At 57.2% G+C, this 57,671-nt stretch carries 50 protein-coding genes and 3 pseudogenes (1 of these 53 cut by a window edge); 29 read left to right on the top strand and 24 right to left on the bottom strand.

Annotation, left to right across the window (positions count from 1 at the left end; all coding sequences use genetic code 11):
* Positions 1 to 72 precede the first annotated feature (72 nt).
* A complete protein-coding gene (locus HT585_RS28895; protein ID WP_176356231.1) occupies positions 73 to 2,061 on the bottom strand; it encodes a heme lyase CcmF/NrfE family subunit in 1,989 nt (662 codons plus the stop codon).
* Between the two features lie 488 nt (positions 2,062 to 2,549).
* Positions 2,550 to 2,987: a carboxymuconolactone decarboxylase family protein gene (locus HT585_RS28890; protein WP_176356230.1), complete on the bottom strand. Its 438-nt coding sequence runs from the start codon at positions 2,985 to 2,987 to the stop codon at positions 2,550 to 2,552.
* Between the two features lie 132 nt (positions 2,988 to 3,119).
* On the opposite strand from HT585_RS28890, the gene pdxR reads away from it, so the two are divergent.
* From pdxR to HT585_RS28875, 3 genes are all read left to right on the top strand, one after another.
* Positions 3,120 to 4,538, top strand: coding sequence for a MocR-like pyridoxine biosynthesis transcription factor PdxR (gene pdxR / locus HT585_RS28885; RefSeq protein ID WP_176356229.1), 1,419 nt, complete (start codon positions 3,120 to 3,122; stop codon positions 4,536 to 4,538).
* A 239-nt stretch (positions 4,539 to 4,777) separates the two neighbouring features.
* Positions 4,778 to 6,037 carry an efflux RND transporter periplasmic adaptor subunit gene (locus HT585_RS28880; RefSeq protein ID WP_176356228.1) on the top strand — a complete coding sequence of 420 codons (1,260 nt, stop codon included), beginning with the start codon at positions 4,778 to 4,780 and terminating at the stop codon, positions 6,035 to 6,037.
* Between the two features lie 10 nt (positions 6,038 to 6,047).
* Positions 6,048 to 9,206, top strand: a complete 3,159-nt coding sequence (locus HT585_RS28875) for an efflux RND transporter permease subunit (protein WP_176356227.1) — start codon at positions 6,048 to 6,050, stop codon at positions 9,204 to 9,206.
* A gap of 540 nt (positions 9,207 to 9,746) precedes the next feature.
* Here the strand turns inward: HT585_RS28875 and HT585_RS28870 are convergent.
* Complete coding sequence (locus HT585_RS28870; protein WP_176356226.1) at positions 9,747 to 10,265, bottom strand: ATP-binding protein; 519 nt, start codon at positions 10,263 to 10,265, stop codon at positions 9,747 to 9,749.
* Positions 10,266 to 10,795: 530 nt separating this feature from the next.
* On the opposite strand from HT585_RS28870, the gene HT585_RS32325 reads away from it, so the two are divergent.
* Both HT585_RS32325 and HT585_RS28865 read left to right on the top strand, forming a co-directional pair.
* Positions 10,796 to 11,098: a hypothetical protein gene (locus HT585_RS32325; protein ID WP_425513797.1), complete on the top strand. Its 303-nt coding sequence runs from the start codon at positions 10,796 to 10,798 to the stop codon at positions 11,096 to 11,098.
* Positions 11,099 to 11,161: 63 nt separating this feature from the next.
* Positions 11,162 to 11,896, top strand: coding sequence for a nitrogen regulation protein NR(II) (locus tag HT585_RS28865; protein ID WP_176356225.1), 735 nt, complete (start codon positions 11,162 to 11,164; stop codon positions 11,894 to 11,896).
* Between the two features lie 61 nt (positions 11,897 to 11,957).
* Here HT585_RS28865 and HT585_RS28860 read toward each other — a convergent pair whose 3' ends face one another.
* The 4 genes from HT585_RS28860 to HT585_RS28845 form a co-directional block, all read right to left on the bottom strand.
* On the bottom strand, positions 11,958 to 12,359 hold the full coding sequence (locus tag HT585_RS28860; protein WP_176356224.1) for a VOC family protein: 402 nt from the start codon (positions 12,357 to 12,359) through the stop codon (positions 11,958 to 11,960).
* 215 nt (positions 12,360 to 12,574) lie between these two features.
* Positions 12,575 to 15,688, bottom strand: coding sequence for a PAS domain-containing protein (locus HT585_RS28855; RefSeq protein ID WP_176356223.1), 3,114 nt, complete (start codon positions 15,686 to 15,688; stop codon positions 12,575 to 12,577).
* 152 nt (positions 15,689 to 15,840) lie between these two features.
* A complete protein-coding gene (locus tag HT585_RS28850; protein ID WP_176356285.1) occupies positions 15,841 to 16,680 on the bottom strand; it encodes a YeeE/YedE thiosulfate transporter family protein in 840 nt (279 codons plus the stop codon).
* Positions 16,681 to 17,089: 409 nt separating this feature from the next.
* Positions 17,090 to 17,563: a cupin domain-containing protein gene (locus HT585_RS28845; protein ID WP_176356222.1), complete on the bottom strand. Its 474-nt coding sequence runs from the start codon at positions 17,561 to 17,563 to the stop codon at positions 17,090 to 17,092.
* Positions 17,564 to 18,133: 570 nt separating this feature from the next.
* Here HT585_RS28845 and HT585_RS28840 point away from each other — a divergent pair.
* Positions 18,134 to 18,664, top strand: a complete 531-nt coding sequence (locus HT585_RS28840) for a YkgB family protein (RefSeq protein WP_176356221.1) — start codon at positions 18,134 to 18,136, stop codon at positions 18,662 to 18,664.
* Between the two features lie 207 nt (positions 18,665 to 18,871).
* Here the strand turns inward: HT585_RS28840 and HT585_RS28835 are convergent, their stop codons facing one another.
* Positions 18,872 to 19,411, bottom strand: coding sequence for an RrF2 family transcriptional regulator (locus HT585_RS28835; RefSeq protein WP_176356284.1), 540 nt, complete (start codon positions 19,409 to 19,411; stop codon positions 18,872 to 18,874).
* A 270-nt stretch (positions 19,412 to 19,681) separates the two neighbouring features.
* On the opposite strand from HT585_RS28835, the gene HT585_RS28830 reads away from it, so the two are divergent.
* Complete coding sequence (locus HT585_RS28830) at positions 19,682 to 20,890, top strand: NAD(P)/FAD-dependent oxidoreductase (protein WP_176356220.1); 1,209 nt, start codon at positions 19,682 to 19,684, stop codon at positions 20,888 to 20,890.
* Positions 20,891 to 21,176: 286 nt separating this feature from the next.
* Positions 21,177 to 21,398: a DUF2798 domain-containing protein gene (locus HT585_RS28825; RefSeq protein WP_176356219.1), complete on the top strand. Its 222-nt coding sequence runs from the start codon at positions 21,177 to 21,179 to the stop codon at positions 21,396 to 21,398.
* 516 nt (positions 21,399 to 21,914) lie between these two features.
* On the opposite strand, the pseudogene HT585_RS28820 reads toward HT585_RS28825, so the two are convergent.
* From HT585_RS28820 to HT585_RS31960, 3 genes and pseudogenes are all read right to left on the bottom strand, one after another.
* Positions 21,915 to 22,214: pseudogene (locus tag HT585_RS28820) on the bottom strand (UPF0149 family protein); the annotation flags it as partial.
* Between the two features lie 287 nt (positions 22,215 to 22,501).
* The gene (locus HT585_RS28815) at positions 22,502 to 28,090 is read right to left on the bottom strand and encodes a trifunctional serine/threonine-protein kinase/ATP-binding protein/sensor histidine kinase (RefSeq protein WP_176356218.1); all 5,589 of its coding nucleotides are present in this window, start codon (positions 28,088 to 28,090) and stop codon (positions 22,502 to 22,504) included.
* Positions 28,091 to 29,308: 1,218 nt separating this feature from the next.
* A pseudogene (locus HT585_RS31960) lies at positions 29,309 to 29,757 on the bottom strand (LysR substrate-binding domain-containing protein); the annotation flags it as partial.
* A gap of 544 nt (positions 29,758 to 30,301) precedes the next feature.
* Here HT585_RS31960 and HT585_RS28805 point away from each other — a divergent pair.
* The 8 genes from HT585_RS28805 (at position 30,302) to HT585_RS28775 (ending at position 38,415) form a co-directional block, all read left to right on the top strand.
* Positions 30,302 to 31,687, top strand: coding sequence for an adenylate/guanylate cyclase domain-containing protein (locus HT585_RS28805; protein ID WP_246707995.1), 1,386 nt, complete (start codon positions 30,302 to 30,304; stop codon positions 31,685 to 31,687).
* On the top strand, positions 31,650 to 32,030 hold the full coding sequence (locus tag HT585_RS31950; protein WP_246707994.1) for a tetratricopeptide repeat protein: 381 nt from the start codon (positions 31,650 to 31,652) through the stop codon (positions 32,028 to 32,030). The genes HT585_RS28805 and HT585_RS31950 overlap by 38 nt, the downstream gene beginning before the upstream one ends.
* Before the next feature lie 1,343 nt (positions 32,031 to 33,373).
* A complete protein-coding gene (gene repA, locus HT585_RS28800) occupies positions 33,374 to 34,549 on the top strand; it encodes a plasmid partitioning protein RepA (protein ID WP_176356216.1) in 1,176 nt (391 codons plus the stop codon).
* A complete protein-coding gene (gene repB, locus HT585_RS28795; protein WP_176356215.1) occupies positions 34,546 to 35,538 on the top strand; it encodes a plasmid partitioning protein RepB in 993 nt (330 codons plus the stop codon). The genes repA and repB overlap by 4 nt, the downstream gene beginning before the upstream one ends.
* Before the next feature lie 181 nt (positions 35,539 to 35,719).
* Positions 35,720 to 36,931: a plasmid replication protein RepC gene (gene repC / locus HT585_RS28790; RefSeq protein WP_176356214.1), complete on the top strand. Its 1,212-nt coding sequence runs from the start codon at positions 35,720 to 35,722 to the stop codon at positions 36,929 to 36,931.
* Positions 36,932 to 37,070: 139 nt separating this feature from the next.
* Entirely contained in the window at positions 37,071 to 37,460 is a 390-nt protein-coding gene (locus HT585_RS28785; protein WP_029742583.1) for an antitoxin Xre/MbcA/ParS toxin-binding domain-containing protein, read from the top strand.
* Positions 37,457 to 37,975, top strand: a complete 519-nt coding sequence (locus tag HT585_RS28780; protein ID WP_176356213.1) for an RES family NAD+ phosphorylase — start codon at positions 37,457 to 37,459, stop codon at positions 37,973 to 37,975. Before HT585_RS28785 ends, HT585_RS28780 begins: the two co-directional genes overlap by 4 nt.
* Positions 37,976 to 38,208: 233 nt before the next feature.
* The gene (locus tag HT585_RS28775) at positions 38,209 to 38,415 is read left to right on the top strand and encodes a cold-shock protein (RefSeq protein WP_112773046.1); all 207 of its coding nucleotides are present in this window, start codon (positions 38,209 to 38,211) and stop codon (positions 38,413 to 38,415) included.
* Between the two features lie 91 nt (positions 38,416 to 38,506).
* Here the strand turns inward: HT585_RS28775 and HT585_RS28770 are convergent, their stop codons facing one another.
* The 3 genes from HT585_RS28770 to HT585_RS28760 are packed head-to-tail and all read right to left on the bottom strand — an operon-like array spanning position 38,507 to position 40,306.
* On the bottom strand, positions 38,507 to 39,658 hold the full coding sequence (locus tag HT585_RS28770; protein ID WP_176356212.1) for a site-specific integrase: 1,152 nt from the start codon (positions 39,656 to 39,658) through the stop codon (positions 38,507 to 38,509).
* On the bottom strand, positions 39,648 to 40,067 hold the full coding sequence (locus HT585_RS28765; protein WP_176356211.1) for a type II toxin-antitoxin system VapC family toxin: 420 nt from the start codon (positions 40,065 to 40,067) through the stop codon (positions 39,648 to 39,650). The genes HT585_RS28770 and HT585_RS28765 overlap by 11 nt, the downstream gene beginning before the upstream one ends.
* Entirely contained in the window at positions 40,064 to 40,306 is a 243-nt protein-coding gene (locus HT585_RS28760; RefSeq protein WP_090300147.1) for a type II toxin-antitoxin system Phd/YefM family antitoxin, read from the bottom strand. The genes HT585_RS28765 and HT585_RS28760 overlap by 4 nt, the downstream gene beginning before the upstream one ends.
* A gap of 219 nt (positions 40,307 to 40,525) precedes the next feature.
* Between HT585_RS28760 and HT585_RS28755 the strand changes: the two genes are divergently transcribed.
* The gene (locus HT585_RS28755) at positions 40,526 to 41,674 is read left to right on the top strand and encodes an RHE_PE00001 family protein (RefSeq protein WP_176356210.1); all 1,149 of its coding nucleotides are present in this window, start codon (positions 40,526 to 40,528) and stop codon (positions 41,672 to 41,674) included.
* A 28-nt stretch (positions 41,675 to 41,702) separates the two neighbouring features.
* Here HT585_RS28755 and HT585_RS28750 read toward each other — a convergent pair whose 3' ends face one another.
* The 4 genes from HT585_RS28750 to HT585_RS28735 all read right to left on the bottom strand — a co-directional run bounded on the left by HT585_RS28750 (position 41,703) and on the right by HT585_RS28735 (position 44,051).
* Complete coding sequence (locus tag HT585_RS28750; RefSeq protein WP_176356209.1) at positions 41,703 to 42,203, bottom strand: hypothetical protein; 501 nt, start codon at positions 42,201 to 42,203, stop codon at positions 41,703 to 41,705.
* A gap of 136 nt (positions 42,204 to 42,339) precedes the next feature.
* Entirely contained in the window at positions 42,340 to 42,819 is a 480-nt protein-coding gene (locus HT585_RS28745; RefSeq protein WP_176356208.1) for a hypothetical protein, read from the bottom strand.
* A 5-nt stretch (positions 42,820 to 42,824) separates the two neighbouring features.
* Entirely contained in the window at positions 42,825 to 43,730 is a 906-nt protein-coding gene (locus tag HT585_RS28740) for an ImmA/IrrE family metallo-endopeptidase (protein WP_176356207.1), read from the bottom strand.
* Complete coding sequence (locus HT585_RS28735; RefSeq protein WP_017957253.1) at positions 43,731 to 44,051, bottom strand: helix-turn-helix domain-containing protein; 321 nt, start codon at positions 44,049 to 44,051, stop codon at positions 43,731 to 43,733.
* 176 nt (positions 44,052 to 44,227) lie between these two features.
* On the opposite strand from HT585_RS28735, the gene HT585_RS28730 reads away from it, so the two are divergent.
* The 9 genes from HT585_RS28730 (at position 44,228) to HT585_RS32320 (ending at position 49,250) form a co-directional block, all read left to right on the top strand.
* Positions 44,228 to 45,424, top strand: a complete 1,197-nt coding sequence (locus HT585_RS28730) for a nucleotidyltransferase domain-containing protein (RefSeq protein WP_176356206.1) — start codon at positions 44,228 to 44,230, stop codon at positions 45,422 to 45,424.
* A 5-nt stretch (positions 45,425 to 45,429) separates the two neighbouring features.
* Entirely contained in the window at positions 45,430 to 45,918 is a 489-nt protein-coding gene (locus HT585_RS28725; RefSeq protein WP_176356205.1) for a type II CBASS E2 protein, read from the top strand.
* On the top strand, positions 45,919 to 47,046 hold the full coding sequence (locus HT585_RS28720) for an HNH endonuclease (protein ID WP_176356204.1): 1,128 nt from the start codon (positions 45,919 to 45,921) through the stop codon (positions 47,044 to 47,046).
* Between the two features lie 428 nt (positions 47,047 to 47,474).
* Complete coding sequence (locus HT585_RS28715) at positions 47,475 to 47,663, top strand: hypothetical protein (RefSeq protein ID WP_176356203.1); 189 nt, start codon at positions 47,475 to 47,477, stop codon at positions 47,661 to 47,663.
* A gap of 31 nt (positions 47,664 to 47,694) precedes the next feature.
* Positions 47,695 to 48,000, top strand: coding sequence for a hypothetical protein (locus HT585_RS28710; protein ID WP_176356202.1), 306 nt, complete (start codon positions 47,695 to 47,697; stop codon positions 47,998 to 48,000).
* A 17-nt stretch (positions 48,001 to 48,017) separates the two neighbouring features.
* Positions 48,018 to 48,266 (top strand): hypothetical protein, encoded by a 249-nt coding sequence (locus tag HT585_RS28705; RefSeq protein WP_176356201.1) that lies wholly within the window; start codon positions 48,018 to 48,020, stop codon positions 48,264 to 48,266.
* A gap of 414 nt (positions 48,267 to 48,680) precedes the next feature.
* Positions 48,681 to 48,827 (top strand): hypothetical protein, encoded by a 147-nt coding sequence (locus HT585_RS28700; RefSeq protein ID WP_176356200.1) that lies wholly within the window; start codon positions 48,681 to 48,683, stop codon positions 48,825 to 48,827.
* 16 nt (positions 48,828 to 48,843) lie between these two features.
* Positions 48,844 to 49,047 (top strand): hypothetical protein, encoded by a 204-nt coding sequence (locus tag HT585_RS28695; RefSeq protein WP_176356199.1) that lies wholly within the window; start codon positions 48,844 to 48,846, stop codon positions 49,045 to 49,047.
* A 2-nt stretch (positions 49,048 to 49,049) separates the two neighbouring features.
* Positions 49,050 to 49,250, top strand: a complete 201-nt coding sequence (locus HT585_RS32320; RefSeq protein WP_176356198.1) for a P-type ATPase actuator domain-containing protein — start codon at positions 49,050 to 49,052, stop codon at positions 49,248 to 49,250.
* A gap of 779 nt (positions 49,251 to 50,029) precedes the next feature.
* Here HT585_RS32320 and HT585_RS28685 read toward each other — a convergent pair.
* The 6 genes and pseudogenes from HT585_RS28685 to HT585_RS28660 all read right to left on the bottom strand — a co-directional run bounded on the left by HT585_RS28685 (position 50,030) and on the right by HT585_RS28660 (position 56,427).
* Positions 50,030 to 50,722 (bottom strand): ATP-binding cassette domain-containing protein, encoded by a 693-nt coding sequence (locus HT585_RS28685; RefSeq protein WP_176356197.1) that lies wholly within the window; start codon positions 50,720 to 50,722, stop codon positions 50,030 to 50,032.
* A 10-nt stretch (positions 50,723 to 50,732) separates the two neighbouring features.
* A complete protein-coding gene (locus HT585_RS28680; protein WP_176356196.1) occupies positions 50,733 to 51,905 on the bottom strand; it encodes an FtsX-like permease family protein in 1,173 nt (390 codons plus the stop codon).
* The gene (locus HT585_RS28675) at positions 51,902 to 53,002 is read right to left on the bottom strand and encodes an HlyD family efflux transporter periplasmic adaptor subunit (RefSeq protein ID WP_176356195.1); all 1,101 of its coding nucleotides are present in this window, start codon (positions 53,000 to 53,002) and stop codon (positions 51,902 to 51,904) included. Before HT585_RS28675 ends, HT585_RS28680 begins: the two co-directional genes overlap by 4 nt.
* 296 nt (positions 53,003 to 53,298) lie before the next feature.
* On the bottom strand, positions 53,299 to 54,303 hold the full coding sequence (gene cydB / locus HT585_RS28670) for a cytochrome d ubiquinol oxidase subunit II (protein WP_176356194.1): 1,005 nt from the start codon (positions 54,301 to 54,303) through the stop codon (positions 53,299 to 53,301).
* A gap of 3 nt (positions 54,304 to 54,306) precedes the next feature.
* Positions 54,307 to 55,725, bottom strand: a complete 1,419-nt coding sequence (locus HT585_RS28665; protein WP_176356193.1) for a cytochrome ubiquinol oxidase subunit I — start codon at positions 55,723 to 55,725, stop codon at positions 54,307 to 54,309.
* 76 nt (positions 55,726 to 55,801) lie between these two features.
* Positions 55,802 to 56,427 (bottom strand): annotated as a pseudogene (locus HT585_RS28660) (peroxiredoxin).
* A 391-nt stretch (positions 56,428 to 56,818) separates the two neighbouring features.
* Between HT585_RS28660 and HT585_RS28655 the strand changes: the two are divergent.
* The 3 genes in view from HT585_RS28655 to HT585_RS28645 are tightly spaced (at most 5 nt apart) and all read left to right on the top strand, a layout consistent with a single transcriptional unit that may run on beyond the window.
* Positions 56,819 to 57,031, top strand: coding sequence for a YgaP family membrane protein (locus HT585_RS28655; RefSeq protein WP_176356192.1), 213 nt, complete (start codon positions 56,819 to 56,821; stop codon positions 57,029 to 57,031).
* Between the two features lie 5 nt (positions 57,032 to 57,036).
* On the top strand, positions 57,037 to 57,468 hold the full coding sequence (locus HT585_RS28650) for a YeeE/YedE family protein (protein ID WP_176356191.1): 432 nt from the start codon (positions 57,037 to 57,039) through the stop codon (positions 57,466 to 57,468).
* Between the two features lie 3 nt (positions 57,469 to 57,471).
* On the top strand, positions 57,472 to 57,671 hold the 5' end (the start) of the coding sequence (locus HT585_RS28645) for a DUF6691 family protein (protein WP_176356190.1). It continues 250 nt past the right edge of the window; the window shows 200 of its 450 coding nt (coding positions 1-200); the start codon lies at positions 57,472 to 57,474; its stop codon lies beyond the right edge, outside the window.

The raw sequence follows: 57,671 nt of genomic DNA, 5'->3' as shown, positions 1-57,671 counted from the left end.
CATCGATAAATGCTCCGCCGAGCAACTGGGCATGTTGCCTGCTCGCAAATGTCTCCCAGTGCAGATACTCGGTCACTGCGCAGATCCCACCGGCATCGCCTTCGGCCGCTTTGCCCGCGTCGGCGCGCCGACGCGCAGGCGGCGGTCGCTCAAGGAGACGAAACCACCCGCCATCATGAACAGGGTGCCGCCCCAGATGCACAGGATCATCGGCTTCCACCAGATGCGCACGACGATGCCACCTTCGCTGATCTGATCGCCGAGCGAGACGTAGAGCTGGCTTAAGCCGAAGGTGCGAATGCCCGCCTCGGTCGTCGGCATGCGGCGCGCCTGGTAGAGACGCTTCGAAGACCAGACCTCGTCAATCGCAACGCTGCCGCGGCCGATGGTGAAGTGGCCGGACTCCTCGGAATAGTTCGGGCCGCTGCCATTGCGCATGCCGTCGAAGCGCAGGGTGTAGCCAGCGGCATACACCGTCATGCCCGGCTTCATCTCGACCACAGTTTCGGTCTCGAAGGCCGTGACGGCGACGATGCCGATCAGGGTGACGCCGAGGCCGATATGCGCAAGCGCCGCGCCGAAGGCAGAACGCGGCAGGCCGGAGAAGCGCCTCCAGGCGACGTTGACTGCGACTTTGCCGAGGCCGGAACGCAGCGCCAGATCGGTCAGCGAACCGGCGATCAGATAGACGCCAAGTGCGATGCCGAAGAGTGCAAGCACCGGGCCGCCATTCATCACGTAATAATAGGCGACACCGAAGAGCAGGCCTATGGCGACCGCTGCGAAGAGCCGCTGGGCGACGCCTGCGATATCGCCGCGCTTCCAGGCAAGCAGCGGGCCGAAAGGCACTGTAAAGAGCAGCGGCAGCATCAACAGCCCGAAGGTCATGTTGAAGAAGGGTGGGCCGACGGAGATCTTGTCACCGGTCAGTGCTTCGAGCACCAGCGGATAGAGCGTGCCGGTCAGGACCGTCGCGGTCGCCGTCGTCAGGATGAGGTTGTTGAAGACCAGCGAACCCTCGCGCGAAATCGGCGCAAAAATACCACCGGCTTTCAGGCGCGAGACGCGCAGGGCGAAGAGCGTGAAGGCGCCGCCGATGAAGAAGACGAGAATGGCGAGGATGAAGATGCCGCGCGTCGGGTCGGTGGCGAAGGCGTGAACCGAGGTCAGCACGCCCGAACGCACGAGGAACGTGCCGAGCAGCGACAGCGAGAAGGTCATGATCGCAAGCAGCACGGTCCAGATCTTCAGCGCCTCGCGCTTTTCCATGACCAGCGCCGAATGCAAGAGCGCCGTCCCCGCAAGCCAGGGCATGAAGGAGGCGTTTTCGACCGGATCCCAGAACCACCAGCCGCCCCAGCCGAGCTCGTAGTAGGCCCAATAAGAACCCGTAGCTATTCCGACGGTGAGGAAGGTCCAGGCGGCAAGTGTCCAGGGACGGACCCAGCGCGCCCAGGCGGCGTCGATGCGGCCCTCGATCAAGGCCGCGATGGCAAAGGAGAAGCAGACGGAGAAACCGACATAGCCGAGATAGAGCAGCGGCGGATGGATTGCGAGGCCGACATCCTGAAGAACGGGATTTAGATCCTTGCCCTCGCCCGGCGCCGGGAGCAGCCGTGCGAAGGGATTAGAGGTCAAGATAACGAAGAGTGCGACTGCCGCCGACAACCAAGCCTGAACCGCAGGTACGATCGCCCTAAACGATTCTCGAAGGGTGCGGCCGAAAATTGCAACCGAGGCGGCACAGAGTACTTGAACGAGCAACCACAATAGCATCGAGCCTTCGTGGTTTCCCCAGATACCCGATAGCCGGTAAATCAAGGGAACTTGGGAATGAGAATTCTCCCATACGTTTCGTACAGAGAAATCGGACGTCACGTAAGCAATTGCCAATGTCGCAAAGGAAAAGCTCGTGAGAGCTGCAGCTACAACTGCGCAAGTCGACGCCAGCTTAATCAACCCACGCTCAGCTAAGCCTGCACCCGCCAATGGTAAGATCGCTTGAATTACTGAGGTCGCCAAAGCCAAAACGAGCGCGTAGTGCCCCAGCTCAATGATCATTCCAATTGCCTTCCGTAGACGCACCTGTTTCGGCAGAAAAGAAAGCGAGCCAACCGAGGCTTGCGCCTCAGCAGACTCGCTAGCTTCTCCAAAGAAGCCTGAGCGGTTCGCGAACCTCAGTTTATCTTCGCCGCAAAGCCAAGGATCCTGCGCCAAAGATGGGGTGCCACCGAGCTTCGGTCACCAACACCAATACTCCCCGGAGAATACGGGCGGCCACCACCTGCCTCGTCCTGGCCGAAATCGGCCCTGATGGTGATCGCCCATATGCGAAAAGTCCGGCCCTATCACGGGCATAAACTTTATCCTTCCGCTTGAACTGAGTATTCGCTGCAAGCTTGGCGCTGTAGCACCGAAAAACGCAGAAACGAGTGTACCAGGGTAAGGGTGCCGTCTCGCTTCAAGCCAATCAGCCTCGGGTAGTCGGCCTTACCCATCTCGCCTTTCACCATCCATCGGAGGAGCGCGACCGCCATCCGACGTGATGGTTACGGGCTGCGAAGGAAACCTATGCCAAGGCGATTGTACGTGTTCATAAGGCCGATCGCGATGGTGAGATCCACAATCTCCTTCTCGGAAAACATCGATCTTGCCGCCAAGTAGGCCTTATCCGGGATCGCGGTCTCGGCGACCATGGTCACTGTTTCGGCCCACGCGAGCGCTGCCTGCTCTCGATCGGTAAACACAGATGACGACTCACGCCAAACTGGGAGGAGTGCTAGTTTTTCGACAGCAACCCCCCTGATCACGAGATCAGCGGCACTCATATCAATACAGGATGCGCAGCGATTGATCTGGCTGACCCGTAGGTAAACCCATTCGACCAATTCCTCTTCGAGTCCGGACTCCATGATGTAGCCGTAGACTCCTCCAAGCGCCTTAACGCCTCCGGGAGCGATTTTGGTATAGTCAAGACGCTTAGCCACTGGACCTTCCTTTCAACGATCGCATATGCAAGCTTTGCGACAGCGGTGTGGTATGTTGCTTTTTACTAGGAATGACATTGCAACAGTGCGGTCGATAGCACCGACATTCACCAAAATGATTGTACTGCAGCCATGACCACTAAACTGAATCTGCAAATTGATCCACAGAGCCGGAAGCCACTCGCCGAGCAGATACGCATCGGCATTCTCGACGCCATTGAAAACGGCGTTCTGGAACCAGACGCTAGGCTGCCATCTTGGAACGATCTTGCGTCGCAGCTCGGCGTCGCGCGCGGAACGGTGAAAGCCGCCTATGAACGGCTGAGTGATGAACAAGTTGTGGTGGCCTCACCGTCAACCGGTACGCGGGTTGCCAAAAGGTTAAGCGGGCCGAAAGCTCCCACTACCCGCGATGACGGTAGTTCCCTACCAGACTTCTATCATCAACTAGCCGCAGGCTCGGTGATGTTCCAGATGGGCATACCTGCGCCCGACACATTTCCAGCGAAACTGTTCTCAAAGCTGAGGGTTCGGGCCATTCGAAAGGAAAGTGCATCCGCGCCGACCTACCCTGATCCACGTGGTGACTTTGTTTTCCGGTCCCAGATTGCTGCTTATCTTGCGCTGGCACGCGCAATTCGCTGCGAGCATTCGCAAGTCTTCATCACTCAAGGTTTCGCCGGAGGTCTCGCGTTTGTCCTACGCGTACTAAACTTGGCCGGACAAACTGGATGGGTCGAGAATCCGAGCTACCCGATATCCCGGCGCGCTCTCGAGCTCGCCGGTGTAGTGCCGTGCCCCATCCGAGTTGATGGTGGCGGCATCGACGTCTCGCACGGCATCGAAACTGCGCCACACGCGGCCTTGGTGTTGACGACCCCTGGTCAACAGGCTCCGCTTGGAATGACAATGTCGCTCGACCGTCGCGTCGAGTTAATCCAATGGGCGCAGCGATCAGGTGCCTGGATTATCGAGGATGATTATCTGGGCGAAATGCAGTTGGAGGGACGAGCTTCTCCAGCGCTCGCCTCACTTGATCCAGAGCGCGTAATCCATATCGGGACTTTTAGCAAAACGATCAGCCCGTCGCTCCGGCTAGGGTTCATCGTCGTTCCTATGTCCCTTGTCGCACGTTTTGCGGAGGCGGCGATCTATAATTGGCCCGCGCCCGGACCATCCGTACAACAATCGGTGTGCGACTTTATCCAGGATGGTCACTACCTGCGCCATTTAAGGAAGGTCAGGCGTGACTATGCGGAAAAACGAGCGCGCCTCGTCGATGCCCTTGAGAAAATCAGGTTAGTGGCTTCGCCTGCCGGACTGGCAGTTGTCGTCCAATTGCCGGAAGGCGCGCCTGACGCGGATATTGCTCGCTCAGCGCTGAGATTTGGGATGGCACCGGCTCCACTCTCGCCTTGGTTCGCAACACCAGGTTCAGGTGGAAGCGGTCTCCTTCTCGGCGCACCAAGCGTTAATGCCAACACGGTCGACTCCTATTGCGAGCGCATCCGACGTCTTATCGACAAAGCGCTGACCGCGACTGTTGTATAATTGCCCTCCCGCTGCAGTCATCGATAAAATGAGCAACTGACTGACCGTGGCGCCACAGGGGACGCGGAGGGTCCTCCCTCACGGGCTCGTTGACTTCGCGATCGCCAACGCCAGGGCATTGCCCATGGCTCGCAGAGACGCAGTACAGTGAAATTGGACGTTCTTGGTGCTTTTTGTTGCTCCATGCTCGCTTCATATTAGCGACGCTGAAAGCAAATGTTTCATAGGAGACAACACCAATGCCCCTGTTCAAGACATCCGTTTTTGCTGACGACCGTCGCGTGGGACATTTGCGTCCCCTCGACAGTGCGAGCGGCACCCGTTCTATCGCATTCTGGCCGCACTCCATCGACGCTACCGTGTGGACAAAGAGACTGGCTTTTCTGCTCCTCCTCACCGCAAGCGGAGCAGCGCTGTCTTCATGCACGGATGCGAGGTCGGAGCCGCAGGCCCCTGTTCCCACGGCAGTCGACGTTGCCCCAGTGTTCGAGAAGAAGATCCATATCTGGGACGAGTTCAATGGTCGCATAGCTGCCGTCGACTCCGTAGAGATCCGCCCCCGTGTCACTGGCTACATCGACAAGGTGAACTACCGCGAAGGCGATGAGGTTAAACGCGGCGATTTGCTGTTCACAATCGATCAACGCCCATACCGCGCGGCACTCCTTAGTGCGTCTGCTCGTCTGGCCCGCGCGGAAGCGCTCATTGCTACCACGAAAGACCGTAAAGAACGCGGGGCCGCGCTCCGGAAGAGCAAGTTCATCTCGGATGAAGATGCGAACGATCGGAGCCGCGACCATGAGCAGGCGCAGGCAGACGTTTTGGAAGCCAAGGCTGCGCGCGACATCGCTGAACTAAACCTGACATTTACCGAAGTCCGAGCGCCGATCGACGGCAAGGTGGGCGAAGCAAAGTTGACCGAGGGCAATCTGGCCGTTGCCGATCAAACCTTTTTGACCACGGTGGTCTCACAGGACACGGTCTATGTCGATTTCGATCCCGATGAACACAGCTACCTTCGGTATGCGGCCCAAGCGCGCGACACGAAGACGTCCATCTCGGATCTGCTGGTGAAGGTCGGTCTCGCGAACGAGGAAGGTTTTCCTCATTCGGCCAAGATCAGCTTCCTCAACAACGAAGTCGATTCTGCCACTGGCAGCATCCGTTTGCGCGCCGTGTTGACCAACAAGGAAAAGGTATTCACCCCAGGGCTCTACGCTCGCGTCCAAGTCGCTCGCAACAGCGAGAACCACGTGCTGCTGGTCGATGACAAGGCAATCCTGACCGATCAGGATAGGCGTTTTGTCTATATCCTCGATGCGAACAACAATGCGGTTCGCAAGGACATCAATGTCGGGCGACTAATTGATGGCCTACGCGTCATCGATGCCGGTCTCAAGCCCGACGACAAGATCGTCGTTGCCGGTTTTCAGAAAATCTACGCATCGGGAACACCGGTTTCCCCGTCCGCCGTCACGATGACATCCACGATCGATTGAGGAGGAGAAGATGAATTTCTCGCGCTATTTCATCGACAGGCCAATCCTCGCGATAGTCTTGTCCCTCTTAATCTTCCTCGTTGGGCTGGTATCGATACCGTTTCTTCCAGTCGGCGAGTATCCGGAGGTCGTACCCCCGAGCGTCGTTGTCCGAGCGAACTTCCCCGGCGCGAACCCGAAAGAGACCGCTGAAACCGTGGCGACCCCCCTCGAAGAGGCGATCAACGGCGTTGAAGGTATCATGTACATGAAGTCCGTTGCGGGGTCCGACGGCTCGCTGCAGATCGTCGTTACGTTCTGGCCGGGCATCGATCCTGACACCGCAGCAGTCCGCGTGCAGAACCGCGTCAGCCAAGCTTTGAGTCGGTTGCCGGATGCCGTTAGGCAGATTGGCGTAACTACCCAGAAGCAGTCGCCGACCCCGCTGATGTATGTCAGCATCACGTCGCCAGACAACTCTTACGACCCACTCTATTTGCGCAATTTCATCCGCCTCAATGTGAAAGATGAACTCTCACGCATTACCGGCATTGGGGACGTGGTTGCTTATGGCGCAGGTGATTACGCCATGCGTGTTTGGTTGGATCCGAACAAGCTCTCAACCGTCGGCCTCACCGCTGGCGACGTCCTCAAGGCTATTCGCGAACAGAACGTCCAGGTGTCAGCAGGTCAACTCGGGGCGGAACCTTCGCCGACGACCACAGACTTTCTGCTTTCGATCAATGTTGCCGGTCGCCTGCACACTGAACAGGAATTTGGCGATATCATCTTGAAGAGCGGCGACGTTGGGCAGATGGTAAAGCTGTCTGATGTCGCCCGTATCGAGCTTGGTTCCGGCGACTACACTATGCGGACCAAGGACGACAACCAGAACGCCGCGATGGTGGGCATTTTCCTTTCACCCGGGGCGAACGCTCTCGGCGTCGCGGGCGCGGTGTATGAAAAACTGGACGAAATCTCCAAGAACTTTCCAAAGGGCATCATCTACCGCGCTACTTGGGATCCCACGGTCTTCGTTCGGGATTCTATCGCAGCCGTCCAAAGTACCTTGCTCGAAGCGGTGGTATTGGTCGTTCTCGTCGTCATCGTCTTTCTGCAGACGTGGCGGGCTTCGGTCATCCCTCTCGTTGCCGTTCCAGTATCGATCGTCGGCACGTTTGCCTTCCTTTATCTGCTCGGGTTTTCGATCAACACCCTAACGCTTTTCGGCCTGGTGCTTGCGATCGGTATCGTGGTCGACGATGCCATCGTTGTTGTTGAGAACGTAGAGCGCTTTATCGCCCAGGGATTATCACCCCGTGAAGCGGCCTACGCGGCAATGAAGGAGGTGTCGGGACCGATTATCGCTATTGGTCTGGTTCTCTGCGCTGCATTCATCCCCATGACATTTCTGTCGGGTGTCACAGGACAGTTCTACAAGCAGTTCGCGGTAACAATCGCAATTTCCACGGTGATCTCAGCCTTCAACTCCTTGACGCTTTCGCCTGCCCTCGCAGCGAAGCTTCTTCGCGATCACCATGCGCCGAAGGACCGCTTATCTCGCGGCATTGATGTAGTTTTCGGTCGGTTCTTCCGCGCCTTCAATCGATTCTTCGACAAATCAGCCGAAGGCTATGAACGTACGGTCAAGAGGTCCTTCGGCCGACGTGGTCCGGTCATGTTTATCTACATGCTGCTACTCGGCGCGACGGCAGCATTCTTCCAACTTGTTCCAGGCGGGTTCATTCCCACGCAAGACAAGCTCTATCTCTTCACCGGCGCAAAGTTGCCGGAGGGGGCTTCCCTCGGACGAACCAACGAAGTTGCGAACAAGATGGATGAGATTGCGCGTTCTGTAGACGGCGTGGCTTCCATTTCTTCGTATGTGGGCCTGAATGCCCTGCAACTCGTCAACACGCCGAACGTTACGGCATCATATGTTATTCTCAAGCCGTTCAGTGAACGCCACCGTTCGGCCCAAGAAATCAATGCTGAGCTCAACGGCAAGCTATCCGGCATCAAGGAGGGGTTCTCCTATGCTCTTATGCCGCCTCCGATCCAGGGACTTGGAAACGGTTCTGGATACTCCCTATATTTGAAAGACCGAGGTGGGCTTGGCTATGCCGCGCTGCAGCAGGCAGTTAACAAGATGCAGGGGGTCATCGCCCAGACCCCGGGAATGACCTATCCCGTCACGTCATACCAGGCGAACATCCCTCAACTCGAGATCAAGATCGATCGCGCGAAGGCAAAGGCCCAAGGCGTTCTCCTCACGGATCTCTTCGAAACTCTGCAGACCTATCTAGGGTCAGCATACATCAACGACTTCACCCGCTTCGGACGTGTCTACCGCGTAGTAGCCCAGGCGGATGCATCGTTCCGTCAACAAGCTGAAAGTATCGGCAATATGAAGATCCGGAATGGCATGGGGGAAATGGTTCCGATCGGGTCTATGATCAACATTATCCCCACATTCGGTCCCGATCCCGTAGTGCGATACAACGGATTTCCGGCCGCCGACCTTATCGGCGACTCGGACCCTCGGATCCTGTCGTCCTCGCAGGTCATCACGAAGATAACCGAACTTGCGAAGGAGAACCTTCCTGCCGGGATTGAGCTCGAATGGACCGACCTCAGCTATCAACAGGTCAGTCAGAGCAATTCATCGGCAATTGTCTTCCCCATTGCGGCCCTCCTGGTGTTCATGGTGCTGGCCTCTCTGTACGAAAGCTGGACATTGCCTTTGTCGGTCATCCTGATCGTACCTGTATGCATGTTCTCTGCTCTGTTTGGCGTCTGGCTCACAGGTGGTGACAACAATGTGTTCGTCCAGGTTGGCTTGGTCGTGCTCATGGGCCTTGCGTGCAAGAACGCAATCTTGATCGTGGAGTTTGCGCGCGAGCTTGAACATCAGGGTAAGTCCGCAATCGAAGCTGCTTTGGAGGCGTGCCGACTGCGACTGCGGCCAATCATAATGACGTCAGTCGCCTTTATTGCTGGTTCCGTTCCGCTCCTGATTGGACATGGCGCTGGCGCGGAAGTCCGGTTTGCAACTGGGGTCACGGTATTTGCCGGGATGCTCGGAGTTACACTGTTCGGCTTATTCCTGACGCCGGTGTTCTATATCATCCTGCGACGACTGACCGCTTCCGAGAAGCATGTCAGCGTAGGCTCTCAACCCGCGGAATGAGTCAACCTACATCAGCCCCGTCGAAATCCGACGGGGCTGTTTTCGATTAAGCGCCTGCACATGTCTGTTCCGGGATTGCGTCCAACGCTTCCGCTTCTTCTTCCTATCCTAAAGGAGGTAACTATCTGTTCGGGGCGGACGCTCGCCTCGATGTAGCATTCGCCGCCCGTTTTCCTTGGGCAAGTATTCGCTGACGGCTAATGCACAGCATGCCTGGAGCAGTGGCGCGAGCAACGGAATGCTTGGTCCGAGACCTCAGCAGCAGCCGCGTCGCTCATGTTGCGATGGCCTCAATCCAGCGGTGCACCGCGGCTTGGTCGTCTCACTGAATTTCAACCGTAAGCCGTCAGTGGAATCCCCAGCAGACCTACCGCCACCGAGCGGCGCAGATGTGACCACCTTAGTGCCGCCAACCCTCCGACAGCGCCGTTCGCCCCTGCTCTTTAGCCTCTCTGACACGCATTTGGAAAGCGCGGCTGCGTATGCCATGTCGGACACCGCAAGCCCATAGGCCACGCGACAGGACGGAGAAACGCCCTTCTACCCCGCTATCGGAAGATGTATTCTCGCAAGAGTACCTACAGTCGGTTCACTTTCCAGTTGAATTCGTCCGCCGACAGATCGGGCGAATTCCTCGACCAGCGGCAAGCCGAAGCCACCGAGACCGTTGGATTTCGTGGTAAAATAGGGAACGGTTGCCTGGATCAACGTCTGACGAGGCATGCCGATGCCATTATCTCTCACGGAAATCTCGACTTCCGCCTTAACTGAAGGACTGGCACTGCAGGTCGCAGATAAGGAAATTCGTCCTCCCATCGGCAACGCTTCACGCGCATTCTGCAAGAGTAGCATGACGGCGATTTGCAGATCTTCCTTTCTACACCCTACACGCAGTATGCGTGCATCAGTCTCAACCTCTAAACTGACGTTTGGCGTGAGCCTGGCCCTGAACATTTCCGCCAGCTCGACGAGACAGGCAGAAACGTCGACGGAGCTCGAAACCAAGGTGGCCTGGTCAGTCGACACCGGCAATTTTGTGTGACCCATAGTGCGCGTCATAACAGTTGCCTTTCGTTTCTCAGCTTACGAAGTTTCGCGGCTTTAGTGCGCGCTACATTGCTAGCGCAGCGCGCGTCGGCTCCCACGGCCCTCACCTCCGGGACTAAAGGTGAGGACGCAGGCTGTGGGAGGAGCGGCCCGCCTGCGTCCTCTCGCTCAAGGTCGCGACTGCGCGAGTAAGTCGACTTCCGAGCGAATTTGCGATTGCCGCCTCGCGAAAAGCAGTGCCACGGGCACCGCGTCGACGGCTGGGTCTCTGTAAACACTGTTGATTATGCGCCGGAAGCGCCTTCGACTAGAATATATAATATTAATGTACGTATTTAGTACATTGTACATTGGTATAGGTAATGGACACATAGCTCCATTCGTTGCTAACGTCCGAGACTATACCATTGTGTAATAGTCAAAACTCTAATATTACTCGACTATTGCCTGGATAACATGGAAGGAGTCGAGTGATGAACTTGCCTTCATGGACCCCATATTCAGGGCGCTCAAGGCGCACACTGCACATCTTTGCTGCTGGCATGTCTATTCTGTCGACTACCTCAGCAGCAGCAAATGCTCACGATGCCGAGCCCTCCGCTGGGCAACCCTACGGCTGGTCTTACCCTTCGGCTTGCTGTTCCGGCTACGACTGTCGGAAGGTAACCGGGCACGCGGTTTCCGAGCATCCCCAGGGATATGTGATCGTGCAAACCGGCGAGGTGATTAGCTATGAAGATAGTCGCATCAAGCAGAGCCCGGACGGGGTATATCACTGGTGCTCGGCTGCCGGTGCGGATGATGGCCGTACCACCTGCCTGTTCGTACCCCAAAGACAATTTTAAGGCGCTTGGTAGACCGGAGCAGTCTTTTTCATGAGGCGAGCCCTCAAATGAGGAGAACCCGATATGGCTGAGAAACTTGCCGCAAAAATACGCTATCGATTAAAGAAACCAGCTAAGAGAGAGGGCCATGCTCAGCGACGTGTCATCGAGTCTGTGGCGGTCGATCTGAACGCCCTCCTCGCTTCTGTTGTGGAAGTGTTTACTGACCTTCAGAAAGAGAGTTTCGCGTCTCCTGAGGAGCGAAGACGTTACGATCTAGGTATCGCCTGTATGCTTCTGTCACGGTTGTTGGTCCGCCAGCTTCTGGATTACGCTAACCCTCGACAGCTCAGGCCAGTGAATATCGATGTGGCCCAGTTTCTCGCCTCTCTAGAGCCAGCCCTTAGAAGCGCACTTTCCACGGACGTCTGCCCGCGGTTCGAGGTGCCGCGCAACCTTCCCCCTATCTATTGCGACCAGCAATTAATGGTGCGGGCACTGCTTAGTCTGGTTCTTGACGCGCGGACCGGGATGCCAAACGGTGGCGAAGTTGTGATTTCGGCCGGAGTCGATCTGTTAACGGAACCGATCCGTCCCATGATCCGCTTATCAGTTTCAAAGCGGAACGAGCGCGAATATTCATCACGCGCTGGTGGAAAGGAATACTGCTCGGTCGAATCTGCGATGCGGGGAATGGCCGTTGTGCGACATATAGTGGAAAATCAAGGAGGGAAATTTGCTATCGGCGGATGCCTTCATGCCCCTCCAGGAGTCCACGTGTGGCTACCGATCGGGTCAACCACAGCAGCCTCTGCGTGATTGACTCTGGCCGCCCGGCATTAAATTGGCCGAGCGGCTCCATCACGAACTGATCGTGCATTCATACTTCGTCCGGGCCCTTTCGATATACCAAGAACTTGTTACCCTCGGGGTCGCGGAAGTACGCGCAATACGGCCCATCGTCACTCTCTCCACGCGGACCGGGTACGCCCTCGCAGGAGCCACCGTTGGCTATTGCCACCGCATGAACTTCGTGGACCTGGGCTCGTGAGCGTGCCTCGAAGGCCACCATGTTACCATTGCCAACCTTGGCATCACGACCATCGAACGGCTTTATCACTCCAAATTCGAGCGCCTTGTCTCCGAAGTATACGGCCCTACCAGGCTGGACGAGGATACGCCCTACGCCAAAAACAGCAAACAGCTTGTCATAAAACGTCGCCGCCGCTTCCAAGTTATTCGTACCCACAGTGGAATGGCCAGGCAAACTGCGTGACTTCATTGAACACTTCCTTTCGATTTCGATAGCGGTTTATTCAACCTGCTCTAAATCGATAGCCTCAGCATGTTTGCTCAATGTTTCGACGACCGGCATTTTTTGTATCATATTGTTTATGTGGATAAGCCCGCGTTCGACCTGGATGTTGTATTGAAGGTTTGTTTGGCGGGACAATACGGACTGTCCACCCCGAAGCGGTTGCTAGCGAACGAGGCCACTCACCCCGTCTGGGCGTCGGCTTCTTCAGAATATGCCGGTATCGAAAACGCTAATGTCACGCCATGCTCTCTGTTCTCGTTTGCCCAGAGGAATCCATTATGCCTCTGAACGATGGAACGGCAGACGGAAAGGCCAATGCCCATGCCGTCGTTCTTCGTGGTGTAGAATGGATCGAAAATCCTCCCACTTCCCTCTGGGCCAAAACCGCCTCCCGAATCTCGGACGGAAAGCCGCACCTGGCCGTTTGAGAGGTGTGCCGTCTTGATTGAGAGTCTCCTCAGACGATCACTGACGTTCGCCATTGCATCGAGTGCGTTTCGCACTAGGTTCATGATTACCTGCTGCAACTGAATTCGGTCTCCAAGGACACGGTGTAGCCCAGTGTCCAAATCGGTGGTCACCGCAACATTTCCCCGCTGCAATTCGCCACGCAACAGTGCCAAGACTTCTTGGACCGCCGCGTTGAGGTCAACGGCTTCAAATTCTGCTTCGCGGTTGCTGAATAGTGCTCGCAGCCTCACAATCACGTCGGCAGCTCTGTTACCGTCCCGGATCGTACGGCGCGCGGTTTCGCGGGCACTATCGATATTTGGTGGATCAGTAGCCAGGAAGCGGAGACAGGTATTAGCATTTGTTATAATGCCAGATAGAGGTTGATTCACCTCATGAGCGATCGACGCCGTCAATACTGCAAGGCTGCTCACTCTTGAGACATGCGCCAGTTCTGCGCGGGCTCTACCAAGTGCCTCATCGGCAGCGCGAAGCTCCGTCGTATCCTGCACCGCGGCCAAACATTCAAGTTGCCCGTCTTGGTGTGTAATCACGCGTCCGAACGTTCTTACGTTTTTCACGCGCCCGTCAGGCATTCGCAGCCGGATTTCGTATCCAATGTAGCTTTGCCCTCCACGCACTCGGGCCATCTGCGCCGAAAGTAGCGGTAGGTCTTCTGGATGAACTCGCGAACGGACTTTGGCTACCGTCATCGGCTCGTTCTGTTCGTACTCGAAAATTCGGTACAGTTCTCTAGAAAAGAACACTTTCTCAGTGTCAACGAGCCAGGAGAAGCTGCCCGTGGAACTGAGTTGTTGTGCCTCGGTCAGCACAGTCTCACTGCGACGCAAGGCTGCTTCCGTCCGGGACCGCTCAATCGCAATGCTCGCCATGTGCGTCGCGTGCGCGATGATGTTCTGGTGCTTGGGGGAAGGAACTGCAGGTTGCCGCTGATAGACGCAAAGCGTGCCGAGGACGTGGCCATCCCTGGCACAAATAGGCGTGCTCCACACGGACCTCAGGCCATGCTTCAGAACATGAATTCGAACCGGCGTGTCTTGCCAGCGCGGATCTGAGTCCATGTCCTCAGCGACGACCTGAATTTTTTCCCGCGCGGCGATGGCGCACGGTATGCCGTCACCGCTCAGTGAGATCCCGGCAATCGGTTCGGTGTACTCGGCGGGCAATGACGGTGCGACACTGTACTCGATAGCGGGAACACTCCAGTCGATCGGATGGATGTCACAGTAGCAATGCGTCGTGCTCTCTTCGACAAATTTGCATAGAGCGGTCAAAACCTCGCGAACTGGGGAACCAGATGCGATAATCTCGAGCAAGTGTTTTTCACGCGACAGATTGGCTTCAGCCCGCTTGAGATCATCAATATCGGTATTGACGCCGTACCATTTCACGATATTGCTCGAGCTATCGCGCAAAGGATAGCCGCGGAAGAGAAACCAACGATATTCGCCATCGAATCTGCGAATACGGGCTTCCGCTTCTCCGGACCTTCCCGAAGCCATAATGACCTGCCATTTTTCAATCAGGCTTGGGAGATCGTCTGGGTGAACTGCCGAGGCCCACTGCCATCCCTCGGCCGCTGGCGCCGAACTGCCGATGTAATCAAGATAGTATTGGCTCAGGAAGTCCGCAGCGCCGTCGGTGCGAGAGGACCACGCCATTGCAGGTATGTTGTTGACCGTAAGCTTGGAGTTAAAATCACTTTGAAGCAGTGCATACTCAGCGCGCTTCTGATCGTCGATATCGATGTGCACCGCATACCAACGAACGATATTTCCACTTGAATCTCTAAGTGGAGATCCGCGAACGTGAAACCAGCGGTAGTTGCCCGAACTGTGCAGGAACCGAAACTCCATGTCGAATGGAGCGCCCGTTTCTGTAGACAAAGTGGCGGCTTCAAGCACCCGAGGCAGATCTTGGGGGTGTATGAAGGAAGCAAGTCCCGTTTGTCTCAGCTCCGCAACTGATTTGCCGAAGTATTTCGCGGCATAAGCATTAACGAACTCAGTTTTGCCGTCGGGTGAGAGGGCCTCGATCCCACATGGAATGCAGTCCACAAGCATTCGTGCTCCGCGCTGACAGTCACGAAGCGCGTCCCCCGCCAGCTTTCCCTCGTCGATGTCGATGAGCAAATGCAACCAACGTGATATATGGCCCTCATTATCGGTCACAGGCACCCCGAGTGTATTGAACCACCGATAGGTTCCATCTCCTCGACGATACCGTCCTTCGCTGTTGTAGCTACTCAGCAAGCCATCGTTCCGTGCAACGAGCGCATGTTCAGATTCACCAGAATGGCGGTCTGCAGGAGCGTCCCAGCGACTAAAGCCCGCGAACCCGTCACCGAAGTCATCATGCGCCAGCTGATTTGCCGTTTCGATCTCTCCAGACGGCAAAGTGACAATAGCGGGTACCGGTATGCTTGCGACTAGCTTGGAGAGCTCGATTTGGCGCTTGTCTTCGCTGCAGAGTGAATTGGGGGTGTCGCTGGCGAAGGCGCACCATTTTACAACTTTGCCTCCATCATCCCGGATCGGACCAAACTGAACTGAAAGGAGACGGAAACCGCGGTCGACAGATCGGACACGGGCTGTAAATTCGCCGGAGGTACCAGAAATTAACAGAAGTTGCCAACGTTCCTGCAATGCATGCAGGTCGCGTGGATGAAAAGCTTGCTGCCAAGCGGACCCTAGCGCATCCGCGTGGCGCTGGCCCGTGTAATCGAACCAGCGTTGGCTCGCGAAATCTACCTCCCCGTTGCACCCCGCCGTCCAAAGGATAGACGGCAACGACCTCAGGACGCGGTCCAGATCGATTTGCATGATCAATTCTCTCGCGTTCGTCGCTCCGAGTGTGAGCAACCCAGGCGAAAGTGTCCATTATTCCTTGGTGTAGGGAAAGTCGCGAATCCGGGAAGTCCGGAGATCCCAGAGAGACTTGCGATCCCTGTTTCCGGCCGGAGCAGCCTGTCGCTCTATACCTGTTTCGTGCGGCGCGCACCGATCAGAACGCTCACTGTCGCAACGAAAAATATATATGCGATCGCCGCTTGCCACGCGCCCATCGGGAGTCCTACCAAGAGCAATGTGTCGTTGCCTCCTGGTATCAGCAGAGCCCCAGAGCCCATTAGTATTCCGCTCCCTGTCTTCCTCAGCATAGTTTCGGAATCGGGCCAATTCAGCATGATACGACGTCTCTTTATGCGTGCCGATACAAAGCTCCCGACAACCATGCAAAGCGAAATTGCGACACCGGCATAAGGTATCGACGTCGTGGACCCTACTGATGTCGTTATCGAGAACCCTGAGGCGATCGACGCCAATGCCGTCGATGTGATTCCGACAGATGCCATAGACCAGGAGAGGCGCCTGAACTCCGGGTGCTTATGGCCACCGAGAAGGAGTCTCAGCAGAAGCATCAGCGCCAGCAGTAAAGCGAGGTGCAGTGAGCCTAAAGGCGGCGCACTACTCACGGCTGGCTGATCTGAAATTAGGCCAAAAAAAGCTTCTACATGTATAGCGACCAGAATGCCTATAAATGTGAAGGCGAAGGCGACATCTCCATCGCCGAGGTGACCTACGGAGCCAAAAATACAAGCCCCATTGGCATAGGTACCCACTCCAAGCAAGAAAGCCGCTGGGATTATAAGGCCGACGTCGAGCCATCCTTCCCTTATCGTTGGCGCCTTCTCAAGCAATGTATAGACCAAAGCAGCCCAGACCGCGCATTCAAACAAAGCGATGAGCCTTGCGGGTTTCCGCGCGATTACAAGGTCATTAGCGGCGGTCACGGTGCAAATCGAGCTTCGGTTCATGACGAAGCCGAGCACAAACCCAAGCACTCCGCAGATCGCGAAACTTCGCCACAGATCTACGCTTGCGGCCTCAACGGCTGCGGAAGAGAAGCTCAAGCACAATCTCCTTGGCTACATTGCTGCGCCATACCCACTGGCGGCAAGCCTCCTTATTTACTCCGTGCCTGCCAGCTACCCCGAGATTTTGAAAGTCGATCCGCTCGACAGAATATTTCCGCCCAGCCGTGGTGACCATCATCCGTTGGTGTAAGTGCGACGCATACAGGGCGGGTGAATCGGACCGGCGCGGCTCTCGAACAAGTAGACGTGCCCAGAGTGGTTCGGGGAGCGCCGCGCGCGGGAATGTAACACAAGACCGGAATGAGGTAGTCACATCGTTCCGGCTATTCTATCGCCCATTCTGTACCGACTATGCTCCTAAGCCGATAGCGCGATTGTCTTCTTCGGAGCCTAGCCAGTATCCGTTCCCAATCGCGGCGGACACAAACGTCCTCACCCTATCTTCGTTCGGTTTCCGCTCGTCGCTACCCACGACCACTCCCACACTTTGGAAAAAGTGCCTCATGCTCTCGTAGGTCACCATAAGGAGATTTACCGGCTCACCGGAAGAGTTTCGAATGGCATGTCGGACGCCACTAGGGATGTCGAGGACGTCACCGGCGGAATATGAAAGCCATTCGTCATCCTTAAACGCCTCGATCTTCCCGGCCAGAATCACAAGCGTTTCTCGCTCTCCGTGGCTATGCAGCGGCACTTGAACCCCGGCCGGAACTACCGCATCGATCACACAATAGGCGTTGGGATTTTCGATGTATGGGGTAAGAAACCGAATTTGGGGACCAAGGATATCGATAAAACCCGGGCAGTTAGTGGATAGGCTCATTTCCATTCCTTCCTGATTGATACAGCGCGACGTAGCCGCGCTATCGCCCAGGTTTGTTTATTCAGAAATGTATCTCGGCTGTGTGGCAAAGGAGGCGATTTGTATCTCCGTGTAGTAAGAGAAACTAAAACATTCCAAAGAAACCACCGCGCTTAACGACGCGATCCCTTCCTAAATAAAAATATTAATTTGAACATGGCGTAGATCATGCATCAATTAGTTACGCCAAAAGTAAGATTGCAACTTAAGATGCTAAATAATGATCTAATATTACATGTACTTACATTACTTACGCTTAATTGACATTATGGGGATACATGGGCAGCGGAATATAAGAACGTTGCCGACGACCCTTCTCCGGAGGTCTTGAGAAACGTTGGCAGGGAGTGCCAGTGTTCCAGGTAGCCATCGATCGAGAATGAACGATCGCATGCCCACTTCACCGCCAAGACCCGTCTTGAGCGGTCCGGGTAGCCTGGAACACTGGCTGTTTCATGAGTTCTCAATGCAGCAATAACGTCACAGCAAACCGAACAAGACCTATTTCGGTCAGCGCTCCAGGAGAAAACTATGAAGAGCACACAAAACTCAATTGCAGAGTATACGAGGATCAAACGCCCCATCGATGTGGCCCTTGATCTGGCCGACCGCTCCGGTCGCACCGCCACCACTGCAAGCCTCTACCTGTCACTAGTGGTCATATATGCTTGGTTCGGAGGCATGAAGTTTACCGCATATGAAGCGGAAGGCTTGACAGGGCTGGTTGGAAACAACCCTCTTTTGAGCTGGACCTATTCGATCCTCAGTGTGAGAGGGTTTTCCGACGCGCTTGGCATTCTTGAGCTGACAATCGCTGCTCTGATTGCCGCAAGAGTTGTAAACCCACTTTTTTCATTGATCGGAGGTCTACTGTCTGCTGGGCTGTTCGCGACGACGTTGAGCTTCATGCTAACGACCCCGGGGGTTGTCGCACCAGGGCTCAGCTTCCCTGCAATTTCTGTCGCTCCGGGCCAGTTTCTACTCAAGGATCTTGGCCTGCTCGCTATTTCCTTCTGGATCGCGGTAGACTCTGCAAAAGCACTACGCCCGGCCAGGGTGTAACCTTCTTCCCAGATCCGTTAGCGACCGATCAAAACGCGGCAGGGCAGTGCTCACATTGTTCCTGCCGCACGGCCACTATAAGCCTAGCCGAATTCTTCCAGCGGCAAGGCCCAATATCGATGGGTCCTTCCGAAACGTTGCGCCAATGGGCTGAACCGCCCCAACTGTCGACGCGTCTCTACCGCTCGCCCGGCAAATTTCACTCCCTCACTCGGCGTTTGCGAGAAGGCCCCGACGGCGGCGTTGCGGCGTCCGCCCAGACAGCCAATCCTTGACACGTTCGGCATGTTCCTTAGGGGCCTTTGCGGCCGCCCGTGCGGCAAGGTTTGCTAAAGTGTGGCCACTCATGACCTCCCTCGCCCTTTTCTCGGCTTCGATCATGACCGCGTGGATGGAGCAAACGCCGTCTTCCGCCCAAGCGGGCGTTTGGTCGCCAAACACGGCGCACTGACCGCGTATCTGCTTGCATTCGAATAGTGCCTTCCGTCCGTCGATCGCTTCAGTAACTTCTAGCACCGTGATTTTGCTGGCGGGACGGGCAAGCGCGAACCCACCACCAATACCTTCTCGGGCGACGACGATGCCCGCCTTTTGAAGCTTGGTGAAGAGCTTCGCGACGAAGTCGGTCGAAATCTTCTGTAGCTCGGCGAGATCGCGAGCACTGGCTGGCTGGCCGATTTCCTCGGCCTCGACCAGCGTCAGTAGGCAATGGAGAGCATATTCTACGCCTGCGCTTACGTGGGCCATAATACACCAAAACAGCGACAAATACCGTCGTAGATAGCCTTAATTCCCGCCTCCTGCAATGCATCTGTTGTCTCTAGCTTGTTGACAATGCGTTTCCAAATTCACGCTCGATTATCGTTTGCACCAATACTCCGAGTAAAGTAATCGTAGTTACGCGACGACAATGGATCATCGCCTAACCGTCTCCAATGGGGACTTATCGAAACTGTCATTTGCCCGGTGCCTTCACCTCGTCCAGCCAGTGGCGACGACTTGTTTGAGGAATTGAAAATGCGTGAACGAATTCTGATTGTTGGCGCCGGTTTTGCCGGGATGTGGACTGCTCTCGGCGCCATGCGGCTGCTGGACCAGCAAGGAAAGGCCGACGGGTCTGTGGAGGTTGCGGTGATTGCCCCCCAGCCTGAGTTGCACATTCGTCCACGTCTGTACGAGAAGAATGCAGCCCAGATGAAGGCCCCGCTGTCCGACATCTTCGCAAACGTCGGCGTGCGTTTCATCCGGGGCCATGCGATGTCCATTTCTACGGAGACCAACACCGTAACGTATGCGGATGAAGACGGGCTCGAATTATCGATTAGCTACAGCAAACTTGTCCTCGCGACCGGCAGCGTGCTGCATCGTCCGGACATTCGAGGTCTCATCCACGCTTTCAACGTTGATCAGCTTGCCGATGCCGCGGAACTGGAGGATCACATTTCCCAATTGGCACGCCTGCCGGAAACGCGCGCTCGCAATACCGTCGTCGTTGCCGGTGGCGGCTTCACTGGCATCGAAACGGCGGCCGAGATGCCGCATCGCATGCGCGCAGCGCTTGGTGGAAACGCGGACATCCGCGTCGTAATTGTGGAGCGTGCACCTGCGATCGGACCGGACCTTGGCCCCGGACCGCGTCCGGTCATCGAGCAGGCACTCTCGGAATTGGGCGTCGAGACCCTTCTGCTGTCCCCGATATTGGAGATTGATCACAACGGCGTCACCCTTAAATCCGGGGAGCGTATCGACGCGGCCACGGTGATTTGGACGGCGGGTGCTCGCGCCCATCCGATCACCGGGCAGATTGACGCACATAAGGATTCCTTCGGACGCCTTCATGTGGATCGAAACCTTAAGGTGATCGGCCACGCGAACGTCTTTGCCACCGGCGATGTCGCCTGTGCCGCAACGGATGATCGGGGCAATCGAACGATGATGAGCTGCCAGCATGCGCAGAACCTCGGGCGTTCTTCCGGTTACAACGTCGCCGCCGACCTTCTAGGCGTGCCCCCCATCCCTTACGGCCAGGAAAAGTACGTGACCTGCCTCGACTTAGGTCCGTGGGGTGCGGTTTACACCGAAGGGTGGGATCGTCAGGTAAAACTCACTGGCGCAGAAGCGAAGAAACTCAAGACGACCATCAACACGACATGGATCTATCCGCCGAGCGCCGATCGTGCAGCAGCTCTGGAGGCTGCCGATCCGCTTCGCGTCGTTGTGGCCTGAAGATAAGGGAAACGGCCCCTACCTGGTCCGGCATGACATGGTGTCTAGCGTTCCTCGTGGCATCATCGCAGCCGGAATGGCGCGACTGATCGGTCCTACCTGACCGATCAGTCGAAGTCATTTTGGAGCAACCTGGCGCCTCCGCTTCCTAGGTGGCCAAGTTCCAGCTTGCCAAATGTGAGAGGGTTCCTCTCGCGTGTGCGCTCTACCAACTTAAAGCGAAACAACCGATGTTGGCTTTCGAAAATGGAGGGCCAAGCATAGCCCCTTGGATCGAGGACAAGATATGCATCTGCAATTAAAACGAAAAATAGCGTTCGCCCTGCTGATGGGTATTGTTACGACTGGGATAATTTCGTTCACCCTTCTCTCTTTAAATTTGGGCTTCTCCAGCGGTTTTCTTTTGAAGTGGTTGCGTTCGTGGGGGATCGCATACGTAATTGTCATTCCAGCAATCCTCCTGATTGGCCCTCGCCTTCAGGCACAAGTCGACCGCCTCATCCGCTAGACCGTTTATGCTGCACCAGCCGCCACGCTCGCCGCGATCGCGGGCGATTGGGCAGAGAAAGTACCCGGGTCGGGCGTTTAATCGAAGCAGTGCTGTCAGCAATGTTTGGATTAATGCTGCTGTCGTCACGGCCTCATCGGATTTGGTGACCTTTCTTCACTTTCGTCAACCGGTTTTGGGAGAAAGCGATGGCCAGGCTTAACAAACCGGCCATTCTTCCGAGATCGGGAGTTCGTGTGGCAAATAAGCACGCGGTCGCTCGCTTCTTAGTCACGAAGTTCTTTCGGAATCTCAGCAACTCTACTGCTCAGCCCTAATTGACACGCATTGTGCCAGATGGAGTGCGCGCGCAATCGCGGCGTTGCGTCGATTGTAAACCTGACCTCCCGCTGCGGTCTGTAATTATGGTGGTCCACCCCTCCGCATCCAAGTCCCTCTATTCCACATTCAAATGTGAGCGCGACGAACGTCCCAAGGGCCTCGGATGTTGACAGCCGGGCTTTGTAAGGCGGCCGTTTAGAACTTCTGCTTTGCGCGCTTTGGCATGAAGTAGCCGCGGATCTTGACGAGCGCTTCAGCGACAGCATCGGCATCCGTCGTCGTGGCTGGCTCGGTGGCGTAGCTGAGCTCGCGGATCGGCGCGATGATATCGCCGGTAACGGCATGACCGCGAATGACGGGCCGCCACTGCTTTTCGGCGAAGTCGGTACCCAGCAGGAATCCGACACGCCAATCCATGCTGTCATAGGTTTGAGCATCGAGCTGGCTGAAGCGGGGCCGATGTTTCCCAGGCGTTTCCGCCAGGCTCGCCGAGACCCCGTCATGCCTGGCTTCATCCATGGCTTCATCCATGGCTTCAAGCATGGCATCAGCGCGATCTCCAACCATTCCGTTCCGCTCCTGTCGATGAAGGAGCATATCTCTCGGCCTCGGTCAGCAAAGGAAAGGTGGGGTGTTCGTCGCGCTCACATTCAAATGCACTTCGGAGTGTGAAAACAGGTTCCGAAGGGCTTGAGAGGGCAACGTTTCCACCGCCGATTGGACATAACCCTGGTACTTCTCAGCGATTTATTCGACAAGAGGCTCGTCGATTCGGTGATGGATTAACTGCTGTAGCGCTGTGGCGGAGCTGCCGGCAGAGTGATAGTGAAAAGGGCGCCTCGGCCTTCGGTCGGGCTTGCCCAAATGCGCCCATCATGTCGCTCAATGATTGAGCGACTAACCGACAGTCCAATTCCCATTCCATGGTCCTTGGTTGTGTAGAAGGCATTGAAGAGCTGGTTGCTCGTGTTTGCGTCGATGCCAACTCCATTGTCTTGAACCGTGAGCCGAATTTCTCCGCCTTGATCTAAGTCTGTTTTGATCGTGATCCGCCGCGGCCGATCGTTGACGCCGCTCAGCGCATCGCAGGCATTTAACAGCAAATTGAGAATGACTTGCTGAAGCTGCACACGATCACCGGCGACGAGGGGCAGGTGGTCGCCCAATTCGATTTCAAGCGCGATCCGATTTTTTTGCAGTTCGTGAGAGGAAAGTTCGACCACGGCTCGGGCCGCCATATTAAGGTCGACATCTTCTATGGCGGCCGGCTTTTTGCTGAAGAGCGCGCGTAGCCGCGCGATGACCTCGGACGCTCGATTGCCGTCGCGCAGAGTGCGTCTTGCCGTTTCGCGTGCGCCCTCTATGTTGGGTGGGTCAGCCGCAAGCATGCGCAGACTGGTGTTTGCGTTTGTGATGATCCCCGAGAGTGGCTGACTAATTTCGTGTGCAATGGAGGCGGTCAGCACTCCGAGACTCATCGTTCGCGCTGCATGCGCCAGCTCGTTACGCGCGGCGTCGAGAGCTTCCTGTGCTTGCTTGCGCTCACTCAAGTCCAGGACGTACGCTACGCCTTGGTCGCTTCCTCCATAAGTTGCCACGCCGATTAGAACTGGGACTGGCGTTCCATTCTTGTGAAAGTACTCAGACTCAAATGGCTGCAATGTGCGCTGCTCTCTCAGTTGGACAAGCAAGCGATCGTCAGTTTCATTCCATGCGCGCGGGAGGAGGTTACGCCAACTCAGCCGGCCCGCCGCTAGATCGTCGTGGTCGTAGCCGAGCATCTGCAGGAACGCGTTGTTCGCCTCGAGAATTCTTCCGTTGAACTCCCAAATGAAGATCCCGATGATGTCGGCGTCGACCAATCGGCGGATTCGTGCTTCACGCTCCGCGAGATCGCGGTAGAGATACGAATTTTCAATCGAGATCGCTGCCTGAGACGCCAGCAGCTTGAGAACCGCGGTCCGCGCTGGGGTGAACGCGCCAGGTGTTAAATTATTCTCCAGGTAGAGTGCCCCAAGGGGCTTTGCTTGACTCGATACAGGAAGACACAGGATCGATCGAGGCCTCCGTTGATCCATGTAAGGGTCTGTGCTGAAAAGGTTCTGGACAGAAGCGTCGTCTATGATGACCAATTCCTGCGTATGCTGCGAATATTGCAACACGCCTTCCGGTAAGTCGTGGCTTGTCGGGCGCTCATCGTGCAACTGCACAACGATAGTCTCCCGACCAGTCGTTGCCTCCGCAACGATCCTTGGCTCCCCGTCGCGCATAAGAATGAGCAATGCACGTTCGGCTCCAGCTTGTTCCATCGCAATTCGCATCAATGTGTTGACAAGGCTGTCAAAAACGATCTCGCTGGAGATCGCTTGCGAAACCTTCAAAACAGTTGCGAGGTCGAGCTGATCAACTGGCGACCCGACGCTCGTCGTGGAGGGGGCCTGCTCAGACGCTACCAAATTCAGATTGGGAAACAGGCCGTCAAGCTGCCGGACCTTGCCGTCAGCGCCCCAACGTAAGTAGCACTGGCGCGCGTTCCGCAGGTATGAGTGTGAAATGGTTTCCAGTCCGGATGTATCATGGAACCGCGCCGCGAGCTCACTTGCGAGCGCCTCAATGTGGACGAAAGCGTTACTCCGTGCCGACTTGATGGCCGCCTCATAAAGCCGCTGTGCGGTTAGATGCCGGCCCTCGAGCCGCGCTATCTCCGCGCCGATGAGAGTGGCACGACAGTCGAAATTCTCCGGGCAGTGCACTGCCCATTCCTCAAGCCTCGTGTGATGCTCCACAATCGCCTTCAGATAACGCTCGCGCCAGTCTGGGAGTGTTTGGTCACACGCTGCAGCCTGGCTAAGGGCACCATAGAAGTGGGCTTCTGCGGTTTCGATGAACGAAGGCGACGTCCAAAGCTGTCGTTGGGCGTTGAACGACGCGTCGACGGCGGTGGCAAAGTCCCCCGCAAAGTATCTGGCCTGCAGCTTGCGTATCCAATACCAACACGCGACAAGGGCGACCGTGCTTTCGGCCTTCAACTTCAGCTCATAACTTTCCTCATTGAAATTGGCGTGATCAAGATTACCGAATGTTGGCGTGAGGCCGCGAAGGGTCAGAACAAGCGCAAGTTGAGCGGAAGTGATGTCGGCGATCATGTCGAAGCGAACTTGCCGACTGAATTCGAGCGCCCGCACCGACTCATCCTGTATCTCGACAAGCGGGTCGCCGGCTGCCAGCAGGAGTCCGAAAATATCGCTCCCGCAATAAGAGGCAGTCGTGAGATCCCCAACCGATGTGGCAGCGTCGAACGCGTTATGCATCAAGTCACGCGCCGTTCTCAGGTGTTTGGTCCATGGAATGATCAGGGTCGCGAAACTTTCCAGGATGTGCGCTCGGAACTGACCCGACCCCATCCTTTGTAGAAGCTCGTATCCGAGCGCGCCAAACCGGTAGCCCTCACGATAGTCACCGAAGTGCGGGCCTGCGATCATCCCAAGCCAAACGTATGCGTCGCATGAGAGACCGGCGTGGCCGTGCTCCAGACCGAGGTTGGTCATTTGACACACCAAGACCGAGAGTAGATTGGCATCCGTAAAGAGAGCTGGGCTCAGGCTTCGGCCCAGAACCCGCATTGTCGCTACGACCTCCGGATCCTGAGTTTGAGGCAGGGCGGCAAGGTCCTCGATGTCGCTACCACCAATTAGCGACCAGGTGCGCTCATACTCACGTCTTGCTGCATCGGCGGTTGGATGTGCCGGGATCTCTGACCCAAGCTTTCCAAGATACTCCAAGCAGACTTCAACCGCGCGATCGTTGCGACTGAGCGCGGTATAGAGGTCGATGCGCAAGCTAGCGATGCTCGCGCGGTCGACCAGATTTGCCGCCAGCGTAGAGAGCGATGCCAGCCTTTCTTCTGCGGCGGCTAGGCGCCCAGTTAGGAATTCGCATTCAGCTTGAAGCGACGCGAGCGCAAACATCAACTCTGGCCTTCGTTGCCATCCATCGTTGGATAGAAGTGTCAGTCCACGTTCGAGATAGGCCAGCGCTGACAAGTAAACGGTTGATGACTTAGCTCGCCTGGCCGCCATGAGGCTGAATTCTGCAAGTTGTTCCTTCTCCGTATCCGATACGACCAGGTCTCCACTTTGGTTGAACTGCGCGACAATCTCGAAGATGTTCTCACCCAGCTGTTCCGGCGGAGTTCGCGTCGCCAACCGGCGTCCAATTCGCAGATGTAATTCAGCACGCTCGGGCTCTGGAACAAGCGAGTACGCAGCCTCCTGAATCCTGTCGTGCACGAAACGGCAGCAGCCGTCTGAGACAAGCACCAGTTCGGTGCGCAGAGCGTGCTGAAGGTCATGCTCTACGTTTTCGTTGACCATTTCCAGGTGCGCCAGATCAACGTTGTTCCCGAAGCAAGCCAGTAGTTGCAGGACTTGCAAGGTCCTGTGTGGCAAGCGACTGAGCTTGCTGGTCATAAGAGCCACAACGTTCTCGCTATACGCTTTCGCACCGATGCGGTCCGACTTCCATTGCCAGACGAGATCTGGCGAGAGCATAAGCAGCTTCTCCTCGGTCAGAGCAGAAAGGAACTGGATCACGAAAAATGGGTTACCGCCGGCCTTCTCATGCACCAGCTCAGCAAGTGAGTAAGTGTGGTCGACGTCGGAGCGGAGGGCATCTGCGATGAGGCTATTGGTATGTTGGAAAGTTAGCGGTGCGAGTCCGATGTCCTTCACGATGACGCCAGAGCGCTTCAGCCGATTTAATGTAGCCATTAGCGGGTGTGAGGCGGTTACTTCGTTGTCACGGTAAGCACCAACAAACAGAATGTACTTGGTGCCCTGCTGGGTTAGCAGATCTTCCAGCAACTCAAGCGTGGCAACATCGAGCCACTGCAAATCATCAAGAAAGAGAACGAGCGGATGTTCTTTTCGAGCAAACACGGCAAGGAAACGTCGGAAAACGAGATGGAGTTGCCGCTGTCCGTCTTGAGCCGAGAATTCGGGCCCCGTCGGCGGCTCCCCGATGACGAATTTCAACTCTGGGACCAGATCTACCACGATCGCCCCATTTTGTCCCAAAGCATTCCGAATGTCGGCGGACCAAGTCTCGAGGTCGGAGTCACTCTTTGCAAGGAGCATTCGAACTAGGCCTTGAAACGCTTGTGCCAAGGTGGCGTAGGGTATGTCGCGTTTAACCTGGTCGAACTTGCCCCCCGCAAAAAGGCCGTTGTTGGCTATGAGAACCGGCTGCAGTTCGTTGACTACCGACGACTTGCCGATGCCCGAGTAGCCCGACAGTACAACGAACTCTGGAGGGGCTCCGTCGGCGATACGTTCAAAAGCGTGGAGCAGCGCCTCGGCCTCCCCCTCGCGACCGTAGAGCTTCTCGGGCACAAGCAAGCGATCCGGGACGTCGTGCTCGCCCAATACGAATTCGTCGATCCGCCCATGGGCGCCAAGTTGGTTTAGACAGCGCCGGAGATCATGCTCCAGTCCAGCTGCAGTCTGATAACGTTCCCCTGCCGTCTTCGCGAGCAGCTTCATAACAATGGCTGAAATAGCTACGGGCAGACCGCTCACTCGATCAGCGGGAGGAACTGGTTGTCGGGCTATGTGGCAATGGACCCACTCCATTGGGTCCGCTGCAGAGAATGGCAAGGAGCCGGTGACCATTTCGTAAAGAGTGACACCCAGCGCATAGAGATCGCTCCTGGAATCAACGGAGCGATTCATCCGCCCGGTCTGTTCAGGCGCCATGTATGCCAGGGTACCAGCGAGTGCCTCCGGCGGCCTCTGTGACTGCCGTTCGCGCGTTGTCCGAGATGCGATGCCAAAGCCGGTGAGCCAAACCTGGTCGGTTGTTTCATTCACGAATATGTGTGCTGTTTTGATGTCCTTGTGGATAATGCCCGTCTGATGCATCTGTCGCACAGCGGCCGCAACGTTCGACGCGATCTTTAGGTACCGCCCGACCTCCATCGATAGCCCCAGTTGGTTAGCGTCGAAGCTGGTGTCTGTGTGCAATGGCCTGAGGAGGCGCAGTAGTGGCTCGGCCATCGGATCACTATACACTAGGCTGATCCGACCTTCGTGCTGCACAAGGTCGATAGGACAAAGGGCCCAGTTCGAGCTAAGCTCACCTCGCAACGCAAATTCACCCTTAAGCAAGCGGAGTTGGCTCGGCGAGGGCTGATCTGAAATATGGCTTAAGACGAGTATTGAACAATGGTCTCGCGCTTGCCCTTTAGGCCGCGCGCGGCTGATAACGAACTCGCCGTTATGCAATAAGGGCTCAAGTGCGTAAGACGAGAGATCCAATGGTTTGTCTCTCAGCCCATGATCGTCGATGCTGTTCCCCTTGCCGATATGTCGCATCGGCCAAGAATCCTCAAAACTCTAAGCGGCTCTGATTCACCGGACTCTAGCACTGGTTAAATGCCGCGACAAAGCGCGCGTGCCCAGCTTCCATGGGCAACGTTACACCTCCATTTCTCAGACGTCCATCAGACTTTCGTGTCGGCTTAATGTGCGTGCGTTCACGCCTGGAGTGGAGAACGTCCAGTCGGCAAAATGGTGATGCATGGAAGGCATATGACGGGGATCATCGTGTGCTTGCCGTCGCCGCTGGAGCGACGATGGCGAAGCGGAGGGACGAGCACGACGGGGGCTATACCGGCACTGTCATGGGTCGTTGCGCCTGACATTGCGTCCGCAGCTTCGTAGGCGTCGGGGCCACCGATAAAACGGATACGCTTGTCCGCTGGGGGATTGCTTTGTCGCACAGCACATCGTTGAACCACCCCTGCCCCGCTTGGAACGGAAGCGCGCACGCGGTCAGGAATGCTCTCGACAACGACCGCATAGTTCGGAGCGAATTGGCGATAGAGTTTTGCTATCTCGGGCCGAATGGCGTTTACGGCGTGCCGGGCTGGATTATCACGTCGAGAGCGAGAGGCGCTATTATTCCGTTCCCTATCGAGCCCTTGCTGAAGACTTAACCGCTCAGCGCACCTCCGCCGTTCGGGTAGTGGTCGCCAAAAACCCCCGCGTGGCACGCGCAAGTGTCGTGCTCATTGCTGCTGCAAAACTGCTCCCACACTCACGATATCACTCTCGCTTCGATGTCGCTCTGACCGCCAAGAACCTGCCTGCGATCATGAAGACGCCTGAGAATTATTTGCTCTTACAGGGATCGAGGAGCTTCGCAAACCGAGGCGGAGATTGACGGCACCGGGTGGGTGCCGTCGCCGATCCGTTCGGCTTCAGCGGCGGCCGCCAATGTTCACGAGGCGGATGAAACGGCTTGTCTTTGCGCGACCCCCGAGTAGCTTCTCCAATCAGCCGCGCGGATCGACCGGGCGGGTATCCTTCCGAAGCAATGTTTGGTTCGCCAGAGTTGGCATTCGTCACCTCAAAGATATTCCTGTCTCAAGGCCCGTGGGTTGTCGCGACGTCGCCATCGCTTTTGCACTGTCGGAACAATAAGATCCTGCCCGTGAGCGATGCGATCGGCCGCGACTCAGCTATGGCGACTAGGCTTGAATGCAACCGATTCTCCCGAACAGAGACGGGAACGACGGGTTTGTTCTGCCCTCACCTGCCCTCCCTGACGAGCGACCTCGCGATATCGATGATGTCGTCAAGGACCTGGCAACCCCAAGCCCGATCCTGAAGTCGACACCCCTCACCTTCCGAAGCTCGAAATTGCGGTTGGGAAGATCCAGCGTCCATTCCGGCGCAAAGCCGATGCCAAGACCGGCTGAGACCCATGACATCAGTGAGACGGTGTCGTCGCACGTATGGGCGACGCTCTTTGCCAGATCGTGCTACTCGAACTCTTCAGCGAAGTAGCGTTCGGTAAAAAACAGGTTCCGCCGCGAGAACGAGATGATCTTCTCACCCTTTAGATCCTCGATGCCGATCTCGCTACGGGCAAGCAGTGCGCTGTTCTTCTCCAGCGCCAGCAGATAGCGCTCATGGGCGATGGAGAAGAACCGGATTTCTATGTTGGCCCCTGGCTTGCTCTGTCCGCGCGATTGTTGCAACCGCACGGCCTAACGGATAGGTTGCGCCAAGTTAGCTGACAAAACTTTTGAGTTAATATTCTAATTCCGGAAAAAGAAAGTTTTATGCTCAAGCCTCCCCAATGCCGCGCTGCTCGTGCTCTTCTCGACTGGACACAGGCCGAACTGGCCGAACGCGCGGCGATCAGCGCCGTCTCAATTCGAGCCTTTGAAAAAGGTGGCGAGATGCGGGAGAGCAACCTGCGGCTTGTGCGACTGACATTCGAGGGCGGTAGGCGTCGTTTTCCAAGACGACGGAGAGTTGGTTCACGGGGGCGCGGGCGTGCGTTTCCGCTCCACGTTCACGCTCCACGTTCACATCGGATTTTCAGTCGTAGATAATATTAGCAGACCGGAGTGGAATTTGGCTCCGCCACTTTGGTCGCCGCAGACCGGTTCTTTTGATCAATTGCATTCGAACAGCGATGCGATTGCGCGTCGCTCGGTGCTTGCTTGCAGCCGGCACCTTTTGCGGTAATTGAGAGTGCGATAATATAGCCCGTTATCTCGTGCGGAGACCGCGATGGCGAAGCAACGCGTTGAACGGCGGCTGGCGGCCATTATGGCGACTGACGTCGTCGGTTATGCGCGCCTCATGGAAGCCAACGAAACGCGAACAGTTCAGTCTATAAGACGGCTGCAATCCTCAGTGCTTCAACCCAGTGCTGCTGCCCGTGGCGGGCGGATTGTCAAGTTGATGGGAGACGGCTCCCTGGTCGTCTTCAGCTCGGCCGTGGAGGCGGTGGATTGTGCGATATCAATTCAATCGAAGCTTGAAGCCCGTCGGCAAAACCAGAGTGTTGATTTCCCGCTTGTCTTGCGCATCGGTATCAATCTCGCCGATGTGGTTGTCGAAGGTGATGATGTTCTTGGCGATGGTGTAAACGTCGCAGCCCGCCTGGAGGCGGCGGCGGAGCCTGGGGGCATATGTATTTCTGACCTCGTTCACCGACAGCTTACGTCAGCTCGCGACTTGGAATTTGTCGACGGCGGCGAGATATCGCTCAAGAACATAGCCCGTCCCCTCCACGTGTGGCATTGGGCGAACGCATCTGCAGCCAGTCCCTCGATAGGCTCGCTGGCTAGGGCGACATCTATTGCTGTTCTGCCGTTTGAAAATTTGGGCGGATCGGAGCACCATGACATTTTCAGCGACGGGATTACTGAGGACATCATACGCGGACTAGCGCGGTTCCGTTCGCTCACTGTCATCAATGCTACCTCGTCATTCCGCTTTCGCGACCGGCACTCGGACCTGAATGAGATCAGCAAGAAGTTGGGCGTTGCTTATCTTGTTCTGGGCAGTGTTCGGCGCGCAGGCGAGCGACTAAGGATTGCGGCTCAGCTTGTCGAAGCGGTTTCCGGAAAGCAGCTGTGGTCTGAACGGTACGACCGAGATGTCCAAGATCTATTCGCCGTGCAGGATCAACTAACTCGGACGATTGTCGCCACCCTCGTGGGACACATAGAGTGCGAGGATGTTCGCCAGGCACTGCGAAAACCGACAAGCAGCCTAGCGGCCTACGAGTACCATTTGCGCGGCCTTGTGCATATGCGCAGCTATGACAAGTACGACAATCAACAAGCGTTCGAGATGTTCAACGCAGCACTGGAGCGAGATCCGCAGTTCGGGTTGGCACTTTCCCACCTCGCGTTGGCGAAAATAGCGCTCCACGGCTACGCCAACTCACCATCCGGCGTTCTTGACGAAGCGCTGGCCCTGGCGCGTAGGGCGGTAACCCTTGACGAGGGCGAGAGCGGTTGCCAGCGATTGCTGGCACTCATCCACGTTAACCGACGTGAATTTGAGTTGGGTGAGCGACACTATCGTCGAGCCTATCAGCCCCAACGACGCCAACACGCTTGTGCAAATGGGCGGCCTACTGGCCCGACGCGGCAAGCTCGATGAAGCGCTGGAATGGATCGAGGAAGGTTTCCGGTTAAATCCGTTTCCGCCACGATGGTATAGCGCCGCCCTTGGCAACGCCCTCTATCTTACTGGCCGCTATGCGGAAGCCGCTGCCGCCCTAGAAGAACTACCGAACCCAGGCCCATTCACTTGCGCGCGCCTAGTCGCCTGCTACGCGCAAACAGGGGATCCTATCGCCACCGAGAAGGCAAAACGTCTGCTGCTTGGGCTGTGTCCCGACTTCTCGATCGACAACTTCATCAGCCAAGGGCTGCTGCTGGAGCGTCCGGAGCAACTGGAACTTTTCCGGCAAGGGCTCCTCAAGGCAGGCCTGCCACCTTGAACGATGATACGACGAACCGATCGCCCCCCATTCGAACACTGTTTACCGTTGGTCTCGGCTTAATGTCTTTCCCCCTGCCCACAGTCGTCACCTAGCGGGCGGCCGTCGAAGACCTATTGAGGCGACGCTGTTGGCTGCTGCTGAACATCAACTTCGCTCTTACTCACCTCCCCGATCTAATCAGTGACTGCGCTTCTACCCGCTCGAAATTGCTTCGTGACCACGACCGCTGACATGGCGTCCGAAATGTTCAGTGACACCATACCGACGGCCCCGCGAGCAAGAGCGGGTCTGGATGGGTATAATGCGCATCCGCATCAAGCGGGCTCAGCGTGTAAGGGGCGATGTCAACGTGGGCTGAGAAAGCAGTGAAGGGAATCGCTGCGTCGCCCAAGCGGTTGAGAATGATTCCAGAGGCCGCACGAGTTCCCCGCGGGGAACCTGATACCCGTGACCAACTTTCTCGCGCGACGCGAGCGTCGGAGCGACCACGAAGCTTTCCTGCCGTCATCTGGTTTCGACGCTCGAGCAACTGGACAAACATGATGGTGTCGCCATTTAGCTTGTTGTTCCCCGCGGGGAACTTTCATCACTCCCCGCCAAGGAACCCACCCGACATAGATCTGCCGTGCATTGCTCCCTCATATTCCCGGTCGGAATGTCTCCTGATCGGCTCGACGTGATCGTCCGAAGTGCTGCGCTCACACTTGGCGACTGTTTCTAAGATTCGCGTCTTCATAACGGCTCACATAGAGGCAACGCTATAATGTACCGCGCCCGTTCACTCTAGCGGACGCCGTCGGAGGGCGCCCGTGGAGACATGGGCCGTGAAGTGGTTGGTTCAGAGTTGGATGTCCCAACTGATCACCAGGCACTGCAAATGATCGAGCTCCAACCATTCAGGACGCTCTTCGCTGAGCGGAGTTAGGACGCTACTACGGAACTCATCTAGGGGGTCGCTTGGAACGCGGTTGTCATATAGGGCGCAGCGAATCTTGTCGTCCCACTTCGTAATCCACCGGTCACGATGGCCAAGCTGGAAATTGGCTACTGCGTCTTGGGGCGAGGGCGCGACGCACAGGATAAAGCGCCCCCGCATTCCGCGCCCGCTTCCGCAGACCGCGCACAGCGGCGAAAGTTCCCCGCGGGGAACCGAATAGAAACTGCTCTTGCCGCTATGCTGCGATCCACAACCCCATTTGCTGGAGTCACCCGAATCGGAGTAGCTCTTAGTTGCGGAGAAAATCCGAAATTTCGGGTTTTTGAGTAGTTACGTGGTTGTTATCTAAACGTTAACCACAAGAGCGGTTAAGTGACGGGACAGACCACCGGGGATTCTCATTATGACGCGACATCTCAGCAGCCTCTCCTTCATGGAGAACTTTTCCAGCAAGCTTGAGCTGGCGTTGAACAATCTGAGCATGGCGCAGTTTCCGCCGGACGCGCGGCGCAGTATGCGGAAGTTCACGTCGACGGAGGTCGCTGCCCTTTTGGACGTTACGGAAGCGTATATCCGCCAGGTTGCCGCCAAGGAGCAGGGACCGTCCCCAGAGATCTCCAACGGTCGACGCCTTTATACGCTGGAGCAAGTCCTTGAGCTGCGTCTCGCACTTGCGTCTAACGGCCGTAAAAGATGGATGAACCCGCGCCGCACCGGCGACGAACAGTGCCAGATCATTGCCGTCACCAACTTTAAGGGCGGCTCTAGCAAGACCTCCACGACAATTCACCTAGGTCACTACCTGGCACTGCGCGGGTACCGTGTGCTTGCCGTGGATCTTGATCCGCAGGCATCGCTCACCGCACTTCACGGCAACCTTCCCGACTTCGACTACCGGGGAGGGGACACCCTTTATTCCGCCATCCGCTTCGACGACCCCATTCCGACCAGTTCGATTATCCACCAGACGCACATCGTCGGCTTCGACGTGATCTGCGCCGGCCTTGAACTGACCGAATTCGAAACCGCCGTTGCGCTCGAGATGCGTCGGGCTGGAGGCACAGGTTTCTTGCTACGCGTTTCTCAGGCGCTCGAGCAGGTCGCCGACAACTATGACTTTATCCTCATGGACTCCGCGCCATCGCTGAACTTTCTGACGCTTTCGTCGCTCACGGCAGCGACGGGTGTCGTCATTCCAGTCCCCGCACATATGCTGGACGTCGATTCCACTGCGAAGTTTCTGGAGCTGGCGGCGTCTTATATGCAGATCCTCGACGAAGTCGGAACAGCCGCTCAATGGGATTTCGCCAAATTTCTTGTTACCAAATTTGAGCCCAACGATCATCCGCAGGCAAACATGTCAGCGCTGATGCGGCAGGTGTTTGGTGAAGATCTGTTGCTGAATTCTGTTATTAAGTCGACCGCAGTCGCAGACGCGCTGACTTGGAAGCAGAGCCTCTACGAGGTGCAGCGGACGCGATTCTCCGCACCGAAAACCTACGATCGCGCAATCGAATCCATAAACGCCGCCAATGCGGAACTGGAAAACCTGTTCTGGAAGGCTTGGGGGAGAGAATGAGCCGGAAAGATTCCAAGGGCCTCTTCGCCAACGTTCTGGGCCAGCTCGACGGCGCAGTTGACAGGGGCGGAGTACAACGATCAACCTCGCCGCATTTGATGAAGGTTGCAGCTGGCGTGCGCCAGATCCAGGAACGCAGCGAGCTTGCTGATCGGTTGCTGAGAGACGGCGGCCAGGTCATCGAGATCGAGCCGGCAGACATTCTCGATTCCGCGATCCCCGATCGCTTCGGCTCCGCCTATGAGGCGGGGAACCTTGCCGAATTGATGCAGTCAATGCGTGAGCATGGGCAAAGCACACCTGGCCTCGTGCGCTCAGTTGACGGGAACGTCAAATCGTTTCAGATCGTCTTCGGCCGTCGGCGGCTTGCTGCAGCGAAGCTTCTCGGCATCAAGTTCAAGGCGATCGCGAGAGACCTGAGTGACGAAGAAGCCATCGTTCTACAGGGGGAGGAAAACAGCAATCGGAACGACCTGTCATTCATTGAAAGGTGCCTCTTCGCCCAATCGCAGGAGGCTGCCGGCTATGGTCGCGATATCATCTGCAAATCTCTAAGTACGAGCAAATCGCATGTTTCTGAGATGATACGGCTTGCAACCGCTTTGCCGCGCGAGGTCGTTCAGGAAATTGGGCCAGCACCCGAAGTCGGCCGCCGTCGATGGGTGGATTTCGAAGCGAAATGGTCAGCCCACGCCGCGCCGTTTGAAGCTGCCAAGAAGGTGCTCGGCAAGGATGAAACGCGCAGGGGTGATAGCAACGCTCGCTTTGCGCGCGTCCTCGAGGCGCTCTCCGGCGAGCGAGACCCAGCACTTTTGTCCGTTGAAGCTGTGCAGCTCGTTGCGCACGGTCTAGTGCTCGGACAGGTTAGCCACGGAAAATCGGGCTCGAAACTGGCCTTCAATAAGGCGGTTCCCAATGGATTTGTGGAGTACGTGGCAACCCAGATCGAAACTCTGCACGATCAGTTCATGCAGAAGAATCCCCGCTAAGGCGGAACAGGTTTAATTCGGAGGATAAACCGCAAAAGAAAAAGGCCCCCAAACGTTTCCGTCGTGGAAGCCTCTCTCCTATCTAGCAATCTGAGAATCGCATTTCCACGAATCCCCGTCAAGAGTCTTTGGCATCGTTTTGGTGAGCAGATTTCTTTTGCCTTCTGAGAGGTGAAGGAAAATGCAGGTTGGAAGTGTGACGACGCCATTCGGGCGGCGGCCGATGACACTTGCCTTGGTGAGAAGGCAGCTGAACTCAGCTGAAATCAAACCAGGCAAATCAGTCGAGAAGTGGAAAGTGTTCCGCGACGCCTCTGAGGCGAGGGCGCTGCTCGGCATCCAGGATCGCGCGCTCGCCGTTCTCGATGCCCTTTTGACGTTCTATCCGGAAGCGGAGCTGGCGCAAGATCGGGCCATGATCGTATTCCCGTCCAACGCACAGCTCTCTGTGCGGGCGCATGGGATCGCTAGCGCCACGCTGCGCCGTCAACTGGCTGCACTCGTCAACGCTGGCCTGATCGTGCGCAAGGATAGCGCCAACGGCAAACGCTTCGCCCGGAAGGATCGGGCAGGCGAGGTCGAGGACGCCTATGGCTTCGATCTGTCGCCCTTGCTCGCCCGTGCTGAAGAACTCGCGCAGATGGCCCAACGGGTCGCTGCCGATCGCGCGCAGTTCCGTCGGACCAAAGAGGCGCTCACCATCTGCCGCCGAGATGTTCGCAAGCTCATCTCCGCTGCGATGGAGGAGGGCGCTTCCGGTAACTGGGGAGCGATAGAGGCGATGTATGTGGAGCTCGTCGGTCGTATTCCGCGCACGCCGGTCATCGGTGACCTAGTCGCAATCCTCGACGAAATGGAAATATTGCGGAGCGAAGTCCTCAATCTGCTGGAAATGCAGATGAATTCAGAAAATATGAGCTCCAATGATGCTCCAAATGAGCGTCACATACAGAATTCAAACACCGAATCCACCCGTGAACTTGAACCTAGCTCTGAAAAAGAGCGCGGGGCGAAACCTGAGGTCAAACCGCAGCCGAAGCGCGAGCCGATCAAGGCGTTCCCGTTGGGCATGGTGCTGCAAGCCTGCCCGGAGATCGCGATGTATGGGCCGGATGGGGCTATTTCGAGCTGGCGAGAACTAATGGCGGCTGCGGTGGTGGTCCGATCGATGCTGGGCGTCAGTCCAAGCGCCTACCAGGACGCCTGCGAGGCGATGGGGCCGGAAAATGCGGCTGCGACAATGGCCTGTATTCTCGAAAGGGCAGGGCACATCAACTCGGCCGGCGGATATCTGCGCAATCTGACGGACAAGGCGCGGCGAGGGGAGTTTTCGCTCGGACCGGTGCTGATGGCTCTGTTGCGGGCGAATCCAGTGGTTGCTCGAAGCGCCTAGCGAACGGCTCTTTGGGGGGGGGGGCAGTGGCTTGAAACTTCTCGCTACACCGGCGAATCTGTCGTAGTCGCTTGCGTTGCCGTCAATAGAGTCATATATTTTGCACAATAAATTAGTTGCTGGATATGGCGGAATGATCATGCCTCAGGTTCTGAAATCTTTAGAGCACAGCGGTCCCTTGGTGCTGTCCTATATGGATCGCTCGGGAAAGATCGCTGTGGAACGGGTCGCAACCGGCTTCGGCATGTCTAAGAGCCAGTTGGCCGAGACGGCGGGGCTAGCCCGCGAAACACTGTATAGAAGTGAACGTAGCCTGGGCGCGAAAACGCAGAGCCGCCTTCGGGAAATGCTGGAGATTATCAGTCGTGTCTCAGATTGGGCCGGTGGTAAGGAGCAGGCAATGGCTTGGTACCGGGCCCAACCTCTACCAGCTTTTGGCGGGCGTACGCCCGAGGCTCTCGTAAAAGACGGCAAGGCCGCGGCGGTGCGAGATTACCTCGATCATATGGCCCTAGGGGGCTTCGCTTGAGGTTTGTGGGCAATTGTTACCGTGCGCACGATCCACGCTGGGCTTTCAAACCGGTTTCAGGAGATGGCGCGGCTATAAGAGGCGCGCGGTTCAACCCAAAAGGCGTGCCAGCTCTCTATCTCGCCCTCAGTGTGATGACGGCGGTAAAGGAAGCCAATCAAGGGTTTGCCCATCGCATCGACCCTTGTGTACTTTGTTCCTACGATGTCGACTGTGATGACATTGCGGATCTTACTTCTGAAGTTGGTCGGGCCCCGAATTCCGTTTCGGTGGAGGAAATGGCCTGCAGTTGGGCCACCGCGCTTTCGGAAGGAAGGAGACCCCCATCCTGGTCGATATACGATCGACTGAAGGCGAGGGGCACGGCAGGCATTATAGTACCCAGCTTTGCGCCCGGCGCCGAAGAGGGAGATCGAAATCTGGTGCTTTGGAACTGGGGCCCCAACCTGCCGCATAAAGTGCAGGTACACGACCCAAGTGGTCGGCTTCCGAAGGATCAACTGTCCTGGGATTAGGCGCATCGGCGCAATTAACGCGTTCGGGCCTTTACGACTGCTCAGCCATATTACGCCCGATCTACCGTGCTTACAGCAAAGGTAAGCAACCAAGATCCGGAATTTAGGTCCGGTGCGATAGACGCGATAGCTCGCATGACTTTCCGTTGACGCCGGAACCGTCTACTAATGTGAGCGCACCAGTGTCATTCGAGCCTATCCGTCCGACACGACGATGATCAAAGGAGGATACTTTGGCAACCGGTACAGTAAAATGGTTCAACACAACAAAAGGCTTCGGTTTCATCCAGCCGGATGACGGAACTGCCGATGTGTTCGTCCACATTTCCGCGGTAGAGCGAGCTGGTCTACGCGGACTCAACGACGGCCAGAAGATTACCTATGAGCTGGTGAAAGACCGCAAGTCCGGCAAGATGTCGGCGGACAACCTCCAGGCCTGAGCGCATTGCGATTCTGCAGCTTACTGCATGCAGTGTTTGCTCTGCTCCAGCGGTGCCTCTTGGCCGGAACCCGCCGGTATGACCGGCGCTTTCAGGTGATCAGCCGGGCCGCGCGATCTTGTTTTCGCTCAGCGTTGTTGTAGTAGCGAGCCGCCTGCGTCACGGACTTGTGCAGCGACTGCTGCATAGCCTCGGGGAGGGGAATCCCCCGATTGGCAGCCTCGGTCAGATAACCTGACCGCAAGCCATGCGCCGAAAACTGTGTCGGTTCGAGCCCGGCCTGCTTGCAACGGCTTTTCAGGATGAGGTTGACCGACTGTGGCGTGAGCGCGCGCCGATTGATGTTTCCCCATTGGTCGATGCGCCGGAATACCGGTCCTTCGTTGATGCTGGCCTCACCAAGCCAGCCCTTCAGCGCCATGACCGGCCGTCCGATGAGCAGCACATGTTCGTCGTCGTCACTCGTCGTCGTCTTGGTGCGGCCGAGACGGATCGAAAGGCACGGGAGGAGAGGGGAGTCAGGATCCAACGGATCGGCCTGCACAGGGTCCTCGTCGGTCAGATCCTCGACACGCAAAGCCGCCACTTCTGATCGGCGGCGGCCGCCGGAGGCAAAAGCGATCAGAAGCAGCGCGCGATCGCGCAGGTCGATCGAGCGTTCGCCGGCACAGGCCTGCAGCAGCTTGGCCAGGACGTCGCCGGTCACGGCCTTTTTGCTTTTTCGTTGCCGCGGACGAGCGCTGGCGCGAACGGCAAGGCGCAGAGCGGACTTGAGCGAAGGGCCATCAAAGGTCCCAGTGAGGCCGCGCCAACGGGTCAGGATCGACCAGCTCGTCAGCCGGCGCCGCACCGTGTCGGGGGCGTGCGGTCCGTTGGCCCGAAGCAGCCGCCGGGCGCGCAGGCCCTCTTCCACTTCCGCCGGCATGCCGTGGCTGGGATCGTCGGCGCGTTTGCCCGGGTCAAAGAGATGATGAGCGACGAATTTCAGCAGCAGGCTCTCTGGCGCCGGCCAGGGGAGGGGGCTGCCGGTGGCGAGCTGGCACCAGGTCTCGAGGTAACCGAGGTCGGAGGCAAGCGCGCGCAGCGTATTGTCGCCCATGCCTTCGCTGGCCAGATGTTTGAGCGTCGCGACGTCGTCGTCGGTGAGGAGCGCAGCGAGTTGGTCACGCCTGTCGAAGGGCAGGATGGAATCGAGCGCGTCGAGTGCCACCGCGCGCCGCTCTATATCATGATCAATGCTCATTCTCGAATGGTCCCAGCACCTGAATCCTCTCAGTGCGTGCCGCGCCGGCGAGTTTGCGGTCGAGGGTGGCGAGCGGCAGGGATTGGCGGACCGCAAGGTCGAGGTAGGCGGCATCGTAGGCGCTTAGCCCGTGCGCACTCGCGAGCTCGAGCACCGAGCCATCCTGACCGGCACCCATGTCTTCAAGGGGCAATCGGCGCAGCCGGGCCATCGCGTTATGGGCCTGGCCGGCGGCAATCCGTTGCCGCCGCTCGGCGCTGATCAAAATGCTGCGCGTCTCGTGCCAGAACAGGTCGGGCACCGGGCAGGGGCCGGAGATCCCGGCGATAAGCTGCTCGGCTGCTTCACTGTATTCTTCTGGCAATAGCCAGGCAGCAGCGATCGACGCATCAAGGATAAATTTGCTCAAAACCGCTGACCCTCACGTTTCCAGTCGAGGATCTCGTCGTTGGACACCGGCTTTGCCCGCATTCTCGCCGCCCGCACCTCGGCGATCAGCGCCGAGAGCTCGTTGTCCTTCTTCACGCGCGAGAGCCGGGCGACGGGATCGTTGCCGCGGGAAATGATAACCTCCTCGCCGGCTTCGACGCGGGCCAGCAGTTCTGAGAGATGGGCTTTGGCCTCGGCAACCTTGACAGTGACGCTCATGGGAAACTCCGTTGAACAGTGTCTCTCGTCGCGGAGATGGCGGACGATCATGATTTTGATGTTCTGCGCCAAGATAGGACGCGTTCATGAGTTGGTCAACTAGTGGACCACATGACTATCGATACTGGGGACCTATCGATGGTTATAACCATCACCCGCAATCATACCCACTGGCGAACCCTAAATTAAATATAGAGTTCGTATAAGAAATCATTTACCATGATTTCAATGGCTTATGATATCGCGAAAATCAGCATGACAGCGCTGATGCGGTCGGCTTTCGACGCCGGGCTCGCGCTGACTCGTCTCGACGAACGCATCGCCCGCTCACCGGTCGGAGTCGGCTTCCTCGAGCGCACCCAATTCGCCGATGCCTGCGCCTCGCTGTGGATCGACGGCGAGCTCGTCCATCTCGAGGACCTCGTCCTCCACGACGCCACTCGCGATATTCGCACACCCACCCACGAGCTGACCATTGCCCGCGACGTCCTGAGAACCCGCCGCCGCATCGCCGCGCAGCCGCCCGGCTGGGCACTCACTCCCGATGGCCTCCGCAGCCTCCGCCAGGCGTGGCCTGGAGCATCAGATAGTGCCAGTAGCGCGATAGAGAACAAGGGCGCAACGGTGGATGCCGAAGCCGCCGGGGTAGGGGAGGGAGAGGAGAGCGATGCTGGCGCGAACCTTCCGCACGTGGACTATGCCGCCATCGATGCGGTGCTGGCCCGCTCCGACGCTGCGATCGAACTAGCGATGACGCCCGGCCTCGCCAAAAGCGCTCGGGACCGGGAAAAGGATCCGCTGGTCTACGATCTCGACTGGGACGAGGACGAACGCCTGGAAGAATGGCGCGGCGTGCTGCGGCAGGTTCAAGACATGCCGGCGGTGATGCAGGGGATCATCGCTCTCGATGCCTGGAACGAGTTGTCCGTGCTTCAGCACGCGCCCTGGCTCGGCCGACTGTTTTGCGCCTCCATCCTGCGGCAGGCTGGCATCACGTCAGATGCACATCTGGCCGCTATCAACCTCGGCCTCAAATCCATTCCGGTCGATCGCCGCCGGCATCGCGACCGGGAAACCCGGCTGCTGGCGATCGCGCAGGGACTGATTGCAGCCGCAGAGATCGGGCTGAAGGAGCATGACCGGCTCGCGCTGGCACGCACCATAATGGAACGGAAATTGGCGGGCCGCCGGACGTCTTCGAAATTGCCGGAACTGGTCGAGCTGGTCATCGCGAAGCCGCTGGTCTCGGCCGGTATGGTCGTGACGACGCTCGGGGTGACGCCGCAGGCGGCGCGGCGGATTGTTGTTGAGCTAGGGCTCAGAGAGATGACGGGGAGGGGGAGGTTTCGGGCATGGGGCGTGGTATGACCAACGCCAACCGCATGAAATCCAACGGTTACAGTTGACTTGCGTGAACTGTCTGCAGCTTAAATTTGAGACGCGCGGCATCTTCAAGGGTATCAGTCGGCGCCTGAATAAACGGACGCAGCTCTTCGACCATTTGTTTGAATTTCTCGTTTTTTGTTCGAACGTCTGTATCTTCTTTTTCGCGCGCAGACAGCCAAGCATCTGCTTCCTGGAAGGTCGCTTTTGTCGTGTCCCGCTTCCTACCACGTCCGGTAGTTATCATCGCGGGTATTCCGGAGTAATGGCCGAATAAACTCGTTTGGCCTACCATCGCCAGGCTGAGGCGCTTCCGGCCGCTCACATCGTGGATCAGTTTTCGGAGCGTTAGATCGATCAACTGATCTGCTGCCTCGGAGATCTTGCCATTCAACTCCGAGCGAATGCGGGCGAGCGCGTCAGCAATTGGAATTTCGCCATCGTTTCGCTCCCGGCGAAGATCGAGAATTATTGCGTCGATGTCATCACGTAGATCAGTCAGTTTCACCGTCATCTCCGATAGTACTCCTCAATGCTGCAAAAATCGAATCTGTTGATATGGTAATATTCACGTGCATTTCGTTCGAAATCGCAAGACATTTTTGAGCGTGTTGTTTGAACATGCACCACTGATGCATTGCGACAGTAAATCACCGAGACTGATGAACGCCCCTTCGCTGTACGATAGTCTGATTCAAAATCCGTCGATTAATTTTTTTCTTCCAGGCTGACTGCGCCGACGAGAGTTTCCGTTTAAGTCTCGTCTGCTTGAGGAAGTGATATTCCTTGTCGTTGAATAGGTATCCCATCCGGTAGGCGTGCTCGATGAGATCGTCGTTTGCATTGGCGGAGAGATCCGCTTGAATACGCTTCAGGCCTTCAAAGAGGTTCCCCGTGTCAATTCCAACGAAGCGGTTAATGCAGACATTGCCGACGTAGGTCGTCGCGCCATTGAGGCGATTTCGAATATAACAATGTTCGAGAATATCCTGACCGCAGGGACATTGATCAAACTCTTCACTGATCTCTACGCCGATCAGGTCCCATTCAAGCCGAGCTGTCTCGAATGCCATGGAGTTCGATAGGGGCACGATGTGTGATTTGAGACGCTCAAAATTATGGCCTTCCATCAAGATCAATCCCTGCGATATCGTTCCTGTTGGGCACGCCAGCGGTCGCGCGTGGTCATGTCTTCGTTTTCTTCATCCTCCTCCTCCGGGCTTTCATGCCAGAGCATGATCAAGGCAAAGCCGTTCCTCTGAAGGCACACCTGTTCGATGAGGGTCGGAGCGCGCTGCCCTCGGGGTACGTCGATCCACAGATCGGCAAGCCGGCTTTCGATTTCGCTTGGAATGCCGATCTGGAGGTCTCGTCGGTAAAACGTTGAGCCTTGAGGCACCGACTTGTTGCGGCTTGCAACAACGAAAGGAAAGCGCTTTCGATTGTGATAAACCCGCCCAACCTTCTCATCCTTGACGACAATGAATGCCAACGCTTCCGGGTGATACTCGGCATAGGCCCGCGCCATGGCTTCTTTGCTGACATCAAATTGGTCCGCCAACTCGAATACATGTTCAAGGCTTGGCGAGGGATGCTTCTTGAAGGCGTCGCGCAGTTTCGGGGGCGGCATCAGGATGAGGGAAGAGAAGCGGTTCGCTTCGACTTCCATTTTCGCCCGCCGGTTGCCTTCCTTCGCGGAAAGTGCCCGGAGATCTTCCCTTGAGCACAGGAACTGACCGTCCTTATCCGGGATGTGGTTGGCAATCAGGAAGTGACCGAGCTCGTGGCCAATGGTAAAACGGCGACGCGGCTGGTTCAGCCCCTTTCTGACGAGTATAATTCCGCGGCTCCGTACCGTGTCGGTGATCAAGCCGCCTTCAAAACCTTCCGTTTGCAACTCGGCAATTTCCTCAATCTCGAGCTGGAGCGCCAACTCCTCGATCGGTACAGGAAGCGGAAGATTTGGTTCATGCTTTAGGATCAGGCTGACGAGCCCTTCAGGCGACCCCGTGTCGGCTAGATCCATCCGCAAGATGTCCATTTACTTTCCCTTGGGTTTCAGCCGGTCCATCAGCATCTGGATTGTTTCACGGTCTTGCGGTGCCAGAGATTTGAGATCCCTGTACATCGCAACAAGACCAGGCTCTTCGTCTTTTCCCTCTGGGTTCTCTCCAACAAGATCCGCGATGGCAACGCGAAAATGGGTGGCGAGCTTGGTCAGAAGTTCAATTGAGGGGTTGGTGCTGCGACCAGTCTCCAGATCATAGATATGTGTCTTGGACGCTCCAATGGCATCCGCGACCTCCTGCAGGGATTGACGGTTTTTGCCCCTGAGTTCTTTGAGCTTGGCAGCCAAAGACATGTTCGAATTACTCCCTTGAATCACTGAAGGCGCGTGCACCTGCGTGCCGCGCCGTTCGGTTAATCTGTACAAAAATATAGCACAGAGCTTGACGATGGCAAGCGTTCGATTTAGCTGTACGAAATTAGACGAGCAAATCTTACGAGCAGATCCCTTTTCGGGCGCAGGAGGAATGCATGTTTCACGATCATCGACTTGTTATGCGGGACGGAATGCTCATCGGCGCTCTTGATCGGATGTGCGCTACTCTCGAAATTGCACCGAGTCAGGCGGAACTCGCGAAGGAGCGTTACGATGGGGTCGGCGGGTGGCTGGCGGATGCGGAGGATCCATTGCTCAAGGCAATGGGAATTTTCCTCCAGGGATCGACTGCTATCGGGACGACCGTCAAGCCGATCGGAAGCAATGAACATGACGTCGATCTGGTAGCCCATGCGCCAAACCTCGGACATTGGGTCGAGCCGGCTGCACTGAAGAAAGCGATTGGCGACCGGTTGAAAGCCAACGGCCATTACAAGCCTCTTCTGGTAGAGATGGCGCGCTGCTGGCGGCTTGTCTACGCCAACGAATTCCATATGGACATCACCCCGTCCATTCCAAACCGGAGCTGCCATATGGGCGGTGAACTTGTCCCCGATCGGGCACTCAAGATCTGGAAGCCGTCAAATCCGAAGGGCTACAAGGCATTGTTCCTTGAGCGCGTGAAGCTTGCGCCGCGTTTCCGGGTGACGAAAAGCTTGCATACTCAGGATCGCGCCCGTGCAGACATTGAACCCTTTCCGGAGCAGGTTCATTTCAAGGGCCTGTTGCAGAGGGTCGTCCAGATACTCAAGCGCCACCGGGATGTCTTCATCGCCGTCAACGAGATCGATATATCCCTGTCGCCGATTTCAGTTCTCGTGACGACGTTGGCGTCCCAGAGTTACGAGTACTGCGTCAGGACCTTCATCTACGAGTCTGAACTGGATCTGCTCTTCGACGTCATCCGGCACATGCCCGACTTCATCGAGACGTGCCGCGTTGATGGCCAGATGCAATGGTTCATCTGGAATGAGACGACGAAGGGGGAGAATTTCTCCGAAAAGTGGAACGGTGATCCCAAGCGCGCCGAGATATTTTTCACTTGGCATACCCGTGCTCTGGCCGACATCAGCAGACTGAAGGATGTGGAAGGGCTTGATGGCCTGAAGCGACAGCTCGGCGACGCCTTCGGCTCCGCCCCGGCCAAGGCAGTAATAGATTCCATTACCGATGACATCTCGACCTCTCGTCAGAAGGGCACTCTTGGCATCGCACCCCGCATCGGCCTCGTGACAGGTATCACCACGGCCACCGTCACCCCCGTTCGCGCCAACACGTTTTTTGGAAGATAGCCGCCATGCGTTTTTCCGATCCGAAGCCACTGACCCCCGCGCAGCAGTTTCTTCTACTGACGAAGAGCCCGCTGTGTGTCGGGGATGGTGAACTCGGATCAGGACATTTCAGCTGGCACTATAAATCGTCACCCACGCCGCTTTCGCGCATCTATGATGCTCGGTTGGAATTTGCGGTCAATCGCTCGCCGAGAGTGTTTCTCGACAATCCTGATCTGCTGATGCTCTCCGGTGGAAATGACCTTCCGCATGTATACGACCAGAAGCCTACCCGCCTCTGTCTCTATTTGCCACGCACATATGAGTGGCAGCCCTGGATGAGGCTCGATCAGACCATCATTCCGTGGACGTCGCTCTGGCTCTTCTATTTCGAGGATTGGCTGATCGACGGCGAGTGGCGAGGCGGGGGAGAGCATCCAGAGCATCGCGATGTGGAGCAGCGTGTCAGTCGGAGCCGGCTGCAGCGGCACGCACCAGTTCGGAGGGCAGTTTGAATGGCAAAATCGAGGATTCCCGAGAAGGTCCAGCGCGCGCTGTGGGCACGTGCGGCAGGCCGTTGCCAGTTTCGCGGTTGCAACTGCGAGCTCATTGGTGACCTCCTCTCTGGCAAGGAGGACAAGATGTTTGGCTTTGTCGCCCACATCGTTGCCGACTCGCCTGAAGGAGCCCGTGGTCATCCGACAAGATCCGCACTTCTCGCCAGAGACATCACCAACCTCATGCTTCTCTGCGCCAAGTGCCATCGACTGATCGACAATGAAGCGCCGGACGACCATCCTGAGGAACTTCTGGTCCTTATGAAGGAGGAGCACGAGCGGAGAGTCCGCCTGGCGAGTGGTATCCAGCCGGATCGCGCTTCTCATGTCATCCGTTTCGGAGCCAACATCGGCAAAAACGAAGCGCTCGTGGCGAGAGAGGACATATTTGCGTCGATGCTGCCGGAGCGTTCGCCGGCATCATTTGAAACAATTGATCTCGAAATGCTCGGCCTCTCGCTCGACGACACCGACGAACAGTATTGGCAGGTTCAGCAGACCAACCTTCAACGGCTGTTTGCCGACAAGATCAGGGGCCGGATCGAACGACAGCAGATCACCCATGCAAGCGTATTTGCACTGGCACCGCAGCCGCTTTTGATAGAATTGGGAAGACAGCTTTGCGATATTCTGCCCGCCGAGATTCACCAACGCCATCGAGAACCTGCCACGTGGAAATGGCAAAATGACACGCCTTCGGTCGAGTTCAAGACGGAAACACCGGGCGAGATCCGTCCTACCGTTGCGCTTATCCTTGCCCTGAGTGCTTCCATTTCCCAGGACCGGGTTACGTCAGTGCTTGGCGACGAGACTTCGATTTGGTCGTTGACCGCGAAGTCCCCACATAATGACATCATGCGCAGCCCCGCCGATCTATCCCGCTTTCGGAGTGATCTTCGGCGGCTGTTCGATATGATAAAAACAGCGCATGGAGAAGGGGCATCCATCCACGTTTTCCCCGCTTTGCCTGTCTCGGCGGCAGTTGAAGTGGGCCGTGTCTGGATGCCGAAGGCCGATCTACAGCTCCATGTTTTTGACCAGAACCGGAAATTGGGAGGCTTCGTTTCTGCCCTCCATATTAGTTGACCCGATCGACGCCGTGGGGATTCGAGATCGCTGGCAACACCGTCAGCGGCTTGACTTTGATGCGGCAGCGACGCTCCCCCGGCGAACATTTTGCAAGGAGGCAATGGTATCGCAGCCAAAGTGGAGTCGGGCACCTAAACAACGCACTGTGGTGGATGAGCCACTATGGCCTGGCGTTGACTACCCTCACGACTTTCGGACGGGCCTATGAAGCGCCTTGGTTGCGTTTAATCGATAACAACTATCGGATGTCCCCGGTACCTTGGAGAGCCCGGGAACTTTGAATAGCAAACGCGATTGTTTTTTTGGATGGCTGGACGCCGCTCTCCGTAAACCAGCGTCTTGCGCATCGCACGCCCGTCGGCTGCCGTGCTGACGCGATAGCCCTCCCGGGCTAGCGCGCGCGATACCAGATCGCGGATCTCGCGGTGGTCATCGACGAAAAGGATGTGGGGCACGGCGTTCATGAGAGTTTTGTAGCCCAGACCGGCGCCTTTCGTCTCGAAATTGTTGTGCCTGATTGTGCCACCGGCCGTTCTCGTCACAGATTGTCACAATATTGGCGGGAGCCGAAAAAGTTCAGTGACATCCGCCGGATTGAATGCGCCCAGCAATGAAGCTGACTGTTGCCTCAAGATGGAGAAAGACATGAAGAAGAGAACTGTTGTTTTTGGCGGTCTTGCCGCGATGTTAATCGCTGGCGGATGGGCCTACGCGCAATCGAACGGTTATGGCCCCGGCGGCTTCGGTCCGATGTTCATGCACGGACCAGGCGGCATGGGTCCCGAAATGATGCGATCGATGATGGGCGGCCGAATGGCCCCCGGTATGATGCACGGAATGATGGGCGGTGGGCAGACCTTCGCCGATCCCGCGCGGGTCGATGCTCTCAAGGCCGATCTTGCCATCAAGCCGGAGCAGGAAGCCGCCTGGAGCAAATACGCCACGCCCTGAAGGACGCGACCGGGGCGATGACAGCTGCGTTCGAGGTAGCCGGCAATGATCCCAAGGAGGCCACTACGGAGGATCACTTTGCGCAGATGACCAAAATCCGCGAGTTGGGCCGGAAGCAATTCGAAGCTGTACAAAAGGCGGCGTCCGAACTCGTCGCCACACTCGATGAGATGCAGAAGGCCAAGGCGCAGGAAAGCTTGCCAGGCCTGGCTTTTGGTCCCGGCATCATGCATGGCCGCGCCGGTGGCCCACCGTTTTGGCACTGAGGCGAAAAGTTCGAAGCGCGCTGGCATCCTGAATTGCCGGCGCGCCATACAGTCCGAACATTCTAATAGTCGGCTGGGCATAGGGAAAGAAACCTTGCGGAGCGGCTTTAACGATCTGCCGGAGATCCATCGTTCCTTCCCGTCATGCCAGCTGTGACGCCAGCGGCAATTCTCAGAACCGCGGGATACGCTGCGACCTAAATGAAGCGGACTCCAGGTTTTGTCGCCATTGTTCCCTTATTCTTGGTATTGATCTCAATCCCGGTCGGATTGGGGCCGGGAGATTGACTTTCTCGGTTCTTGCCGCAGAAATCGGCTGGAAGCCGGGATTGAGATATCAGGACCGCGCGTAGGGCACCCGCCGAGCGCTAAGGCCTAGTTTCGTCGGCTCAGGACTCAGGAGACATTGCGGCCATGCAAAATCCGCAGGGGTTGACGGAGCGGGAGGTGTTGGAACGGCGGGGACGTGGTGAGAGCAACGCGGTAGCCTTTGTCACAAGCCGTTCGTATTTGGATATTGCGCATGCGATTATCTTCAAACTCTTCAACGGCATCCTGTAACGATCGGCGCCCGTTGATGGCGCTCGGGCGCGTCAGCGATGTCCAGATCAGCATCGGACCGCTTTTTATGGCGAATGCTATTATCCGGACCGCACAAGAAGCCTTCGCCAAGCGGAGGCTGGATCAGATCGCGCTTACCAGCCGCCCGACCGCCACCGTAATTCGTGACGGACAAGAAAAAGTGGTCGACCGGAAGAGCTGGTTCGGGGCGACGTTCTGAACGTGCACACCGGCGATCAGATCGCGGCCGCCGGAACGGTGATCGGTGGCGAGGTTGAGACCGACGAGTCGCTACTAAGTGGGGAATCCGACCTCGTCTACAAGCGCGCTGTGATCTACTCCTTTCCGGCAGCTTCTGTGTCGCGGGAGATGCGTTTTATAAGGCCCAAAAGGTCGCAGCTGAGAGCTATGCCAACCAATTGACTGCCGCCGCCCGCAAGTCCTAGCTCTGGAAGACGCCGCTGCAGCTGAAAATCGACCTTTGTGTGCGTGTTGTGATCCTCGTTGTCGCGCTAGTGAGCGCTCTCATCCTCTTCGCTGGAATTCTTGAAAATCTGCCTTTCGTCCGGCTCGTGCAGATTTCTGCAGTGTTGACCGCCCACGTTCCTTACGGACTCTTCTTCATGACCATTGTCGCCTATGCCCTGAGCGCTGTGCTGATCGCACGACGGGGAGCGGTCGGGCAGCGGGTTAACGCCGACGCTCACGACCAACCGGCTCAGCTATCATGAAACACGACCGCTCGACGGGCGATCCAGAGACGAGGTTGAGGAACTCCTGAAGAGGGGCGCGATACGAACCCGAAAGCGGCGTACCATCGAAGTGGCGACTGCCGCTAGATCAACCGATCTGCTCCATCCGCCAGCTGGTCTTGGCTTTCGCAGTGAGCATTCGGTTCAGGTACGCAATGAGCATGTTAGCGTGCTGTGGCTTCGGAACGAAGAACATCACTATCCCTTTATCGAGCTCGAGTAGCTCATGATGAGCTCTAGGGACCCGGACACCGCCCTCCGTCATGAAGTCGCGGACAGAAAGGTCGTGCCAAGGCATCGAGTCCAAGGCGTAGTACGAGCCGACGGACGTAAAGTAGGCGAATAACGTGTCCCTGTCGGAACCATATTGGTTCAGGGCGATTGACATCCTTCAAAGCCAGCTTCGAACCGATCCATACCCGCGAGGAAGTTGAAGGCACCAGATCTTTGTCATGGCGCCGTATCGTTCACGATGCGCCCATCCTCGAGCGTCACGATGCGGTCGACCAGTTCAAGAATTCGGTTATCATGCGTGACCATGACCGTGGTCGTCCCCCGCACTTGCCCCAGCCGCTTGAGCATCTGGACCACGGTTGCGCCGCTTTCGCGATCAAGGGCTGCCGTGGGTTCGTCGGCAAAAACCACGTCGGGGTTGCCAACCAGTGCGCGGGCGACCGCGACGCGCTGCTTCTGGCCACCCGAGAGGTTGTCAGGAAGATAGTCCATCCGATCGCCAAGACCCAGAAGCGTCAACGTGTGCCGGGCTGCCTTTGTCTGCATTTGGGGGTCAGACCGACCATGCACCTGCAAGCCCATCAAAACATTCTGTAGCGCCGTCAGGCTTCCATGCAGGTTGTGTGCCTGAAATATGAATCCCAGTCTGCGCCGCAGCGTCCTTTGCAGGTCCGATTGGGCACCTTTCAACTCCTGCCCGAGCAGCCTGACCGAGCCTTCCTGCACGTCGCGCAAACAGCCTGCAAGGGTCAGCAATGTGGTCTTGCCGGAGCCGGAAGGCCCGACCAGTACAGTCAGCGAGCCGCCCGAGACCTTGAGGTTCACATCGAACAGCGCCTGCTTGCGAGCCTCGCCTCTGCCGAACCAGTGGTTCAGGCCGCTCACCTCGACGGGAACATCCTCTGCCATGTTACGCTCCCTAGAAAAGATCGGCGGGGTCGGCTGCGACGAGCCGGCGGGTGGCGATCGCTCCGGATAGTGAACAGGCGACGACCGTGCCGATGAAGACAGTGACGGCCATGCCGGCGGTCATTGCCAATGGCAGGGTCGTGGCACTGGCCATGGCCCAAAGCAGCAGACTGCCCACCGCAAGCCCTGGGATGAAGCCCAGCACCCCGAGGACCAAAGCCTCTTCGAAAACGACGCTCAGGAAGAAACCCTGACCGTAGCCCATGGCTTTGAAGGTGGCGTATTCGCTCAGATGGTCGGCCACATCGGTAGACAGCACCTGATAGACGATGACGATTCCGACCAGCACGCCGATAATCACGCCGAAACCGAATATGATCCCGGTCGGGCGTTTCGTCTGCTGATAGCTGAGGTCCTCATCTGCAGCATCCGCATAGCTGCGGATACGAAGGGATTTGTCCGACACAAGATCGCGAAGCCGGGCGGCCACCACATCGGGATCGGCGCCGGCTGCAACCTGCAGCAGGATATGATCCGGAGCGCCGGAACTGCGGGCCGGAAACTGCAAGAGGAATGTCTGGTCCGAAACCATCATGAATCCGTCGCCGCCAAATCCGCCGCCGCCTGCAAACGTGTCATAGAGTGTCAACGTTATGCCGTTGGCCTCGAATGAAAACGGGCTTTGCGGGCGGATCGCGGCTGCTTCGTCGCGCGGCAGGCCTCGTGTGAAGCGGTCGAGAATGCCAGAATTAGGCAATTGCAACGTGGCTGCTCGCGACGCTATCTCGGGTGACAGGAAAACAGGCTGCGTGGGATTAATGCCATAGGTGGTCAGGCTCAACGCCTTGTCGGCCCGCTGCCATGAGACATTGGCCACGAAAAGCCCTGTGCCGGCAACGACCTCGGGATCGGCCATGGCCTGATACATCCATTGCCGCGCGACGTTGCTGCCTTCCGTCATCGAGTTGGCGTCCGATGCGGAAATTATGATGTCAGCCTGGAAAAAGCCATAGGGCTTCAAGGTGGCGGTCGCCATCGAGTTCATGATGCCCAATTGCACAAAGACAAGCACATTGGCGAAAGCCACGCCGGCGAGAGCGGCAGCAAATCGGGTACGGTTGTGGGTCAGTTGCAACCAGCCAATGGGAAGCCGACCAAACAAGGCCTGAAGCAGCCGGCTCATGGTTTTGCCGGAACTGAGTTATCGGTGTCGATGCGGGCGATGACTTCGAGATTGGTGAAACGGGCGGCGATGGTGGAGGAAGCCTCGTCAAGCTCCACCATCACCCGGATCACCCGTGCGTCAGTGTTGGCGGCCGTGTCGTCCGACAGCAGGCCTTGCCGCCCGACTGTCAGTCCAATCGTGGCAACTCGGCCCAGCAGGGTGCGGTTCAGGGCAGCGGCCACCAGTTCGACCGGTTGACCTACCTCGACGAGCGAGATGCGGTCCTGGTAAATCTCGGCCTCGGCCATCATTCGGCTGGTATCACCCATTTCCATGAGACCTTCGGTGGGTGGCTTTTGTCCCGGCCTTGCATGGATGTTCAGCACCGTGCCGCTGATCGGCGCGACAACGGCAGAGCGAATGAGATCATTTCGAGCCCGTGCCAGCTCCGCCTGCGCCGCTTCCAGATTGCGGCTGGCCACGATGACATCGGGCTGATCCTCCACCTCGGCGGCGGGATAGCGGGCAAGCGTCGCTTTCGCCTTCTCGACAGCCGCAGCGGCTTGCCGTTCAGCGGCAATTGCCGTGTCCAGAGCAGACTGAGTTGCCACGCCGTGCGCGGAAAGGTCGTTGGTCCGCGACAGGCTCGCTGTCGCCTCGGCTGCAACGGATTGTGCCTGTGCCAGGCTGGCGAGAGCCTCGTTGCGACTGTTCTCGACGGCGGCGCGGATTTGCACCAACGTTGCCTGCCGTACAGCGAGATTGGCCTCGGCTAGAAATATGGCGCTTTCCAGTTGGGCCTGATTGTCCAGGCGGGCCACCATGGTGCCTTGTGTCACCACGTCCCCTTCGGTCACGAGAACTTCAGCCACGCGCGCATCGCCGGCTCCATAGGGAGGTGCCACATAGGATATGTCGCCGCGCGGCATCAGTCGCGCCAAACCGACAACATCCGAGGCGCGCATGGTTTCCGCCATGTCTTTTGGAAGTATGATCTCCGGCGGAAGCGCGATGGGCGCAGTCGATCCTGCGCCGGGTTGCAACCCTGTCAGTGCGTAGAATTTCTGCAAAGCAGGCGGCTGGAAATACATCCCGATCACGGCGCCGGAAAACATCAGGACTGGCACCAGAAGCACCAACAAATAACGTGCACGGAAGCGCAGCCTCGAAGGCACCGCGATCGCTGGCCCCTTTGCGACGATCTCAAGCGGCAGATCGGTGTCTGGTCTTTCGGTCATTTTATCCTCTGATCGTCGCAAACTATGAAAGTCCGCGTGAATGAAGCAATCTATGCTCTGTTTCTAAGCTGCCTCTATAATTTACAGCAGCGCCGACCGGATCAGGAATGCAATCGTCCCTATCGCCGCAATTCCGGCCAGGTAGAGGCCAGCGAACCAAAGCCAGCGGCGCATCAATGATAGCCGTCGCCGGGATGAACCTTGCCGCGGAACACCCAGTAGGAGTAGCCGGTATAGACCAGAATCATCGGGATCAGGACGACCGCGCCGACCAGCAAAAATAGCAGCGAACTGTCAGGCGCCGCAGCATCTGCGATTGTCAGGGCGGGTGGGACCAGGTTGGGATAGAAGCTGACGCCAAGCCCGGCAAACGACAGAACGAACATCGCCACCGTCGCCAAAAATGGCCGCAGATGGTCCTTGTTTCGCAGGCCTGTCCAAAGTTGCCATATCGCAAGAGCGAGCAGGATCGGCACGACCGCGCTCCACGCGCCCGAGGGCCAACCGAACCAGCGCGCGAGATATTCAGGCCGCAAGAAGGGGGTCGCAAGGCTAACAAGCCCAATCAATGCAACCAGTGCTACGCCGAGCGGCATCGCGAACCGTCGGGCGCGGACAAGCGTCTCGCCTTCGGTTTTCAGGATCAGCCATGTGGCACCCAGCATGGCGTATCCCACCACGACGGCCAGCGCCGTCAGTCCGGAGAACGGTGTCAGCCAATCCCAGTTGCCGCCGCCATACGCTCGCCCGTTCACGACAATTCCCTGAACCAGTGCACCGAGCGCCATGCCTTGCGCTATGGTGGCGATCAGAGACCCTGCCCAGAAGCCAACCTCCCAGAAGCCCTGCATCCGCTTTGTCCTGTGCACGAATTCGAAGGTCACGCCGCGAAAGATCAGGCCCAGCAGCATCGCGATGATCAAGGGATAAAGCGCGGGCATGACGATCGCGTAGGCAAGCGGAAAGACCGCGAACAATCCGCCGCCGCCCAGCACCAGCCATGTTTCGTTGCCGTCCCAGACGGGGGCGATGGTATTCATCGCCAGATGGCGCTCGTCGCGGTTCTTCAGGAACGGAAAGAGAATGCCGATGCCCAGATCGAAACCGTCGAGCAGCACATAGGCCAGCACAGCAAATGCGATCAGCCCGGCCCAGATAAACGAAAGGTCGATGACCATGGACTATTCTCCTTGCGTAGGATGCGGGGCGGTCGGATTGGCGGCGATGGGTGTGATACCGGCTGTGCGCGTGGGGCCGATCTCATCGATATCGATGCGGTCTCGCGGGCGTTTGCTCATCAGGCGCAGGACGTAGAATGTCCCTGAACCGAACACCAGGAAGTAGACCACAATAAAGGCCATGAGCGAGATGCCGACAGCTTCGGCCTGCAACGGCGCTGCGCTCTCTCCCGTACGCAACAGTCCGTAGACTGTAAAAGGCTGTCGCCCCACCTCGGTGGTTATCCAACCGCAAAGGACGGCTTGAAACCCAAACGGTCCCATCAGTACGGCAGCACGGTGCAGCCACGGCATGTCAAACAACTGCCCTTTCCACCGCCCCCAAGCAGACCATAGGCCGATCCCCAACATGGCAAAGCCGATGGCAACCATGATGCGAAAAGTCCAGAAAATCATCGCGGATTTGGGGCGTTCGTCTGCAGGAAAGGCATCCAGGCCCTTGATCGGCGTATCGAGGCTATGCGTCAGGATGAGAGATCCGAGCAGCGGTATCTCCAACGTGTAGCGCGTCACGCCTGCTGCATCGTCGGGGAGGCCAAAAAGGATCAACGGCGCCCGGCCCTCGGGGAAACTCTCGTAGTGGCCTTCCATCGCAGCGATCTTGGCCGGCTGGTATTCCAGTGTGTTAACGCCATGCATGTCACCGGCGATGATCTGGACCGGCGTGACGATCAACGCCATCCACATAGCCATCGAGAACATAATCGCCGCACCCCGGCTTTCGGAGCTGCGCAGCAGGTGCCATGCACCGACCGCGCCAACCACGAAGGCGGTCGTCAGATAGGCCGCCAAAACCATATGCACCAGGCGATAGGGAAAGGATGGATTGAAGATGATCGCCCACCAGTCCTCGGGAATGAACTGGCCGACGTCGTTGATCGAGTAACCCTGCGGAGTCTGCATCCAGCTGTTGACGCTGAGGATCCAGAAGGCGGAGAACAGCGTGCCGATGGCAACGATGGCCGTGGCTACCATATGCAGTTTTTCGCCGACCCGTTCTCGCCCGAAAAGCATGATGCCGAGGAAACCGGCTTCGAGGAAGAACGCCGATAGGACCTCATAGCCCATCAGCGGCCCGAGAACGGGACCGGTCTTATCGGAAAACACCGACCAATTGGTTCCGAACTGGTAGGACATCACGATGCCCGATACCACTCCCATGCCAAAGACGACCGCGAAGATCGTTTTCCAATAATCGAAGAGCCGGAGATAGACCTCGTCCCTGCGCCACAGCCAAAGGCCGTTCAGCACCGCAAGAAAACTCGCCAGGCCGATAGAGAAGGCCGGAAAAATGATGTGAGCCGAGATGGTGAAGGCGAACTGGAATCTGGCCAGGTCGATTGCGGAGATGTCGCCGAACATGAGTGAAACCTCGGATCAAGATTGGGTTGCCGCTGTCAGATGAGCAACCGGCGCAGGGTGGCCTTGCGTTAGCTGCTCAAAGTGTTGTGGTTCGTAAATAAGAGCGCACTTCCGTCCAACCTTGCGGAAACAGCGTCTTGGCTTCGGCGTTGTTAATCGAGGTCGGGATGATGACGGTGCCACCCGGCAACCAGTTGGCCGGTGTGGCAATCCGGCTCGCATCGCCGGTTTGCAAAGCGTCAATCAAGCGCAGGATCTCGTCGAAGTTGCGTCCGACGCTCATCGGATAGGTCATGGTCAGGCGATTTTTTTGCTTGGGTCGATGATGAAAACTGACCGGACGGCGGCCGTCTCGCTTTGGTTCGCATGGATCATATCGTAAAGTCGTGCAACGGTTCTTTCTGGATCGGCGACGATCGGAAAGTTCACCTCCGTGCTCTGCGTGTCGTTGATGTCCTTGATCCAGGTCAGATGGTCTTCGACTCGGTCCGTGGATAAACCAAGCGGTTTGACGTGACGCTTGGCGAACTCTTCAGTGAGTTGCGCGGTGCGACCGATTTCAGTGGTGCAAACCGGAGTGAAGTCACCAGGATGGCTAAAAAAGAACACCCAGTCGTTTCCGATCCACTCGTGAAAACTGATCTGTCCAGTCGTGGTGTCGGCGGTGAAATGGGGCGCGACGTCCCCAATATGAATGCTCACGAGGTGTTCTCTTGTCAGGGCCACACCCGACTGGGCGACGGCTACAGGTTACAAGCATCGCGCTCGCAGATGCTGATCGAGATCAGTGTCCCGGCGATTCAATCGGTCAATTTGCAAAGGTGCTTCGCGCGACCCGCGCACCTGCAAAATCCTTGGCGCCTGTCAGGAACACAGGAACATTCTACTGTTCGGTAAGACCAGTCTGGCCCAGACACCCCAATCGGGCTGGCCCGCGCCGAGACGAAAGACGCATCCACGCTGATCCAAGTTGGTGTCGAATGGAGCGCAGCATGTCATACCCGTCCGAGCATTTTAGCATCATGAGAGACTGTCACCATGCGCCGAGGTCCGGTGGCCTGGAACATTGAGCACTGAAACGAGGAGTACGGCAATGACAATCAATGTGGGAACTGTGGACCGGGTCGTGCGTCTGGTCGTGGGCGTTGCCCTGATCGCCGCTGCCTTGTTCAGCAGCATGACTATCTTTGATGCCGTCGCGGTAAAGTATGGCGCGATAGCCTTAGGGCTTGTTCTGACGGCTACCGGGCTGATGCGGACCTGTCCCATGTATTCCATCCTCGGCATCCAGACCTGCAAGGTATGACCGTCATGGAAACCGCATTCACGCCGTGGCAGTCCATGGGGGGAGGGGCCCTTATCGGTCTCGCCACTGTCCTTTTGATGCTGACCCTTGGACGCATAATGGGAGCAACGGGGATACTTTCGGGTGTTCTCTTGCCTTCCGCGCCTTCTGACCGGACCTGGCGACTGGCCATACTTCTGGGAATGGTCAGCGGCCCGGTTGTTATCCTGGCGCTGACGGGCCAGATGCCGGACGTGGATGTTCCGGTGTCACTGCCCATGCTCCTTCTGGGCGGATTCATCGTCGGCGTTGGCGTCACCTTCGCGTCCGGATGCACCTCGGGGCATGGGATCTGTGGGATGGCCCGCTTGTCGCGCCGGTCCATTGCCGCAACTGCGACATTCATGATTTCAACCGGGCTGACCGTCTTTGTCGTCCGACATGTGCTGGGGGTCTGATCAATGCGTCTTGTTGCCAGCTATCTCATTGGTCTGATCTTCGGCGTCGGAATCTCAATATCCGGCATGGCCAACCCGGCCAAGGTTCTGAACTTCTTCGATCTCACAGGCACCTGGGATCCCAGCCTGATTTTTGTCATGGGCGGTGCGTTGATAGTGACGTTCATCGGCTACCGGCTCGTGCTGCGCAAGCCGGCCCCGCT

It is taken from the genome of Ensifer oleiphilus (assembly GCF_013371465.1).
Lineage (GTDB): Bacteria > Pseudomonadota > Alphaproteobacteria > Rhizobiales > Rhizobiaceae > Ensifer > Ensifer oleiphilus.
Note: the sequence above shows the minus strand (reverse complement) of the source record. Positions and strands in the feature narration are given on the sequence as shown.

What these genes read in the sequence shown, in the direction of transcription:
- HT585_RS28895 (WP_176356231.1), bottom strand. Translation starts at nt 2,061, where the DNA reads ATGATCATTGAGCTGGGGCACTACGCGCTCGTTTTGGCTTTGGCGACC.
- pdxR (WP_176356229.1), top strand. Translation starts at nt 3,120, where the DNA reads ATGACCACTAAACTGAATCTGCAAATTGATCCACAGAGCCGGAAGCCA.
- HT585_RS28880 (WP_176356228.1), top strand. Translation starts at nt 4,778, where the DNA reads ATGCCCCTGTTCAAGACATCCGTTTTTGCTGACGACCGTCGCGTGGGA.
- HT585_RS28875 (WP_176356227.1), top strand. Translation starts at nt 6,048, where the DNA reads ATGAATTTCTCGCGCTATTTCATCGACAGGCCAATCCTCGCGATAGTC.
- HT585_RS28870 (WP_176356226.1), bottom strand. Translation starts at nt 10,265, where the DNA reads ATGACGCGCACTATGGGTCACACAAAATTGCCGGTGTCGACTGACCAG.
- HT585_RS32325 (WP_425513797.1), top strand. Translation starts at nt 10,796, where the DNA reads ATGTCTATTCTGTCGACTACCTCAGCAGCAGCAAATGCTCACGATGCC.
- HT585_RS28865 (WP_176356225.1), top strand. Translation starts at nt 11,162, where the DNA reads ATGGCTGAGAAACTTGCCGCAAAAATACGCTATCGATTAAAGAAACCA.
- HT585_RS28860 (WP_176356224.1), bottom strand. Translation starts at nt 12,359, where the DNA reads ATGAAGTCACGCAGTTTGCCTGGCCATTCCACTGTGGGTACGAATAAC.
- HT585_RS28855 (WP_176356223.1), bottom strand. Translation starts at nt 15,688, where the DNA reads ATGCAAATCGATCTGGACCGCGTCCTGAGGTCGTTGCCGTCTATCCTT.
- HT585_RS28850 (WP_176356285.1), bottom strand. Translation starts at nt 16,680, where the DNA reads ATGAACCGAAGCTCGATTTGCACCGTGACCGCCGCTAATGACCTTGTA.
- HT585_RS28845 (WP_176356222.1), bottom strand. Translation starts at nt 17,563, where the DNA reads ATGAGCCTATCCACTAACTGCCCGGGTTTTATCGATATCCTTGGTCCC.
- HT585_RS28840 (WP_176356221.1), top strand. Translation starts at nt 18,134, where the DNA reads ATGAAGAGCACACAAAACTCAATTGCAGAGTATACGAGGATCAAACGC.
- HT585_RS28835 (WP_176356284.1), bottom strand. Translation starts at nt 19,411, where the DNA reads ATGGCCCACGTAAGCGCAGGCGTAGAATATGCTCTCCATTGCCTACTG.
- HT585_RS28830 (WP_176356220.1), top strand. Translation starts at nt 19,682, where the DNA reads ATGCGTGAACGAATTCTGATTGTTGGCGCCGGTTTTGCCGGGATGTGG.
- HT585_RS28825 (WP_176356219.1), top strand. Translation starts at nt 21,177, where the DNA reads ATGCATCTGCAATTAAAACGAAAAATAGCGTTCGCCCTGCTGATGGGT.
- HT585_RS28815 (WP_176356218.1), bottom strand. Translation starts at nt 28,090, where the DNA reads ATGCGACATATCGGCAAGGGGAACAGCATCGACGATCATGGGCTGAGA.
- HT585_RS28805 (WP_246707995.1), top strand. Translation starts at nt 30,302, where the DNA reads ATGGCGAAGCAACGCGTTGAACGGCGGCTGGCGGCCATTATGGCGACT.
- HT585_RS31950 (WP_246707994.1), top strand. Translation starts at nt 31,650, where the DNA reads ATGGGCGGCCTACTGGCCCGACGCGGCAAGCTCGATGAAGCGCTGGAA.
- repA (WP_176356216.1), top strand. Translation starts at nt 33,374, where the DNA reads ATGACGCGACATCTCAGCAGCCTCTCCTTCATGGAGAACTTTTCCAGC.
- repB (WP_176356215.1), top strand. Translation starts at nt 34,546, where the DNA reads ATGAGCCGGAAAGATTCCAAGGGCCTCTTCGCCAACGTTCTGGGCCAG.
- repC (WP_176356214.1), top strand. Translation starts at nt 35,720, where the DNA reads ATGCAGGTTGGAAGTGTGACGACGCCATTCGGGCGGCGGCCGATGACA.
- HT585_RS28785 (WP_029742583.1), top strand. Translation starts at nt 37,071, where the DNA reads ATGCCTCAGGTTCTGAAATCTTTAGAGCACAGCGGTCCCTTGGTGCTG.
- HT585_RS28770 (WP_176356212.1), bottom strand. Translation starts at nt 39,658, where the DNA reads ATGAGCATTGATCATGATATAGAGCGGCGCGCGGTGGCACTCGACGCG.
- HT585_RS28760 (WP_090300147.1), bottom strand. Translation starts at nt 40,306, where the DNA reads ATGAGCGTCACTGTCAAGGTTGCCGAGGCCAAAGCCCATCTCTCAGAA.
- HT585_RS28755 (WP_176356210.1), top strand. Translation starts at nt 40,526, where the DNA reads ATGATTTCAATGGCTTATGATATCGCGAAAATCAGCATGACAGCGCTG.
- HT585_RS28750 (WP_176356209.1), bottom strand. Translation starts at nt 42,203, where the DNA reads ATGACGGTGAAACTGACTGATCTACGTGATGACATCGACGCAATAATT.
- HT585_RS28745 (WP_176356208.1), bottom strand. Translation starts at nt 42,819, where the DNA reads ATGGAAGGCCATAATTTTGAGCGTCTCAAATCACACATCGTGCCCCTA.
- HT585_RS28740 (WP_176356207.1), bottom strand. Translation starts at nt 43,730, where the DNA reads ATGGACATCTTGCGGATGGATCTAGCCGACACGGGGTCGCCTGAAGGG.
- HT585_RS28735 (WP_017957253.1), bottom strand. Translation starts at nt 44,051, where the DNA reads ATGTCTTTGGCTGCCAAGCTCAAAGAACTCAGGGGCAAAAACCGTCAA.
- HT585_RS28730 (WP_176356206.1), top strand. Translation starts at nt 44,228, where the DNA reads ATGTTTCACGATCATCGACTTGTTATGCGGGACGGAATGCTCATCGGC.
- HT585_RS28725 (WP_176356205.1), top strand. Translation starts at nt 45,430, where the DNA reads ATGCGTTTTTCCGATCCGAAGCCACTGACCCCCGCGCAGCAGTTTCTT.
- HT585_RS28720 (WP_176356204.1), top strand. Translation starts at nt 45,919, where the DNA reads ATGGCAAAATCGAGGATTCCCGAGAAGGTCCAGCGCGCGCTGTGGGCA.
- HT585_RS28710 (WP_176356202.1), top strand. Translation starts at nt 47,695, where the DNA reads ATGAAGAAGAGAACTGTTGTTTTTGGCGGTCTTGCCGCGATGTTAATC.
- HT585_RS28705 (WP_176356201.1), top strand. Translation starts at nt 48,018, where the DNA reads ATGACAGCTGCGTTCGAGGTAGCCGGCAATGATCCCAAGGAGGCCACT.
- HT585_RS28700 (WP_176356200.1), top strand. Translation starts at nt 48,681, where the DNA reads ATGCAAAATCCGCAGGGGTTGACGGAGCGGGAGGTGTTGGAACGGCGG.
- HT585_RS28695 (WP_176356199.1), top strand. Translation starts at nt 48,844, where the DNA reads ATGGCGCTCGGGCGCGTCAGCGATGTCCAGATCAGCATCGGACCGCTT.
- HT585_RS28685 (WP_176356197.1), bottom strand. Translation starts at nt 50,722, where the DNA reads ATGGCAGAGGATGTTCCCGTCGAGGTGAGCGGCCTGAACCACTGGTTC.
- HT585_RS28680 (WP_176356196.1), bottom strand. Translation starts at nt 51,905, where the DNA reads ATGAGCCGGCTGCTTCAGGCCTTGTTTGGTCGGCTTCCCATTGGCTGG.
- HT585_RS28675 (WP_176356195.1), bottom strand. Translation starts at nt 53,002, where the DNA reads ATGTTTTCCGGCGCCGTGATCGGGATGTATTTCCAGCCGCCTGCTTTG.
- cydB (WP_176356194.1), bottom strand. Translation starts at nt 54,303, where the DNA reads ATGGTCATCGACCTTTCGTTTATCTGGGCCGGGCTGATCGCATTTGCT.
- HT585_RS28665 (WP_176356193.1), bottom strand. Translation starts at nt 55,725, where the DNA reads ATGTTCGGCGACATCTCCGCAATCGACCTGGCCAGATTCCAGTTCGCC.
- HT585_RS28655 (WP_176356192.1), top strand. Translation starts at nt 56,819, where the DNA reads ATGACAATCAATGTGGGAACTGTGGACCGGGTCGTGCGTCTGGTCGTG.
- HT585_RS28650 (WP_176356191.1), top strand. Translation starts at nt 57,037, where the DNA reads ATGGAAACCGCATTCACGCCGTGGCAGTCCATGGGGGGAGGGGCCCTT.